Annotated in this window: 48 protein-coding genes and 1 other RNA gene (2 of these 49 cut by a window edge); 21 read left to right on the forward strand and 28 right to left on the reverse strand. The window is 34.7% G+C overall.

The features are described from left to right. Positions 1 to 1,774, forward strand: the 3' portion of a protein-coding gene (locus tag UABHE_RS29545) for a hypothetical protein (protein ID WP_372366965.1). Its footprint begins 5,462 nt before the window's first position; only the last 1,774 of its 7,236 coding nucleotides appear in the window; the start codon falls outside the window, past its left edge; its stop codon occupies positions 1,772 to 1,774. Positions 1,775 to 2,295: 521 nt separating this feature from the next. Then, entirely contained in the window at positions 2,296 to 3,048 is a 753-nt protein-coding gene (locus UABHE_RS29550) for a hypothetical protein (protein ID WP_372366966.1), read from the forward strand. 90 nt (positions 3,049 to 3,138) lie between these two features. Here the strand turns inward: UABHE_RS29550 and UABHE_RS29555 are convergent, their stop codons facing one another. From UABHE_RS29555 to UABHE_RS29635, 17 genes are all read right to left on the reverse strand, one after another. Next, positions 3,139 to 3,411 (reverse strand): hypothetical protein, encoded by a 273-nt coding sequence (locus UABHE_RS29555; protein ID WP_372366967.1) that lies wholly within the window; start codon positions 3,409 to 3,411, stop codon positions 3,139 to 3,141. A gap of 3 nt (positions 3,412 to 3,414) precedes the next feature. Continuing rightward, the gene (gene rseP / locus UABHE_RS29560) at positions 3,415 to 5,241 is read right to left on the reverse strand and encodes an RIP metalloprotease RseP (protein ID WP_372366968.1); all 1,827 of its coding nucleotides are present in this window, start codon (positions 5,239 to 5,241) and stop codon (positions 3,415 to 3,417) included. A gap of 34 nt (positions 5,242 to 5,275) precedes the next feature. Then, entirely contained in the window at positions 5,276 to 6,220 is a 945-nt protein-coding gene (locus UABHE_RS29565) for a hypothetical protein (protein WP_372366969.1), read from the reverse strand. Between the two features lies 1 nt (position 6,221). After that, positions 6,222 to 6,452 (reverse strand): (2Fe-2S)-binding protein, encoded by a 231-nt coding sequence (locus UABHE_RS29570; protein ID WP_372366970.1) that lies wholly within the window; start codon positions 6,450 to 6,452, stop codon positions 6,222 to 6,224. 10 nt (positions 6,453 to 6,462) lie between these two features. Continuing rightward, on the reverse strand, positions 6,463 to 8,382 hold the full coding sequence (locus tag UABHE_RS29575; RefSeq protein ID WP_372366971.1) for a serine/threonine-protein kinase: 1,920 nt from the start codon (positions 8,380 to 8,382) through the stop codon (positions 6,463 to 6,465). Positions 8,383 to 8,572: 190 nt separating this feature from the next. Continuing rightward, positions 8,573 to 9,922 (reverse strand): ABC transporter permease, encoded by a 1,350-nt coding sequence (locus UABHE_RS29580; protein WP_372366972.1) that lies wholly within the window; start codon positions 9,920 to 9,922, stop codon positions 8,573 to 8,575. 190 nt (positions 9,923 to 10,112) lie between these two features. Further along, the gene (locus tag UABHE_RS29585) at positions 10,113 to 11,075 is read right to left on the reverse strand and encodes an AAA family ATPase (protein ID WP_372366973.1); all 963 of its coding nucleotides are present in this window, start codon (positions 11,073 to 11,075) and stop codon (positions 10,113 to 10,115) included. A gap of 14 nt (positions 11,076 to 11,089) precedes the next feature. Then, a complete protein-coding gene (locus UABHE_RS29590) occupies positions 11,090 to 12,853 on the reverse strand; it encodes a hypothetical protein (RefSeq protein WP_372366974.1) in 1,764 nt (587 codons plus the stop codon). Between the two features lie 12 nt (positions 12,854 to 12,865). Further along, a complete protein-coding gene (cdaA, locus tag UABHE_RS29595) occupies positions 12,866 to 13,609 on the reverse strand; it encodes a diadenylate cyclase CdaA (protein ID WP_372366975.1) in 744 nt (247 codons plus the stop codon). Positions 13,610 to 13,654: 45 nt separating this feature from the next. Beyond that, entirely contained in the window at positions 13,655 to 14,170 is a 516-nt protein-coding gene (locus UABHE_RS29600) for a hypothetical protein (RefSeq protein WP_372366977.1), read from the reverse strand. Position 14,171: 1 nt separating this feature from the next. Then, positions 14,172 to 15,083: an outer membrane protein assembly factor BamD gene (gene bamD, locus UABHE_RS29605; protein WP_372366978.1), complete on the reverse strand. Its 912-nt coding sequence runs from the start codon at positions 15,081 to 15,083 to the stop codon at positions 14,172 to 14,174. Further along, a complete protein-coding gene (recO, locus tag UABHE_RS29610) occupies positions 15,083 to 15,832 on the reverse strand; it encodes a DNA repair protein RecO (RefSeq protein ID WP_372366979.1) in 750 nt (249 codons plus the stop codon). The genes bamD and recO overlap by 1 nt, the downstream gene beginning before the upstream one ends. Positions 15,833 to 16,012: 180 nt before the next feature. Further along, complete coding sequence (locus UABHE_RS29615; protein WP_372366980.1) at positions 16,013 to 17,293, reverse strand: hemolysin family protein; 1,281 nt, start codon at positions 17,291 to 17,293, stop codon at positions 16,013 to 16,015. Positions 17,294 to 17,415: 122 nt separating this feature from the next. Continuing rightward, positions 17,416 to 17,841 carry a prepilin-type N-terminal cleavage/methylation domain-containing protein gene (locus UABHE_RS29620; protein WP_372366982.1) on the reverse strand — a complete coding sequence of 142 codons (426 nt, stop codon included), beginning with the start codon at positions 17,839 to 17,841 and terminating at the stop codon, positions 17,416 to 17,418. Further along, the gene (locus UABHE_RS29625; RefSeq protein ID WP_372366984.1) at positions 17,820 to 18,392 is read right to left on the reverse strand and encodes an SAM-dependent methyltransferase; all 573 of its coding nucleotides are present in this window, start codon (positions 18,390 to 18,392) and stop codon (positions 17,820 to 17,822) included. The genes UABHE_RS29620 and UABHE_RS29625 overlap by 22 nt, the downstream gene beginning before the upstream one ends. Then, positions 18,389 to 20,404 (reverse strand): hypothetical protein, encoded by a 2,016-nt coding sequence (locus UABHE_RS29630; RefSeq protein WP_372366985.1) that lies wholly within the window; start codon positions 20,402 to 20,404, stop codon positions 18,389 to 18,391. Before UABHE_RS29630 ends, UABHE_RS29625 begins: the two co-directional genes overlap by 4 nt. Positions 20,405 to 20,727: 323 nt before the next feature. Then, positions 20,728 to 21,369: a hypothetical protein gene (locus tag UABHE_RS29635; RefSeq protein ID WP_372366986.1), complete on the reverse strand. Its 642-nt coding sequence runs from the start codon at positions 21,367 to 21,369 to the stop codon at positions 20,728 to 20,730. Between the two features lie 147 nt (positions 21,370 to 21,516). Between UABHE_RS29635 and UABHE_RS29640 the strand changes: the two genes are divergently transcribed. Further along, the gene (locus UABHE_RS29640; RefSeq protein ID WP_372366987.1) at positions 21,517 to 22,548 is read left to right on the forward strand and encodes a hypothetical protein; all 1,032 of its coding nucleotides are present in this window, start codon (positions 21,517 to 21,519) and stop codon (positions 22,546 to 22,548) included. Positions 22,549 to 22,958: 410 nt separating this feature from the next. After that, complete coding sequence (locus UABHE_RS29645) at positions 22,959 to 25,430, forward strand: 7TM diverse intracellular signaling domain-containing protein (protein WP_372366988.1); 2,472 nt, start codon at positions 22,959 to 22,961, stop codon at positions 25,428 to 25,430. A gap of 11 nt (positions 25,431 to 25,441) precedes the next feature. On the opposite strand, the gene UABHE_RS29650 is transcribed toward UABHE_RS29645, so the two are convergent. From UABHE_RS29650 to UABHE_RS29680, 7 genes are all read right to left on the reverse strand, one after another. Next, positions 25,442 to 25,861, reverse strand: a complete 420-nt coding sequence (locus UABHE_RS29650; protein ID WP_372366989.1) for a DUF6691 family protein — start codon at positions 25,859 to 25,861, stop codon at positions 25,442 to 25,444. Then, the gene (locus UABHE_RS29655) at positions 25,858 to 26,298 is read right to left on the reverse strand and encodes a YeeE/YedE family protein (protein ID WP_372366990.1); all 441 of its coding nucleotides are present in this window, start codon (positions 26,296 to 26,298) and stop codon (positions 25,858 to 25,860) included. The genes UABHE_RS29650 and UABHE_RS29655 overlap by 4 nt, the downstream gene beginning before the upstream one ends. Positions 26,299 to 26,555: 257 nt before the next feature. Then, complete coding sequence (locus UABHE_RS29660; protein ID WP_372371558.1) at positions 26,556 to 26,750, reverse strand: four helix bundle protein; 195 nt, start codon at positions 26,748 to 26,750, stop codon at positions 26,556 to 26,558. A 542-nt stretch (positions 26,751 to 27,292) separates the two neighbouring features. Then, the gene (locus tag UABHE_RS29665; RefSeq protein ID WP_372366991.1) at positions 27,293 to 28,810 is read right to left on the reverse strand and encodes a serine/threonine protein kinase; all 1,518 of its coding nucleotides are present in this window, start codon (positions 28,808 to 28,810) and stop codon (positions 27,293 to 27,295) included. A gap of 12 nt (positions 28,811 to 28,822) precedes the next feature. Beyond that, positions 28,823 to 29,149, reverse strand: a complete 327-nt coding sequence (locus UABHE_RS29670) for a hypothetical protein (protein WP_372366992.1) — start codon at positions 29,147 to 29,149, stop codon at positions 28,823 to 28,825. 48 nt (positions 29,150 to 29,197) lie between these two features. Then, entirely contained in the window at positions 29,198 to 29,770 is a 573-nt protein-coding gene (locus UABHE_RS29675) for a hypothetical protein (RefSeq protein WP_372366993.1), read from the reverse strand. Next, positions 29,760 to 31,010 carry an OmpP1/FadL family transporter gene (locus UABHE_RS29680; RefSeq protein ID WP_372366994.1) on the reverse strand — a complete coding sequence of 417 codons (1,251 nt, stop codon included), beginning with the start codon at positions 31,008 to 31,010 and terminating at the stop codon, positions 29,760 to 29,762. Before UABHE_RS29680 ends, UABHE_RS29675 begins: the two co-directional genes overlap by 11 nt. Positions 31,011 to 31,422: 412 nt before the next feature. Here UABHE_RS29680 and UABHE_RS29685 point away from each other — a divergent pair, with 412 nt between their 5' ends. The 6 genes from UABHE_RS29685 to UABHE_RS29710 all read left to right on the forward strand — a co-directional run bounded on the left by UABHE_RS29685 (position 31,423) and on the right by UABHE_RS29710 (position 37,947). After that, positions 31,423 to 32,805, forward strand: coding sequence for a neutral/alkaline non-lysosomal ceramidase N-terminal domain-containing protein (locus tag UABHE_RS29685; RefSeq protein WP_372366995.1), 1,383 nt, complete (start codon positions 31,423 to 31,425; stop codon positions 32,803 to 32,805). 11 nt (positions 32,806 to 32,816) lie between these two features. Beyond that, positions 32,817 to 34,379, forward strand: coding sequence for a hypothetical protein (locus UABHE_RS29690; RefSeq protein ID WP_372366996.1), 1,563 nt, complete (start codon positions 32,817 to 32,819; stop codon positions 34,377 to 34,379). 65 nt (positions 34,380 to 34,444) lie between these two features. Further along, on the forward strand, positions 34,445 to 35,695 hold the full coding sequence (locus UABHE_RS29695) for an amidohydrolase (RefSeq protein ID WP_372366997.1): 1,251 nt from the start codon (positions 34,445 to 34,447) through the stop codon (positions 35,693 to 35,695). Positions 35,696 to 35,702: 7 nt separating this feature from the next. Then, complete coding sequence (locus tag UABHE_RS29700; protein WP_372366999.1) at positions 35,703 to 37,154, forward strand: methyl-accepting chemotaxis protein; 1,452 nt, start codon at positions 35,703 to 35,705, stop codon at positions 37,152 to 37,154. Between the two features lie 10 nt (positions 37,155 to 37,164). After that, on the forward strand, positions 37,165 to 37,338 hold the full coding sequence (nqrM, locus tag UABHE_RS29705; RefSeq protein ID WP_372367001.1) for a (Na+)-NQR maturation NqrM: 174 nt from the start codon (positions 37,165 to 37,167) through the stop codon (positions 37,336 to 37,338). Positions 37,339 to 37,341: 3 nt separating this feature from the next. Further along, positions 37,342 to 37,947 carry a macro domain-containing protein gene (locus tag UABHE_RS29710; protein WP_372367003.1) on the forward strand — a complete coding sequence of 202 codons (606 nt, stop codon included), beginning with the start codon at positions 37,342 to 37,344 and terminating at the stop codon, positions 37,945 to 37,947. Between the two features lie 14 nt (positions 37,948 to 37,961). On the opposite strand, the gene UABHE_RS29715 is transcribed toward UABHE_RS29710, so the two are convergent. The 4 genes from UABHE_RS29715 to UABHE_RS29730 form a co-directional block, all read right to left on the reverse strand. After that, positions 37,962 to 39,464, reverse strand: coding sequence for a hypothetical protein (locus UABHE_RS29715; protein ID WP_372367005.1), 1,503 nt, complete (start codon positions 39,462 to 39,464; stop codon positions 37,962 to 37,964). Between the two features lie 429 nt (positions 39,465 to 39,893). Next, positions 39,894 to 40,589 (reverse strand): hypothetical protein, encoded by a 696-nt coding sequence (locus tag UABHE_RS29720; RefSeq protein ID WP_372367006.1) that lies wholly within the window; start codon positions 40,587 to 40,589, stop codon positions 39,894 to 39,896. Between the two features lie 76 nt (positions 40,590 to 40,665). Then, a complete protein-coding gene (gene nrdD / locus UABHE_RS29725; protein WP_372367007.1) occupies positions 40,666 to 42,471 on the reverse strand; it encodes an anaerobic ribonucleoside-triphosphate reductase in 1,806 nt (601 codons plus the stop codon). Continuing rightward, positions 42,464 to 43,243, reverse strand: coding sequence for a hypothetical protein (locus UABHE_RS29730; RefSeq protein WP_372367008.1), 780 nt, complete (start codon positions 43,241 to 43,243; stop codon positions 42,464 to 42,466). Before UABHE_RS29730 ends, nrdD begins: the two co-directional genes overlap by 8 nt. A gap of 435 nt (positions 43,244 to 43,678) precedes the next feature. On the opposite strand from UABHE_RS29730, the gene UABHE_RS29735 reads away from it, so the two are divergent. From UABHE_RS29735 to UABHE_RS29785, 11 genes are all read left to right on the forward strand, one after another. After that, positions 43,679 to 44,665 (forward strand): TrkA family potassium uptake protein, encoded by a 987-nt coding sequence (locus UABHE_RS29735; RefSeq protein WP_372367009.1) that lies wholly within the window; start codon positions 43,679 to 43,681, stop codon positions 44,663 to 44,665. A gap of 11 nt (positions 44,666 to 44,676) precedes the next feature. Next, positions 44,677 to 44,898, forward strand: coding sequence for a hypothetical protein (locus UABHE_RS29740; protein WP_372367010.1), 222 nt, complete (start codon positions 44,677 to 44,679; stop codon positions 44,896 to 44,898). 11 nt (positions 44,899 to 44,909) lie between these two features. After that, complete coding sequence (locus tag UABHE_RS29745) at positions 44,910 to 46,811, forward strand: sodium:solute symporter (protein WP_372367011.1); 1,902 nt, start codon at positions 44,910 to 44,912, stop codon at positions 46,809 to 46,811. 435 nt (positions 46,812 to 47,246) lie between these two features. Continuing rightward, an RNA gene (rnpB, locus tag UABHE_RS29750) (RNase P RNA component class A) lies at positions 47,247 to 47,596 on the forward strand. A gap of 29 nt (positions 47,597 to 47,625) precedes the next feature. Next, on the forward strand, positions 47,626 to 51,516 hold the full coding sequence (hrpA, locus tag UABHE_RS29755) for an ATP-dependent RNA helicase HrpA (RefSeq protein WP_372367012.1): 3,891 nt from the start codon (positions 47,626 to 47,628) through the stop codon (positions 51,514 to 51,516). A gap of 3 nt (positions 51,517 to 51,519) precedes the next feature. After that, positions 51,520 to 52,641 carry a glycosyltransferase family 4 protein gene (locus UABHE_RS29760; protein ID WP_372367014.1) on the forward strand — a complete coding sequence of 374 codons (1,122 nt, stop codon included), beginning with the start codon at positions 51,520 to 51,522 and terminating at the stop codon, positions 52,639 to 52,641. A 175-nt stretch (positions 52,642 to 52,816) separates the two neighbouring features. After that, the gene (locus tag UABHE_RS29765; RefSeq protein ID WP_372367015.1) at positions 52,817 to 52,951 is read left to right on the forward strand and encodes a hypothetical protein; all 135 of its coding nucleotides are present in this window, start codon (positions 52,817 to 52,819) and stop codon (positions 52,949 to 52,951) included. 12 nt (positions 52,952 to 52,963) lie between these two features. Beyond that, entirely contained in the window at positions 52,964 to 53,110 is a 147-nt protein-coding gene (locus UABHE_RS29770) for a four helix bundle protein (RefSeq protein WP_372371594.1), read from the forward strand. Positions 53,111 to 53,738: 628 nt separating this feature from the next. Next, positions 53,739 to 54,956 carry an aromatic ring-hydroxylating dioxygenase subunit alpha gene (locus UABHE_RS29775; RefSeq protein ID WP_372367017.1) on the forward strand — a complete coding sequence of 406 codons (1,218 nt, stop codon included), beginning with the start codon at positions 53,739 to 53,741 and terminating at the stop codon, positions 54,954 to 54,956. A 547-nt stretch (positions 54,957 to 55,503) separates the two neighbouring features. Next, on the forward strand, positions 55,504 to 56,793 hold the full coding sequence (locus tag UABHE_RS29780) for an SPFH domain-containing protein (protein WP_372367019.1): 1,290 nt from the start codon (positions 55,504 to 55,506) through the stop codon (positions 56,791 to 56,793). A gap of 51 nt (positions 56,794 to 56,844) precedes the next feature. Continuing rightward, positions 56,845 to 57,671: the 5' portion of a hypothetical protein gene (locus tag UABHE_RS29785; protein ID WP_372367021.1), read on the forward strand. The gene runs 3,724 nt beyond the window's last position; only the first 827 of its 4,551 coding nucleotides appear in the window; its start codon is at positions 56,845 to 56,847; its stop codon lies beyond the right edge, outside the window.

Genomic DNA, 57,671 nt, shown 5'->3' on the forward strand with positions numbered 1-57,671 from the left:
AATAGACGCGACAAAAACGCACGTTAGCGATCGCACGATGGTAAAGCGTTTTGCTTATCGTTATCAAGATACAATTTATGAAGGTAAGATTCATATAGAATCTCGTAAAGCAGATGTAAGTGTAAAAAGCGTTGTCAATCTTTTGGTAGAAAACGACTGGATTAACTTTGGGTATTTTTTAAATTTTGATATCAAATATGCTGGCGTTGATTCTTTTAACTTTCGGCTCCCAAAACTAGTAGGAGAAGATGTCGAAGTATTGGGAGAAAACATTCGAGAAAAACGTGTTGTTGTCACAGAAAAGTACATTTCTGTGATGATTAAACTGCATAACAAAATCAAAGGTCTGTACCAACTAAGTGTATTCCCAAATATAGTAAAAAACAAAGGCACAGGAATTGTTTTTACTCCAATGGTTTTTCCTGATGAAATCAAAAATCAAACACACATTGTTGTTCAAAATCAATCGCAATACGAAATTTCTGAACAGACAATGAAGGGTGTATCACCGACAAGCATTCATCAAGTTGCATTTTTACCACCACAGACAAGAAAAACCGATTTTATACGTGCATACAAAGTAAACTTAGAAGACTGGGAATTAACTTTTTCAGAAAACAAACAGAAAATAGAGCATTCTGTTCATGCAGTAATCGATGCTATAAAAATAGACTCTGTTGTTCAAAAACCTGGGAATTGTTATCATCGTGTAGTTTTTAATTTACGACACAGTGGATTACAATTCTTAGAGTTGGAAAAAGATCCGCGTATCAGAATTTGGGGTGTTTTTGTTGCTGGTCGCTTTGTTCGACCTTCGCAAAAGCAAGAACAAGGTAAAGAGATTATCTTGATCCCTTTATACCAAACAGGACATAAAGAACAAAAAATATCCATTCGTATTCTCTACGATGAAAAAATACCAGATTTAGCCCATAAAACTTCTCTGGCTTTTGTTTCTCCTAAAGTCAGAAACATAGATCAAATAAATGAAGTATACTGGGTATTACATGCACCAAAAGACTTCCTTTATCGCTATGGTGGTAATGTTAGTAAAGTTAATAAACGATCATTTTCAGCATATGCTGGAGGAAACGCGGTAGAGAATTCATTATCTTCAGACGAAAACAGGAGAAATATCAACAAAGCACTTGCGAATAGCAATGCCATCAAAAAACGCCAAGATCAGTGGTTTAAAAGACAACAGATGCAACAAAACATGTTCTTCGAACGATTGCAAGATTCCAAACAACAATTAGATCTTCGGCAAAATAGATTAAATATGGATAGTATCCAACAATATGGAGCAGATAACTTAGAAGCAGCACAACGCGTACGCCGTGGAAGTAAGAAAAAAATAGTTTTACAAAAGAAAACCGGCAGACTCGCAGGAGAAAACCAATCTTTATTTGTTAAAAACCAAAACAAAATTTTAGAAGTAAAAGCTCGTACACAGCAATTTAAAAAACAACAACAACTAGCTGTATCTTTTAATTTTGATATAAAAAAACCTGGCAACTTACAAAAAGCGTATTTTACCAAAAAACAAGGAAATGCTAAACTCGAAGTGTTTTGCTACAAGCAACCGCGTGAAGACAAACTTTGGGTATTAGTTCAATTTATTGGGCTATTATTCTTAATCGTCTGCGCATCTGTATGTAAAATATTTTCTCTAAAAAACTACTCGTTTCGCAGATTTGTTTTGACGATAGTCATTATTTGCGGTGTAATATTTATGTGTGCTTTTCCAGCTTACATTCACTATATTTATGTATAATTTCATAAACTAAAAGTGAGTTGAGGTATTCAGCTGTTTTCAATACTGTATCCTTTGTTGTAATCCTTGCAAGTTTAAGGAATCACTGACACCCTGTGAAAGCAAGAAAACTAAAGACTGAGAAGATTCTATAAAGAATACTCATATATTACCGTCATTCCTGCGGGATCAGGGACCATTGTCATGAAGTTAAGAAAATTTTCTTTATATTGCAAGGGATGCAGAACCATGCTATTTGTAAATCACTATATGCAAGATTTCAAAAGCATATGGCGAAAGTAGTAATTCCAGCATATTTTTTTAAAAAATATGCCTGGACCCTGCTTTCGCAAGGATAACATGCCACGGCAAGCCTTACAACATAACAAGTTAATCTTTGCTAAACATCATAAAGCTTTTGATTTTTCTGGCTTAAATCCTTAACTTAATGACATTGGTTCTGCTTATGCAGAGATAAAAGCACACCTGAGCTTAGTTAAGCGAAGAACTCGCAAAATAAAAGTCTATGTTTATTGAGATTTATGAAAGAGATCGCTATGCCATTTTTCCGTTTAATAATCTGGCTTTTGATATTAACTCCTTTCGGATTTTGTCAAAAGCAATATCTCTATATAAAAGAAATTCAAATTCATAAACTAAAGCAAAATGGAAAACATTGGGATAGCTTCAAAGGGAGCCCTGATGTAGTATGCAATATTTTTACTCTACAAGATGGCATTTGGAAAAAAACGTTTACAAGTAAGGGCTTCAACAATACTCTTAAAATTGATAGCGAAATGGATACTCAAATTGAAGTATCTGTTAATTTTCAAATAAAAATAGAGATTGTCGATTTAGATTTGGGTGATCATGATACTATAGGTAAGCTAGATATTACAATGAGAGAAGAGGATTTTGGTAACGGCCTCCGTGAGATTTCTTTTGATCGCATTGGAAAATTCATCTATTTTTTTTCACCTTATCAAACAAAAAAAGAAAAGATTTTTGCCGAAAAAGTAAATGAGGTTGCTAATAAGAAATTAGAAGTGTATCAGAAGTCAGTTGCCAAAGATATAGATTCTTATAAAAAGACTATTGTTGAACAAAAAAAAATAATACTTGAAAATAAAAATCGTATTGACGAATACACAAAAATAATAGAGCACCTTACAGAAAAAATTCAAAAATTGCAAAAAGACAAAGAAGATGAGGCTTGGGATAATTTCGATGAGGATCTAAAAGAAGATCTAAAAGACGATGATCTTTTAGATGAAAATCTAAAAGATGATAACTAGTCTAGAAATTAAGATTTCGAATCTTAGTCAATATTAAAGTAGTGACTCGATAAATATTTTCTCAAGTCACTTACTTTTTCTTATACAAACCTAATACTTAACAATATCACCGAGTAGGCTAATAGAAATCATTTCCGACTTTACTATATTTACCTGTTTGCGATTGATTTTTATCCCGTATTTCGCGGCTTCCATTACATAGATTTCTTTTGTTTTGTTAAAGTCACTTTGGTCATGAACATCAACATCTTCCATTACTAAAAAAAAATCTCCCACCTTTTGCAATCGCCCTATAAATAGATAGGACGACTTGGTATCAATCACAACTTCTTGCTCTAAGAATTTGCTGAATTCATCTTCCATTTATCAGCCTCCAAAAACCCGCTGGATATCGTTAGCAGTGACATAGATAATGAGAAACAGTAAGAATAAAAACCCTGCATGATTTATCCAAATTAACGTTCGCTGTGAAAGGGGTTTACCGTTAATTTTTTCGGCAGCTGTCAAAATAAGATGTCCACCATCTAGTACAGGAATAGGTAGCAAATTAATAATCGCTAAGTTAATACTAACAAGTGCTAAAAAGTAAATAAATCTTCCCATTCCTAATTCTAAATATGTATGGGAAGCAGCAAAAATCGTTACTGGTCCACCAAGAGTCTTTGAAGAAACCTTGCGGCTAAATAAACCTTTTAACATCAAAAATATATGCTTTGCCATATTTTTTGTGTGAATCCATCCTAGCCGGCATGAATCTAAAAAACTAGAGGATTTAATAAGAGTAAGCTCATGGGTCAATTGCAGAACTGGAATATCAACCTTTTTTGCCTCTAGAGTTGCTGTATATGGTGCTCCTTCACGTACATAAGTAACTGTAAGGGGTTTTCCTTTTGATTGTTGTACTGCATTATAGATATCAGACCAACCTCCAAGTACAGATCCATTCATTTTGATAATCTTATCACCCATTTTCAAAACTTTACGTGCAGGATACGACGCCATGACTTGACCAATGTATAAGTCAGACACAAAATACATTTTGTTAATAAACGTCTTTGCATCTTTAACAGTAAAAGGAATAACAACCTCCGCATCATCGCGAAGAACTGTAAAATTTCGTTCTTTTTGCGATAAAGCTAGTTCATTTTCTAAAATCTCATTGTTTAATATTCTCTTGCCATCTACTTTCACAAAAGTATCGCCTACTTGAAAAGGTGAATTGTGATCTAATTTCAAATTCCCTATTTTCAAAAGACGAGAGCGAATACCTATTCGATGTACGGTATATTGCTGAGGAGTAATTGAAATAATTCTTTCTTGATCATCGCGCTTTACAGTAATTGCTAAATCACTATTCTCCATTTGTGAAATAGCGCGCTCAACTTCATAGCCATCGGCGACCTTGATCTGTTTTCTTTCTGTTGCAGGTAAACTCCCATTGGCAACACCAACAATCACATCTCCTGTACGGAACCCAGCTTTATAGGTTAGAGTATCTTCTTTTACTTTCATGGCCGTTTGCATTGGCGGATAAATTCCAATAGTAGAAACTCCGCGTACTTCATCATATTTAGGAAAAACGGTGATATTTTTTACTTCGCCATCGCGCTTTATTTTTAAAACAGCGCCCTTCGGACTACTAAAAGCTATCTCAACAAACAAATCGCTAAAACTATAAATTTTACTTCCATCAACCTCTAAAACAATATCCCCTTTTTCTAAGCCAGCTTCCCACGCAGGACTTCCGCTTTGTACAAGACCAACTTTAGGAACAAGAAATTTAGAACCTACTTGAAAAGCAATTGCCATCCCAATAAAACCAAAAAGGGCATTCATAAGCACGCCAGCAATAAGAATTCGCGCACGTTGTCCGGGTGTTTTCGAAAAAAATTCATCAGATCTCCCAGTATTTTCTTCTGGCAAATCACCAGCCATTTTGACATAACCGCCTAAAGGAATTAAATTAATGCGATAATCTGTTTCTCCCCATTTTTTGGAAATAATGGCATTACCAAAACCTAAAGCAAAAGCCTCAACTCTAACTCCTTCATATTTCGCAACAACAAAGTGACCAAGCTCATGAATAAAAATAAGAAAACCTATTCCGCAAATAACAAGTATCCAGTTAAGTACACCTTGCACTACGCTCAAAAGACCTGCTGCTAAAAATATCATCAGAATACTGAAGAACATCACCCTACCTCTTTCTAAATTCAGGGACTACCTATTATTTTTTCTCAAACCCTTTAGACCGCTTATTGATTCTTCGCGTTGACGTAATTTGCGAGATCATTTCATCTTTATTTGAACGCTGCTTCGCAAGTATCTCCAACTGTTCATCGAACTGGTTTTCATTCATAATATCACCTATTTGCAATCGATCGTATCTCATATCGTCCAAAGGAGATTCTTTGCGATTTTTTTCTATTTTTGCCGTCAAACTTTCTGGTCTATTTTCAAGTTGTTTTGTTTCCCATTTTATTTGACTTATCTCAAGATTAATACCATATTTATGAAAAAAATATAGCGAATGATTCAATTTTTTTTGAAGTTTTCTTTGTACAATAAGATTCTCGAGCACTTCTTCACCATCATGAGAACCAATGATACAATCAAAATTTATATTTGTTAGGTACATATCAAAAATTTCATTTATTTCGCACAAATGTATAATATCTTGACGGCGCAACCAATTTTCGACTAAGTGAATATCATAGTCCTTATTCAAAGATACTTTTATTTTAAAAATAGCAGATAAATCATAATTATCATTACTTGTCAAATCTTCAATTATATATTCCCAGTTAAATACTTTTGTACACACAAAAGCAATTTTGTTTTTAGATGGCAAAGGCGCTTGAGAATTCAACCATACACTAAAAAGTGTTCTATTTGTAGAAAACCTATCAATTATTTTTGTTCTTTCAAAAATAATGACATCCGTATTTTCAGAAAGAGAAATTTCTTCCGTGTGATCTTCTGATTTTGTTAGGAGAAGAGAACGGATATCTTCCATTAATTGCAGTTGCTCTTCATCTACTTTTTCACCAAGCTTTTCTGGTTCTGGCAGGACAGCAACAAGAATGTCCTCTGTTGCAAGTGGGTATAGATCTGTTTGATAAATTTTATCTAACTTTTGACGAGCAATTGTTTGCCAATTTAATATTGCCATTTTATTCCCTTTTGCTAAAACACTCGTGAATTAAGTCTTCGATCTCTGGGCGACATCCTCCGCACCCCTCGCAAGCAGAGCAATGCATTTTTACAGCATCCACTGTACGACACTTGTGCTCTTTTATGATAGTAACAATTTCATCTTTATGCACTCGAAAACAATAACAAACTAAGTCTTCTATGATTTGTATACTCTTTTGAGATTTTTTTTTCTTACCAAAAAATTTCATTCAATTGGCCTTATTTTTTCATATTTTGTAAATGCTCTAAACAACCCACAAACCACAACTCATGTTGTGCATTTTCGTATTTTTTCGCAATCTCTAAATTCAAATTATAAATGCACTCTAGCACTCTTTTTACCTTTGGAGAACATCCAATCAGAATTTCTGCGCTTTTGACGCTATTAAACGCCAATACAATATTTGTGTAGTTTTCTTTAATAGGAGAAACATCCAAATTCTTTTGGTACAATCCAAGATGACGCAATGCTTGTTCTATAAAAGAATCGGCTGATTTATACAACACCGTACGGCTTTGTAATTGTACTTTCCGTTGCTGAATTCTTTGCGCCGTTTCTTTTGCTAAAACAAATTTTTTCTGCTCAAGTAAATCTTTTGTCTTGCCTAATAGACTTACATCTGCATCATGCTGCCACGATCTCTCCATATTCCACATAACAAGGCCAAAAATAACGACCGTTCCCAATAAAATAGAGAAAAAAACTGTTAGAGATACTTTCGAGCTCTTCCATATTTTAAAAAGATTTGAATTCAATTTGGCTTTAATACTCTCTCCAAAAAGATAACGATTAATATCGTCAGCCATTTCTTTAGCACTACTGTAACGATGCTCAAGCTCTTTAGACATCGCCTTTAAACTAATTATTTCAATATCCGGAGGTAGATAAGGATTAATTCGCGATGGTTTTTTAGGCTCCTTTGAAATAACATCTGCTATTACCAAGCCGAATGATTCTCCTGAAAATGGAGGTTGTCCAGTGATCATCTCATACAAAATTGCCCCAAGAGAATAAATATCACTTCGCGCATCAATAGTATCTTTTCCGCATGCTTGTTCAGGGGACATGTAAGCAGGAGTTCCCATTGTTTTTCCACTCTGGGTGATAAATACACTATCAGCGTTAAGAGCCTTTGCCAACCCAAAATCCGTCAATTGTGGTGTTCCATTTTTATCAATCATAATGTTGCCAGGTTTAACATCGCGATGGATAACGTTTTTAGAATGAGCATATTCTAATGCAAGAGCAATATCATGAATAATACGCAAATTTTCACTATATGTTAGTTGCTTTTCTTTTAGATACAAAGATAACGGTTCTCCTTCAACATAATCCATTGTAAAATAATTGACACCGTTAATCGCATCTGCATCGTATATATTTACAATGTTTGGATGCTGTAAACTGGCCGCTAAACGCGCTTCACGAAGAAAACGTTGCGTTTCTTCTACCGATGGACACTCCCACTGCCGTAGAACTTTTAGCGCTACAGTTCTTTTAAGTCTATCATCCCAAGCCTTGTAAACAACCCCCATTCCGCCACGAGCAATCTCACTGATAATATCGTACGAACCAAAGTGCTTTGGGATCGATGTTTCTATCAAATTAAGCCTACCATCAACAGAAGCAATGCGTGTCATTTTGTCTTCAAAAATAATCGCATCAAGGTCTTTTTTTTGTATCTTTAATTCAATTTCTTTCTGAATCTTAATAAAGCGATTTCCTGAAAGAAAACGACCACTGACCATAATCTGCCCTAAAGTTTTCTTTCGATTTGGAACTGCACTTTGAGTTTCGAAACATTTATTAATGGTTTCAAGAGGGCAAAATCCATGCGCAAGCACTATACGCGCAAACAATATATCGCGTTTAGCTTCTTCTGGAAGGAGATAAGGGTTAATCTGACGCTGCGTCCTGTTATTTTTGTGAGAAGGAAAAGCTTTTTTCACCGATAATAAGAAATTTTCTAAATTTTCTTGGATTGCAGGAGGAAGTAAATTTTTATCGATCAGCGACTGTAGTAAGTCATCTGTAGGATTTTGCTCCATCTCTTTTTGAATTGCATCTAAGATTTTAGGGGGAACACATTGAGTCGACTCTAAGATCGAAACCAACGCATATCCTGAAATTGCTGCCACAATAAAAACCTTTCGCAAAAAAAATAGATATGGAGCTTATTGTATATACGCTATGCACAAAAGTCAAGAAAAGACAAAACTAAGACACCAACAACAAATCCCAGCTTTAACCTTAATTATTTACACTTGTGACTTTTGGCTCATATAGCTCCTCGTTAACATAACTCGTAGCTTGTGATTCAATACTCATTTATTTCTGAATTGACCAGCCTCTATTTGCTAAAATAACTCCAACAGTGCTCAAAACAACTAACAAATACCATAAACTCGCTGCGCTTAAATCAGCCCGAGCTCCGTTATGAAGTAAAGTCAAAATTCGAATAGCAAGAGTTGTTGTTCCTGGAGCTATCACCAAAGTAGAGACAATTGTTTCTCCCATACAGAAAATAAAAATTATAGCTATACAAAACATTATTTGCCGACGACAAATTGGTATAACTACGCGAAAAAAAACTTGCCGATAATTATAACCATCGATATATGAAATCATTTCCCAGCGATTTGTCATTTGTGCAAAAGTAAAATACATAAACATTACTGCTAAAGGAAGAAACTTAGCTGTTAATGACCAAATAAGAACGAGAACTGTATCCTGGCACATATAAAAAAAATCACCAATAATTCCAAGAGTGCTCAAAAAATTTACAATTCTTACCGTCGCAATCCCTGCAATAGGGCCGGGCACAAATGCAAGCCATAACAATGAAGCAATAATATAAGTAGAGGCTTGTTTTCTTGCTATCAACCAAGCTATTGGCAATGATAATATTGTAATGGTTACTGCGGAACACATACAAACATATAATGAATGTATAATCTCTCGTTTGATCGCGTAAAACACAATCATCCACTTCGAAAACGATTGCGTAATATAAAGAAGCACAGGAATAGAAAGCCAGAACAAACTAATAACAGCAAAAGCAACAAATTGTGTTTTGTATTTTCCAAATGAATATAAAAATTTATGCGAACTATTATATGAAATAGTTGGTTTATAAAAACGCAACAATAAAATAAATGATACCAAAATCAAAAAACAAGGAATACACAAATATAAAGCTGCTTCAGGCTCATAATAAATATTAAATAATAAGTAAATTTTTTGCGTTAATGTATTTTGCAACCCCAAAACATCCGTTACTTTTACGTCAGAAAAGTGGATAAAGAAAAGACACAGACCAAGTAACAAAATATTTTTTTTGATCATCGGCAATAAGATAAATAGAAATGTATAGAAAGGAGAGAAACAAAGTCTTGATTCTATTTCAATTTTTTCATCAACATTGTGTAACATAATACCACAACAAATTGTCGCTAAAGGAGCATAAGCTAAACCACTTACCCATATGCAACCATAAATATTATAAAGTGAGAAATCAGGCATTATTTGCAGTAAATAAGGAGTTAATATTCCACTACGTCCACACAACCCTAACCATGTAGATATTTGGATATGAGATGGAATTGCGATAGCAGCAACAACTAAGTATTTACCTACATTTTTCCCAGGAAAATCAACCCGAAATAACAGAAACCCCATAAACATTCCAATAACTAAAGAGAGCAGTGCGCTGCCTCCACAATAGAAAAAGGTATTTTTCATCAACAAAAGTAAATCGTGTTGTAAAAAATGAGGAGATATTTTTTCGCCTGTATATATAGTTTGTATTAAAACAAAAAAATAAGGGGCTAAAAAGATAGTAACGAGAAATGTATAAAGTAGGAAACCTTTATTCTTCATCATCAATAGGTACAACTACACTATTTAAGATATTGAGAATAATTTTTTCACTGTCTGTACCACTAATATGCGCACGCGGATTAATAATAATACGATGGCAAAGAATAGAAGGAGCTAATTCTTTTATCATTTGCGGTGTAACAAAGTCCTTTTGATTAAATAAAGCATATGCTTGGCATGCGCGCATAAGAGCTAAAGAAGCGCGAGGACTTGCACCAAGATTTATATCCTTGCTTTCCCTAGTTGCTCTTACAATAGCAACTAAATAAGCTTTAATACTATTAGAAATATGAACGCGACAAACCTCTTGCTGCAAAGCATTAATTTCTTCAATTGAAATAACAGGGGTTATATCTTCTAAAGGGTGATGCTCTACCTGAGCATTGAGAATTGCAATTTCTTGACTTTCACTAGGATATCCAAGCTGAATACACATAAAAAAGCGGTCAAGTTGTGCTTCAGGCAATGGAAAAGTTCCATGCTGTTCAACAGGATTTTGAGTCGCGGTAACAAAAAACAGTTGAGGTAAGATATGCGTCACACCATCAATAGTGACTTGCTTTTCTTCCATACATTCTAACAGACTCGATTGTGTTCTTGGAGTTGCGCGATTAATTTCATCACCAAGTACTATATTTGCAAATATAGGACCTTCGCGAAATTCAAATTCCATATTTTTTTGGTTAAATATAGAGACCCCGGTAACATCATTTGGTAAAAGATCAGGTGTAAATTGTATGCGATTAAATTTTGCAGAAATAGATTTAGCAATTGCCTTAGCTAAAACTGTCTTTCCAACTCCAGGAACATCCTCTAAAAGCAAGTGGCCTTTGCAAAGTAAAGTAATAAGTGCTAAGCGTACCGCCTCTTCTTTTCCGACAATAACTTTGTTTATGTTTTTTTCTAATAGCCAGAGCTTTTCAATAGTAGACGCGCGATCATTTTCTTCCATTTACTTAAGATTCCTTATTCACATTGTAGCCAACTAAACCAAGTCGGATGATTTTTACGGTACCAAGTTAAAACCTCTTCCAAAATTTTTTGCTTCTCTTGAGTGATTACATCAACAGGTATACGGTTAAGATAAATTTTTATACAATTGCCGTCAAGATATTCTAATGCTTCCGAACAAAGAGTTTGCAATTCATTGCGAATTCTGCCAGAATCAGAAACTTTAACAGGCCGCTCTTTGTAATTCTCTCCGTTCATAAATCTTATAAGTAGAGGATTAAAAACTAAGTGGCTTTCTTCTAAATTTTCTTGTAAACGCAAAGATATCTTTGTTACTTTGCAGCCCTTTTTTGTTGCTAAACGCACAGTCACTTGATAAACATTTTCGCCAATTTGGTTTACACCTTCGGCTCCTGTGTAAGGGTCAGGGAGAATATATCCACATATTCCCATTACTCGCCAGATTTTCTCAGGAAAAAAATCAGCCACATTTAAATTCAAATTCATCGGGATACCAGCATCTTTTGCTTCGTAGATATAATTTTTATACTCTTCTATTTTTTGCGGCGACAACTCTTCGCCAAATAATTTTCCTAGCTCAGAAGAAAATTCAGAGCTAAGAGGATCAAGATGCATAACTTGGCTTTCTTTTTCATAACTCAATTCAAACTTAGAAGAAAAAAGAGCTATAGCTGCGTGAATATCCAAAAGAGGCGAAAGACTTGCAGCCTGAACAGCTTCTGCCGATGCAGCATATCCATCACAGAGAAATACATGCTGTTCGTTATCTTCCGTCCAATTCTTAACCATAAAGCAAGGTTTATATGTTCCAGAGTCAGTAAATGTATTCAAGCCGCTTGGCAATTTCCAATCATTATCAACTAAATGCACACCTAATTTTTCCCATGATTCCCATAAAGTGCCAATGCGTTTTCTACGGCTATCTCCGCGCAAAGTCCAAACATGAACATTTTCTTTTTTGAGCCCAGGATAACATTTCAAAACCATTTGTAATACTTTTTCGCGAGGAGTAAAAAAATTGAGCAACAATGAGTTTTTTTCTGCTTCGCGAAGTACAGCTCCAGGTACAATAAGATTCCCCATATAACCTTCATAAGGCTTTGTCATACAAAGAGGCTGATCAAATATATGAATGATAGTGAGTGGACCTGTTTCTTTTCCTTTTGCAAAGCGCGATGTATTTTCAAGTGTATCAATCGCTGCTCCCCATATAGTAATGTTCGCTTTTTTAATATCTCTGTAGAACATTTCCCAATTATACTCATCATCGTTAATAAGGTTTTTTACTTTACGCTCTAAATATTTAGCTACCTGCGGGCGCGCATATATTCTTCCAAAACCCAAAAGAGGATTGGATCCCATTTCTGGAGTTTCCCCTACTTTTGGCATAAGTCCTTCACCTAAACATACCATAATAGCATGGTTCTCCGGTAAAGAGCGTGACAAATACCATAAGCTCTCACTCATTACATACGCTGTAATAGCATCGGCATCTTTTTTTACTTGATTCAGTTCTTTTTTATCTGTATTTTTACCATCAGCATAACGTCCAAAAAGCTTTCCACCTAAAGCTGTTACCGCTGCAGTCATCACTAAAGCACGCTCTAAGCCAGGCTCAACAAAAGATAGATCATCTACTTTTTGTTCTTCCCAAGTTTCCTCTATATCCTCTAACCAAAGATGCAAACGCCCTAGTATAGAACGAGTATCAAACGCCCATTGAGCAATTATATTTTTTTTGTCCATTGATGTTGTCACAGTAAATCCCTATTAACAATTTGTTTTATAAATAACCTCTACCAATCTTTGACGCAGCTCTTTTTCAGAAACACGATGGGAAATTTCTCCTTTATCGCAAATAGAAATCCAACCTTCTTCTTCTGACACAACAAGAATAATAGCATCAGTTACTTCAGAAACCCCTAACGCTGCTCGATGTCTCATTCCCATCGATAATGGCAATTTTTTTTCCGACAGTGGGAAAAAACAGCAGCATGCAGAAATTACATCTTTGCGAATAACAACTCCGCCATCGTGAAGCGGAGAATGAGGAATGAAAATTGTAGTCAGTAATTCTCTACTGACATTTGCATTTAAGTGTACGCACTGTTGATTTAGATAGTCACCTAGTCCTGTGTTTTTTTCAATAGCAACTAATGCACCAATATTGTGTTCCGCTAAGAAAAGTAAAGCTTCGCAAATTTCATCGTCTATTTTTTTTGGTGTAGTAAACGAAGCCAAAGTAATAAGATTACCTAAACGATTTAAGAATTGTCGCACTTCTGGCTGAAATATAACAACGACAGCCAAAAGATATATATCCAAAGCTTTAGTCAAAACATTTTGAACATTCTCTAACTGACTTGTAGCAAGAGGTATCAAAACAAAAAGTATAACAAATACGAGCACATACCCCTTGAAAATACTCTTGCCTTGCGTTCCTTTTAAAACATAGAGTCCCAAGCCAAAAATCGCCAGGAGTATAATTATTTCCCAACCAGAATTCCATAACATAATAACATCTCTACATAAAAATCTTACTTTTCTAAATCAATATTCCTAATCGCTTATCTTGCGTATTGGTCCCATCACAGGACTTTCCATTGTATAAATAATTTTCCGCGCTAAATCACTTAAACCATCATCAGTTTCGTCTGCTAAGTTTTCTCCGCGTTGAAAATTTACTTCAAAACGATGTCTAACATTAGTTTTTGGAATCACATCGCGGTTTGTGCGCAAATCGCGCCACTCAATTTCAGTAGTGACTGTTACATCTAAAACATCAACTCCGCGATCTGCATTTTTTATTACGGAACGAAAATCTACATCGATAATACGTCCAACAAGAATTGTTTGAGCCTGATATTCATTAGTCACGTGTAGCGAAGTCTTTGCGAAAATTTCATCGACAACAGCGGAAGTCAAAGTAAATTCAAAATCGCGAAATAATGTTGTATTGGTGAATGTAGGAACACAAATACTTTCTACTCCAACAGGAGTTAAATTCCCCATACGATAACCACAACTACACAACAATGAAAAAAGCAACAATGTTAGCATTTTATTCATATACATTTTAATTTTTTGCAATTCTTTTCAGAAGTAACTTTGCTTTTTGGGCAGACCTTGTACGAGGATATTTTCTCAATATAAAATGTAGATATATTCTTGCCGAATCATTCTTACCTCTACGAATATAAAACTCAGCAACAAATATTTCTTTTTCCGCAAGTTTTTCTACGATATCGTCTTGCGTTTTTTTTGCAGCTTCAAATTCGTTACTGTCTTCATATTTCTTAACATAATCATCAATTTCTTTTTTAGCAGATTGCAACGAAGTTCCATCGAGTTCAATTCCTTTGTACTGTTTATAATGGCACAGTGCCTTAAGATACTTAGCGCGCGACAGCCACTCACTTTGTTTATATTTTTTTATAAGTTCTATATATTCGACTTTTGCCTCTTCATACATCTTCTTCTTATAATAATAATTTGCAATAGTCATTTGCGCATCATCTGCAAAATCAGCGTGTGGAACGCGTGTAATAACACCTCTTAATACTTCAACACCTCTTCCTGGAGAACTAGAACTTTCCCCTCGGATAATTGCAGAACCAATTTCATACTGTTTCTCAGCAATATCTTGTATTCGAGAAGAAGAAGGATTCGCTTTCAAAAAATTATCATAATCCTGATTTGCACTATACTTATCACCCGATTTCGATTTCATCTCTGCGAGTAAAATTACTGCCTCTTTACCTTCTTTTGTCTTGGGGAAATACTTCCAAGCGGCTTCAAAAGACTCTCTTGCAGCGGCATTGTTTCCACTTTTTAGAAAGTTTTTACCGTTCTCTAAAAGTTTTTTAGCTTGGCCCTTGTTGTTATACTGAGTATTAATCCATCCATCTTGCGGTGTCCATATCCACTTGGCATAAATTGGTAGGTGTGCGAAAATTAGTGCCAAAATTAATATCTGATATTTACTCATCAGTCACTTCCTATCAGTTTAAATGTCCGTAAATCTTTGTATAAAAAACTTTGTAGGTAAAAACGAAAAAACATGTTTAATTCATTAACAATGCGCACAGAAAGATTTACTTTTTTAAGTCCTGCCCATGATACTACTTCTAGATTTTTTAGTGTTCTCAATGCCTGCATAGAAATCTGTAAAAAAGCATCTTCGTTACTTTCTTTGCATTTTCGGCAAATAATTCCCGACTCTTTAGGGATAAAAAAAACATAAGAGCCTATAAGCACTTTTGAACACAAACAGCATTCTGTAAGAATAGGCATTATCCCTAAAAGGATAAAGGATTTAATTTGAAAAAAAAAACGAATTTTCTCAGCACTTGCCCCCATAGAAAGATACTTTAAACTAGTGTGTAAAAGTTGGAACAAACCCTGGTTAGGGTCATGGGAAACAGTACACTCATTAACAAAGTCGACTAAATAAAAAGCATTATACATATACTTCAAACTAGAACGCACACCGTAAAAGTAGTCTACAATTTCGAACTCTCTCACGATAGCTAATACATTAGCATCTTTTTCGCGATACACAACCTCGACATGCAACGTTGGTTCAAAAGTTCCAGCAAATTGTTTTGCCGATTTATTACGCGACCCTTTTGCCAGCATACTTATCTTACCATGATCCTTAGTATATAAAGACATAATTTGACTAGAATTGCTATAATTAATACTTTTTAATACGATAGCATCTTCTTTGATTATCAACTAGAAATCCTTAAGTGAGTGCAACAAATTCTTGAGCACATTTTAAGTCAGTGTAGAATTTGAGTGTTAGAGCAAGGACTGCCTGAGAGGCACATAGTAGTGGCTATGCAACTGAAAGCTCGACACCACTATGATACTCAAAAGTAAACTGTGTACCTCAAAAAACTTTTTGTCGCTTGCTTAAGAACTTTGTTTAACAGAGCTGCGACTAATCATTAATATTCGATCAATACGTCGTTCTCCCGCTTGCAAAATTCGAAACTCTTTATCGTCGTATTCGTATGTTTCACCTTCTAGTGGAACTCGACCCATTTGCGAAAATATAAATCCACCTATTGTATCATAACCTTCGTCCACAGGTATATTAAGCTCAAATTGTTCGTTAATCTCTTCTACATGAACTCGGGCATCTAACTCAACATTGTTATCATCGAGAAATTTAATTTCCTCGTATGTTTGGTGATCATGTTCATCGATAATCTCCCCCACAATTTCTTCGAGTATATCTTCTACAGTTATGATCCCAGCTGTTCCGCCGTATTCATCGAGAACAATAGCAATATGTAACTTTTGTTCTTGAAATTCCTTTAACAATTTATTAATAGGTTTTGTTTCCGGAATAAAATATGCTTTGCGCATTAAGTTAGCAATAACAAGCTTATCATTATCTTTTTCAGACCAATAATCAAGAAGATCTTTAATGTAAAGAATACCAACAATATGGTCGCGGTTTTCTTTGAAAATGGGAACTCTTGAATAACCTTCTTTATTTGCTAAAAGCAAAACATTCGCAACCGAATCATTAATACTTGCACATACCATATCTGTGCGCGGTGTCATAATATCTTTTGTTTCAACCTCGCGTAAATCAATGATCGCTTCGATCATATTTTTTTCGCTGCCTTGAAAAATCCCTTCTTCTTCGCCTTTTGACACTACATCAAGTATCGCTCTTTCAAATACCGAAGAGGAAGCTTTACTTCTAGTAGTAAAAATAGTATCTAAAAATTGAATAAATTTCGATAATGGCCAAACAAAAATAATTCCAAGCCAATACAAAACATACATAACAGGTAATGCCCATGTTACAATTTTTTCAGAATAGCGATCAGACAAATACAATGCGACAATATCTGTAAACAAAAGAGGAATAAAAGATAGCACTACGGAGTATACTATATGAGTGTTGTTAACTTGGGAATTTTTGCTAAAAATAAATATAATACTAACCACAAAAACAACATTCGACATAACACCAAAAAAGCTCGTTGCAATCAATAAGTCAGAACCTTTGGTTATGTATCTTTGGATCTTATTTTTAGCATCATCAGTTTTTAGTAACTCATCTAATTTAGCATATGAAAAGTTGTTGTACACATATTTTGCTAGTTTACAAAATATAGATAGTATTAATGAGCCTGTGATTAAAAAAAACAGACTACTCCCAGATGGATCGTCCAAAAAAGTTTATCTCCTACGAAGGTTAATTCAAAAGATTTTAAGAGATGCGATGAAACTATTCCATCTATCTCCTATAGATATATTACTATAAATTTCCAATTCAAGGTCACTGCATCAGAAAACTAATGACCTCGTATATTCATTGTACGGTATAACACTGTACGAAATTTAAATTCTCGTTCCACTCCGCGGCGTTGATAAAAAATTGTTAGTTTTATAAGCAGCGCATCACTACCAAGATCTACCCATTTAATCTGGTACTTATATCCGCGAAAATTTTTTCGATAATCAAAAAAATCTTTATCATCACTACTATATGAAGAACGCAAAATAACGCCCTTTACAAAGACAACGTCTTCAAAATCAGTAATTATTGTTTCGGCAAACAAAGAAGCTGTCTGATAATCAAGAGATTCGTTGTATGTATTTATGGCAACAGCAAACAAACTCCAAATACTTACGCTACCCAACACAAAAACCACAAGTGCTATTAAAATCTCAAGTAAAGTAAAACCTCCGTTATTTTTTATTTTTTTAGATAAAACCATGCCTCAGTATTTCCCCCACTACCTTTATATGGAGAGTATGCATATTCAACTTGCGAAAAAGAGGAAGCAATTTCAACACTTACATTATTAATAATATCTTGTATTTTTTCTTCTGCTAAAACCCCTTTGGACAGTTGTTTTTTTTCACATTCATACTGAGGTTTAAGGAGAGATAAAATAATACCGCCATCGTTTAAATTTCGTAAAGCTGCTGGTAAAATGAGCGCTTGTTTTGTCCAACCAACATCAATAGTAATAATATCTAATTTTTGCGGTGAAAGCCAATATAGAGCGTTTTTACGCTCAAATACTTCGACACGCGAATCATTACGCAATTTCCAATCAAGTAGACCGTAACAAGTATCTACCGAGTATACTTTTTTAGCTTTATGGTGGAGTAAACAATCGACAAACCCACCTTTGTGACTTCCAAGATCAGCAACCGTTTTATCAAAAACATCGCAGCAAAAATGTTCCAAAGCAAACTGAAGTTTTAAACCTCCTTTGCCAACATATATGCAATCTTTAGGTCTATTTGATTTTGCTCTCATATTTTTTTTATCATAAATGTTATAGTATCATCAATATTTTTAAAACTGTATTCTTCATCATTTTGTTGAACAAAATCTAGTAAATCTTTCCCAAAATCAGGGAGATAGCTTTCTATATTTGCTCCTATATCCAAGCTACATAAATAGCAAATTTTTACAACGCGAATCACTTGCTTTACAACTAAATTTTCTAATTTCTCTTCGCTACTTGCTTCTTCTAACAGTGCTGTAAATTCACTAGAAACTTTGTTGTTAAAATAGTCTACTATATTCTTAGGAAGCCGCTCTTTTGTTTTTACCTCAAGACTTTCATATACTTGTTTGTCATCAAAAAGACTATCAGCTTTCTCAAAAAAATCAAGCAGTTGCTCTTTGCCAGACCCCATCGCAGTACAACTTTTTTGTAACTTTGTAAAAAAACTAGGGTTATTCAAGAAAAAAACTTTAAGTCGTATATGTTTACGATTAATAATATCAAAAACTTCCTGCAGTTTGCTATCCTTGACAGTAATAGAAAGATCCATAGACTTTTGGGGTCGAACAACTAAATCTTTTATCAAACGACGTTTCGTTTGAAACCGTTCGTGAACATTCCCTTTTATATTCAAAAATCTTTTCGTTGTGTTAAAACCAACGTTTCCTGATTTCGTCTTAGTTTGTGATATATCCTTTAGTGACGCTCCTTGGTATTTGTTAGTTGCTTTTACCAGGCGCGGTGTAATTCCCAACACTTTAGTAACCATCTTAGGTAAATACTCTATAGAAACAGTGCTACCGCGATCTTGTAAAAAAGTCTCGCAACCCACCATGCTCACCTTAGGCTTTGAATATAAACGCAATAATTGAATAACCTTACTTATTCGCTTCTGAATTCTTTCGGGAACATCTTCGCGAGCAATACGATCTTCAATACTTTTTTGGTACTGTTCAAAGTGAGAGATATCGTAATTCAACGAAGTGTCTTTAAAAAAATCAATATCTTCATCTATTTTGCACTGATTCGCTTGTGAAATTCTTTCACTGTTAGGCAAATGGTGTAGTGAGTCATAACGCTCTTTCATATAACTCGGCATAAATATCTTTTTAAGTACTCTTTCCAACATCCCAACACAAACACCTTCAGTAAATTTTGCAAAATAATTGATGATATAATGTTTGTTTTTTTGCCGCAACAATAACGTTAATTCACTAGGTAAATATTCAGGCGTCGTCTGTTGGATAAACTGATTATAGCGAAATCGCGGTTTTACTTTTTTTGAAATATAAGAGGGGTCAATAAGGCGAATTTCATTGCGTTCGTTGAGGCGAAAGTTATCTGGGCGTAAATCACGAAAATAAATCCCCTCTGCTGCATGATAGCAAACCATAGCCACTAAATCATATACATTTTGCAAAATTTCTTCCTCGCTAGTGCGGCAAAAATTCATTTCTATAGATCGAGGTAAAAATTTCGAAAACATAAAAGGAGTATTAATCAAATCATTGTGATCAAGAATTTCGTTTGCGACAGAATCGACATGTTCAGCGGGCAATAGCAAACTCAGCGATTTTCGCAAGCAAAATTGTAGATCATCGACATCGATATTTTTTTTGATCAGGTTTTTACTAAATAGATATGAGTATTTTTCAATTGTACCTTGATAATTTTCAGATAAAAATAAAGAATGTCCTTTTATTCGAGCAATATAACTCTTAATAACATAATTACTTATATCGGCCTCATCTAATTTAATAATATCTTCTACATCATTCACAAACAAATCAAACGATTCCCGAGGACGATATAAGGCGATACTAGTATTCTTCAACGAAGAAATTTCAGGTAAAGGCAGCGTACCAAGAATTTCGACGACTTTTGCTTTCTCTACTCGCTTATAAGTTCCGCGCCCAATTTCACTTTCTATTTCTAAAAAAAAAGTACAATAATACCTTTTGTTAAAAACAAGATATTGAGCGGGAACAACAAGTGAATTTTGTGGAAGGGGTTTCCCTAGTAGACTTTGGTAGCTCATTAATTAGATTCCAATGAAAACAGTATTTTTTCAGGATTTCAGAAGCATCAAGTGTACACAAACCACAGTAATTTTGTCAATTAAATTAAAATACTTTTGTCAGGCATGTTAACATTTAAGCTTTTATATAATATAGTCTATTTTAAGGAGCAGTGAGGCCCTTAAAAGCGTAAAGTGCGCTTTGTAATAGAAAGTAACAAAGTTAAGGGATTGGTAAAAGGTAAAGTACTAACTCTTATTTTAAAAGAGTTAAATAACGTGGAAAAGAAATATCGACATGTTTTAACAAACATACTCAAAAATCTCAAATAGTTTATAGATTGCTAAAAAAGACTTCCGCCGCATAAAAAATAGATGAGAACAGAATAGTAAATAACGTCATAGGTAGTTACAATAAGCAAAGGATGACGACTACTAGTCAATGTTTCTGATGACAACATAGATTTTTCTTCGTTGTATTGAATTTTGTGAAGCACATCAATGTATTTATTTAGTCCTTCTTGCGCATAAATATTTATTTTTTCGCCTGTTAAAAATTTAATAACGAGTCCTTCGTGATCATTACCTTTAACAAAATCTATTTTTTTAATAGTTGTATCGCCATCAGCGTCCAACAGATTATAAATAGTTAAACCTCTAAAATCGAAATAGACCAAATATTGAAAATCGCAAAACAAACACGACTCAGTCTCATAATAATAATGACGAAACCAGTGCCCAAATAAATAGCAAGAAGCAACAAGAACAACAAATGTAATATCGTATGAATTAATATTTGCCATAAAAAATAATGCAGGAAAGACCAAGAAAAAGCTAAGAAAAAAATAAAACAAGAACTCCAAGTCTCCGTCATATGAGTAACAAAATATAGACTGTTCTTTTTTTTCTTTACGCAAATCCTTAATCATTTGCAATGTTCCGGTAGAAATTTTAGAGAATGTTACCGTGCTTTTTACTGTATTCATTACATTTCCTAACAGAAAAAATATAAGTACTCATCGAAAAATGTTACCAAATCAATATTGGTTTTTCAATACAATAAAAGTTATGATGTAGATATAACAAAACAAGATAAACAAAAGATATATCTTTATAACTAGGGGCTATCATTCATGTTTAAATATTTTATATTTTTTCTTGTATGCACAATTACAAGTTCTGCAGACATCGTACAAAAAAATTGGAAACCTGCCAATTTAAGTAAAAATGATCAAATTCGTAGTATACACGCTGAGCAACAAAAAATTTTCTTCATCACAACTAGTAAGGAATTAGATTCAGCCACCTTACATATTGCAAGTATAAAAGATCTCAACAAAATTACAGTAATTGCAAGTAAAAAACTATCTTCGTTAACTCGAAAATATCACCACTATTTCGGACAAAACTGTAAAATGTTATTCAAAAATAACTACTTGTATATTGTTCCTCCTGGGGGCTACGAAACAAGTATACTAGTATTTGAATTGAAAGAGAATATCCACTTCATTAAAGAAATAGCCTTATTTTCAGACCGTGCAAAAATTCACTATGTCGAAATGCCAAAAAGTTTAGTCGCGTCTGAACAATACTTATTTGTCCAACTTGAACGCGGTCTTTCTATACTTGATATATCAAATGTAAGAAAACCTACCATTATTAAAGAACTTGATAACATTCAATTTATAGCAACCCAAAAAGACCATTTATACTACGGTTTTAAAAATGATCTTCTTGTATTCTATACTGATAATTTTATAAACAATATGCATATTCCTACTTATGAAAATGTAGGAAATACATCATTTAGTCAATTATCTTTCATAGGACAGTCAAAAGGAAATGCCTTATTTTCCACACAAAAAGAAAGCAAAAGTACCGCTAACTATAGTTTGCAAATTCTTAGCCTAGATAACAACAAACACCAAAAACCAAATATAAATATCCATGGCTGGGATTGGCAAGAAGAGATTAGTCAAGGGAGTTTAGAACTACCTTACTTAGCACTACAACGCAAAGACACAATAAACATATACAAATTGACAGATCAAAAGCCAAACCTTATCACTAGTTTTCAACAAAATGGCATATTCACTTTGCACCAAAAAACATTATTTGTTTGCAATGCTGAAAAAGGCATTATCGTTATTCGCGGCTGGCGCTAAAATCTATTAAATATTTGCAAAATTTGCAATATATAATACACTTTAGTATCTGCGCATGGATAAACAAGCACGTTTAAGCTGATCAGCGAGAAAAGCATAGCCGGGAGGCATGTTTTGGATAATTGAAAATAATAAAGCTAAAAATTGAGTAGAAGCCTTGTAAACGTCTAGTTTTTCGTGGTTGAGTTGTATGAAAATCTCCTTGAATTTTTGGTTAAGGTCACAGTTCAGACCCTAAACGCTTTTAAAATTCATTTGCACTCATCCATTTTTGATTTGAACATTGCGATTGTGAATAGAGAATAGAGAATAGCGAATAGCTATCACAATCTCATTATAAATTCTTTTTAACAAACCTTTTTATCTGTAAAATACTTATACAGATATAGCTAAAACAAAAGACTTAAATAATGACAAAAATAATACATATCATTTTCTTTTTTATCATAGCGTCAATGTTAAGAGCAGAAAATCACATCACTCTCAACAAACATGAAAATAGATATTTAATAGGAAAATATATACAGTTTTTGCATGACAAAGATCAGAAGCTAGGTTTTGCAGAAGTATCATCTCAAGAATATTCATCAAAATTCGTACAAAGTACCGAAATAGTTCCTAATATGGGAATGGGAAAAACCACTTACTGGCTAAAATTTACAATCGACAATCAAAGTGAAAAACGCAAAAAATGGGTTATAGAGATAAAATTTTTTAGAATTAAAAATATAACTTTGTATTACAAAGAACATGGGAAAGTTTTAAAAAAACAAAGTGGCTATTCTCATCTCAACAAAAAAGAAATAATTCACCCTACCCACGTTATAAACATTTCAACTCCTCGAAAAACAACATACTACTTACGTATTCAAAATACAGGTCCATTTTTCTTTCCTATTATACTATGGGAAGAAAACGAATTAGTAAAAAATCAGGCCAATGAGTACACTTTATCCTTCTTTTACATAGGAATAATATTAGCTTTAGCTCTTTATAACATATTCTTGTTCATTATCTTAAAAGATATTTGTTACTTGTACTATGTTTCCTATGTTCTTAGCATTTCTCTTCTTTTTATGTGTACAAAAGGGTTTATATTTTCTTTTTTACCACACATTTCAGCTGACTTGATATACTCTAGCTCTATCGTATTTGGTTCTTTAACCATTATATTTCTTGCGTCATTTAGTATAAATTTCCTCAACATACCAAAAACAAACTACTCATATAAAATAATAAATACAATTAGAATATCCAATATATTACTGATGCCTTTAAGTTTTGTACATCATCACTTTGTTCTTATATTTTTTTTCATTGTTGGTATTACCAACATAATAGCCATTGTCGTAGCAAGTTTTCAGTCTCTAGTAAAAGGTTACCAGCCAGCGAGATACTTCTTATATTCTTGGTGCGCCCTACTGCTTCTTTTTTTACAAATGCTTTTACAACGTTTTGGTATAATTGGTCACTACCTGACAAATTATGGTTTTCTATTTAGCATAGTTGTTCAGTTTGGAATTGTATGGGACGCCGTATTTTTAGCCGTAAGCCTCGCCGATCGTTTTAATACGGTTACGAAAGAAAAGGAAAATGCACAACAAGAGACACTGCAATTAAAAAATACAATCAATGAACAGTTAGAAAAAAAAGTACAACAAAGAACACTTGAGCTTCGCGATACAAACCAAACACTAAAAAAAGAAATAGAACAGCATAAAAAAACAGAAAAAGCTTTAAAAAAAGCGACGCAAATTAAGTCTGATTTCCTAGCAACAATGAGCCACGAAATAAGAACTCCTATGAACACAATTTTAGGAATTGCTCAGCTTATAAACAACACTACTCTTGATAACAAACAGCAAAACTACGTAAATTCGTTAAATTACAGTAGTCAACATCTACTTTCTCTTATCAACGACATACTAGACTTTTCAAAACTAGAATCGGGAAAGTTCGATCTAACACTGCAAACATTCGAAATAAGAAAATTTTTACAAGAAACAATTCATATCTTCGATATCAAGATAGAGGAAAAAGGCTTGACTCTTTTTTGCAATGTAAGCGAAGAAATACCACAACATTTAATAGGGGATAATGTAAGACTAAGGCAAGTACTCATTAACTTAGTTGGTAATGCTATAAAATTTACAGAGAAAGGATCTGTGCTTTTGTCTATAAACGTTGATTATATTGACAAAAATATCGCTAATATTGAATTCAATGTACAAGACACTGGTATAGGTATACCTCAAAACAAAATAGAAACGTTGTTTGGAAGTTTTGTGCAAATCAATTCGTCTTCGACTAAAGAACACCAAGGCACAGGTCTTGGACTAACAATATGCCAAAAAATTGTACATGCGATGCAAGGAAAAATAATAGTTAAAAGTACAGAAAAAGAAGGATCTTTATTCTCCTTCACAATTCCTTTACAAATAGACAAAACAGTACCTAGTAAAAAACAAACTTCGCAAAGCAAACAAACAAACAAAATGCCACTATCAATACTTCTCGCCGACGACAGTACCACAAACAGACTAATAGCAACTGAGTTTTTCGAACATCTAGGGCAAACAAATATTGACGTAGTGGAAAACGGCGAAGAAGCAGTAGAAAAAGCCGCAACTAAAAAATACGATATTATATTTATTGATCTCCACATGCCAATAATGGATGGAATAACAGCAAGTAAACACATTCATCAAAAAGGTAATCGCCCGATAATCATACTACTAACAGCTGATGTATTTACTGAAACAAAAAACCTTATAGAGATAGACGACAAACTTAACAAACCAATAAGAATACAAGGACTAAAAGAAATGCTTGAAAAATGGATTCCTCAGATTAGCAAAAACAAAAACTCCTCAAGTTCTTGATCTTTGATTTTTTAGTTCACTTCATGCCTTTGTTTTAATTGAAACAGTAAACTACCAGCAGTCATCGCACCGAAGAAAATGAGAACTTGTTTGTTGAGAAGAGCAATACTTACAATAGCTGGTCCAGGACAGAATCCAGCCAATCCCCAGCCGCCACCAAATAATATTGCCCCCAAAATAAGTTTCTTGTCAATATTTTTAGTTGTTGGCATATCAAAAGAAGACGCACATATTGGCTTACTACGAAGTGCAATCCATTTATAAGATAAACTATAGACACCTATTGCTCCCACCATTACAAGAGCCAAACTCGGGTCCCACTTTCCAAAGATATCTAAAAAAGCTTGTACTTTATTTGGATTTGTCATTCCTGAAATCACTAACCCAGCGGCAAAAAGAATTCCCACAAAAAAAGCAATAATACTTTTCATCCCTCAACTCCTACAACATGCTTTAAAACATAAACGCAAACCATACCAGAAGCAATAAAAATGACAGTGGCAATGATAGAACGCACGGAAAAGCGAGAAATTCCGCAGACACCGTGACCACTTGTACAACCACTACCTAAACGCGTACCATAACCCACAAGTAAACCTGCACAAATTAAAGTAATGGTAGACGAGTTAGAAATAAACAATTTCGTTGAAGGTAATAAATAAAAAGTAATTACACCTCCAGAAATAAGACCAATAAAAAACATTGTGCGCCACAGAGTATCGCGCCCTTTAAATAATAAAATATTACCAGTAATTCCGCTTATTCCGCAAATTTTTCCATTGAATAATAACAATAACATTGCAGACAATCCGATTACAATTCCCCCTAGCAAAGCGCTATATGGTGTGAAACTAGCATAATCGATCATTTTTCATCCCTTTAAAACCATTCTAAAATAACTTAAGTTGCGACCTAAAAATAACAAGAAAAAGTGAAAGCGAGAACAAAAAGGACAACTTTTAACTCAAATCCATAAGAAAACAATTATAATTTCTTTTTCCATGACTTTCTCCTTCTTGTTTTTCCTACTTTAAGAGAAGAGTCGTTATAACAGTATAAAAAAACGATGTGTGCAATTCGATTTTTGAGGTTCGTGGTCGTGGATCGATATTCCATGTGCGAAAATTAGACTATTAACTTTGAAAGCATACAAATTATTCTATAGAGTAGTTTTTTGATTTTCTCTTTTTCTTTTGAGTCTATTATTTGGGCTATCTTAGCAACATCGAATACTGCACTACATTCATTTGCTGATGCTCTTGCTATAGAGAAAAACCTTGCTTTCTCTTTTTTGCTAAATTTGGCATTGCCTTCTGCTATATTAACTGTAACCTGATGGCATTTTCTCCATCACATTAAATGTTTCTTTTGTATATTCTAGTGATACTTGATATACATCTAATTTTTCATGATTAAAATTCATTGCATTACCCTTACTTCGTGCCATGTGCCACGACTGCGTCTCACGAGATTCGAACCGCGCACATCGAATTTGTAAGAGTAATTATACCAGACTGTACGATAACTTTTATAGGTCGCAACTTGGGTTAAAATATATAAAATTCACATCCCTAGATGTATGTCCTTAAACCTTTGAAATCAACTACTTTTGTAAGTCATTTACTATAATCTGGATCGAGCCTTAAATAAGGCGTAGATAAGCCGTAATATGTATTTTGTAATTCTACTAATAGAATTGTTAATCAGGAGCAATAAATTTTAGGCTTTTAACTTGCTGCAGTAGAGTACTTATATCTTATGGAGTGAAAATTATTTTTTTTGTAAAAACGATTTAGTATTACCAAGGCGCGCAAAATTTTGAATTGACGACCTATGACCTATAAGGTCATCAATTCAAAATTTTACTTGTTTAATGCTATTTTTTCTAAGTCATGTACTAATTCTGAAGCCGACTGATAGCGTTCATTTACTTTTTTATTCATCGTTTTTACAATAATATCAGATAATTTATGCGGAAGAGATATTTTCTGAACAGGCGGTATAACATCTTGCTTCACATGAGCCCAGATGGTTTCCATTGATGTTTTTTCTTCAAATGGTGGAGTACCAGTTAGCAAATGGTAAAGAGTTGCGCCTAAACTATAAATATCACTTGCAGGTGTAAGTTCTTCGCCTAAACATTGCTCTGGAGACATATAAAGTGGTGTCCCGAGAATCGTCCCCTCTGTTGTCATCTCTGCACTTGAATCAAGAATACGTACGCTACCAAAATCAACTATTTTGATAATTTTGTTTTCTTCGATAATAACATTCGCGGGTTTTATATCGCGATGGATAATATTTTGGCCGTGAATAGATTCCAAACCCCTAGCTATTTGTATGCCATAATCCACCGCTTGCTCCAATGGAAGATAACCACAATTCTGTAAAACAGAAAATAAATCTTGCCCTTCAATAAATTTCATTACCAGAAAATGGAAATTGCATTCAAAGCCTAAATTTATTACTTTTGCAACGTTTGGGTGATCTATCTGAGCTAAAATTTTTCCTTCTTGGCTAAAGCGCTGTATTGCCTCTTCGGAGCTATAAAAATTAGGAGAAAGTATTTTAACAGCGACATCAAGACCTAAAGTAGAATGTTTACCTTTGTATACTTTGCCAATTCCACCAGAACCTATCATCTCTTGAAGAATGCAACCTCCCAGTGAACTACCAACCAAAGAATCGGAGGATTTCATCGATACAATTGTTTCACTTACTTCAGGAGCCACAAGTCTTTCTGTGCTTTTCATGGATGTGATTTGTAAAGAATATTGAACAATTTCTTTGAAAAACATTTCTCTACGCTTCTCATCAGGTATATAATCTGCCAGTTTTTGAATGAAAACACGAAGTTCGGTTCGCGGAAACTCTCCTGATGGAAATTTACGATTTTTGTTAAAAAGAATTTTTGCCATAGGACCTATGATATTTGCCATTTTGGACTGAATAGAGTCTAAAATGTTTTCTGGAACATAATCGACAGCGGCTTTTTCAGGTTCAACCTTCTTCTTTTGCGTTTGGTTATATATTGCTAAAGTATCAGTACTTTCAAGACTTTTAAAAATAGGTTTTGCTGACATAGTAAACACTTTGTAATTTATTTTTTCATCTGCAAAGAATACCAATTTCCCTTGCTTAAAAGGCTGCACTATAGTGTTAAGAGTCTTATATCCAATAAACAAATCGTCAATATCGTATCCATTATCGTCCAAGATGCCATAAACATTCGTCAATATTTCTATAATCGACTCTAAACTATCATCGGATATTTCTTTTGGAAGTCTAGAATTAACTATTTTGCCTTTCCAATAAAAAATAAAGCCTTGTATTCCTGGTAGGCGCTCAATTTTTTTTGTAATGTCATCAAGTATAGACATCTCTTCCCCTTGTTACAAAAATGAGTCTATTTGTGTTGTTAATTTCGTTATTTTCGACAACATAACATTATTTTTTGTTTTAATGAACACAAGTATTTCCTTATAAAACAAAACAGTATATCGGCTACCTTCGTGAGAAAAAACAACCACTTTAGGAAAGTCTTCTTCTAACAATTCACCTAGCTGTTTAACATTGAAAGATATGATCGCTGTCATTGCAGCTAGTTCTTCCGTTGCATCTTTATTAAAATGTAATACTGAACCAACATCATCGGTCACCAGAATCATCGCATCTTCTAAATTTTCTTCTATACACTTACAGATAGCAGAGTAATCCATATTTTAAAACCTTTTATATTTCATGCTCTTGCAAGTATAACTCATTAATTATTCATCAAGAGCATTCATTGCTATTTTTAAACTTTCAAGCATACGTGAAAAAGAACCAGACAAACTCGCTAATTCTTTATTTTTAGTCATCTCCGGAATTTCAATATCGAAATTTCCTTGGCTAACTTCGTTGGCAATTTTGGAAAAAGCCAATACGTCTTCTATTGTATCTTGTAAGTTTTGGTTTACAACAGATAAATGTTGTTTTTGTTGCTCAAGTTCATCGTTCAATTCTTTGAGTTGATCCATGTTGAGAATTTGCTTAATCGTATGATGACTTACATCCATAACGATAAATACAAACACTGCTCCGCCAAGGAAAACTAAGCTTGTCAAGATATCGCGATTCACAGGAAGTTGGTATAGAATAAGTAAAGTCAACATAATATAACCAATAAAGAAAAATCCCATTAAAGTAGCAAGAACTTTCCATTTCCAAATTTGTTTTTGTGGTACAATTTCACGAATCTTTTTTACCCAAGCAATTGATATAATCATGATCAACGCGCCAAGTAAAATACCAATTACTGCATAAAACTCTAAACTATGCATTTCTATTTTAAAGTTCATCTTTTACTTCCTCTTTGTTTACAACACCAAATTTCCAAACCAAGCCAATTCCAATATTGTGTTGGTACATTTCTATTTTCGTGCCTTGTGAATTCAAAGCAGCTCCAAGCCTTTGATTATTCTGTCTTTGAGTATGATTAAAAGCATACATATATGTCAAGTCAATTTCCCAATTGCCAAAACTAAGTGTGGCTCCGCAAGTTACGTGGTGTTGAGTAACACCTGGAGCCAAGACATTTGCAAAAACATCTCCATCGCTTATAGGAGAGTCACCATAATTGTAGCCAGCGCGAATTGTCCAATTTTCATTTATATCATACGCTGCACCTAACTTAAACGCATTTATATCATTCCATCCAAAACCACCATTTAGTGTAGAAGTTCCAATAGTGTCGACCACTGTATAGAATTGACGCTCATAATCAAAGGCTAAAGTTACGTCCATAATCTTATAAGAAATTCCAAAAGCCATTAGAGGAGGAGTGTTGATTGAACCATTAGATGCGACAAACACGTCTTCATAATCGTTAAAACCCGAAAAATAAACTTCTGTGCGATAAAGTGCCCCGAGTATCAAATTTTCAATCGGTTCAATCTGCAAACCAAATTGTCCACCAAAACCAAAAGCATAGTTTCTTTCGTTTGAACCAGGATTAACATTGCCATCGGGTTGGAAAGAACTACTTTTAAAACTCGCAAGCCCAATAATTGGCGAAAATCCAAAGTTAACACCTTTCCACAAGTTTATAGACATTGTAGGTGTAATAAAAAGATGCGCTAAATCAACGCCTCGATGTTCGTCGATTCCAGGGCTTCCTGGAGGTTGTACGTTTTCGAAAGGTCCTTTGTTATAATCAGTATTCATCCCACCTTGCCCAAAAATCGCAATCCCTGTAGATAATCGCCCAGGAATGATATCACTTTTGACAGCAAAATGGGGTATAAAGAAAAAGTTGGAATCACTATCTTCTTCTCGACCTGGTGCACCAGCCCCAAACAAATCGGCATCTTCTGTACTAAAAGTACGACGAGGGCTAAATATCTCTAGTCCTAAAGACAAAGAATCTTCCACTTCCACCAACCCCGCTGGATTATTTGCCATAGTCATAGGATCTAAGTGTAAAGCAACACCTGCTCCTCCCATTGCAACATTTTTATTTCCAAACCCAATGGATTTCATTCCATTAGTTGCCCACAATATGTGGCTCATAAATAAAAGTATAATCAATTTTTTCATCATATAATCCCCTGCAAATTGTAATCGTCTTTAGTTTGCTTTTAAGAATATAAGCAACAAAGTGAATTGGCTTATATGCAAAATATAAGCCAATATTCTATTTTTTATATTTCTTTTCCTAAACACTACTGCCAATGCCAATAAATACAGTAACAAGACACACAAATATTCTTTATATTCTTTATATTTCTTGTATGACAGCTAAAAAAGATACAAGTAACCCTTAACTACTTGACGGAACTTCGTCCTAACTTGACTATTATTCGTCACTAAGTAATTCACTTCGAGTTTGTAAATAAACACAAATCTGTTTATATGCTAAAAATCCTTACACACAGACCTATTGAATAATATAAAAACTTATTGTATAATCAGTTACTTATTAAACAATATTGTTAATTATGGGAGGTTATGAATGAAGCGCTATATTATTGGTCTTTGTATGATACTAGCTGCTTTGATGGTTGTTCCTGTTTATGCAGATGGAACTATTGAAGCAGGTGTCGCTAGCGCAGACACAACACCAGAAATTGGAACTCCATTAGCTGGTTATGGTGGTGGGAAAAGACGCCTGAGTTTTCCTGATCTAGATCCATCAAATTATAATGTTTTACTTGCTCCTTCAGAAGGAGTTATTGACCCACTTATCACAAAAGTTGTGGTCATCAAAAGCGGTAAAACTAAAATTGCCATAGTAAAATCTGACGCATGCGGAGTACCACAGCATTTAGTCAAAGACGTGGCAAAAAAAATCAAAAAAACTGGTATCAAACTTAAAAACTTATGTATCACCGGGACACACACTCATTCAGGTCCAGGTGCTATGATAGACAGCGTTTTCTGGTCAGTAGCGGCTGTAGACCTCATGGACAAACGCGTCTATGAACCTTTTGTTCAAAGACTAGCAGATCTAATTATTGAAGCGAATAGTAAACTACAACCAGCACGTATTGGAACATCCACTTCTTTGGCTTTCAATCTCACACGCAACCGTCGTAAACATCCTGGTATTTTTGATCCAATGATAGGTGTTTTTCGTGTCGAAGCTCTTGATGGAAAACCAATGGCCATTCTTTTCAACTTTGCTATTCATGGAACTTGCTATGGCGCAAGTAATTTGAAATTCTCTGGCGATGTCATGGGTGTTGCTGAAAGGCAAATTGAAAAAGCAATGCGCGAAAGAAATATGCCAACGGTTGCTATGTTCATCAATGGAACAGAAGGAGACGTTGCTCCGAAACAAGGAAAAGCTGGTGGTGCTAACGCAGTAGGAACACAACTTGGTAACGTAGTTACAACTACAGCTCTTGCTCTTCGTGCACAAGACAATGTCAAAATTGCTGTTGCTAACAAAACAATTAAATTCCGCAAGGCTCACCTAAATGTTGAGTTGTGGGAAGAAAGAGAAGATTCTCAAGTTGATTGTTGGGGCATGCACAACACGCTAAAGAATATGTACCCAAGTTTAGGCGAAAAATTAAAAGTAGAAGTCACTGGTCTTGTACCAATGTCTTTTCGTTTGCAAACTATTCGTATAGGTGATTCAGTAATCGCTTGTATGCCTGGCGAAGCTCTTACAGCGATTGGTGCTTCTCTGAAAACTATTGGTAAAGACCTAGGTTACAAAAATGTATTCGTATTTGGTCTTGCAAACGGTCACATGGGTTATGTTTGTGATAAAGAAAATTTTGACGAAGGTGGATATGAAGCAATGCTTAACCTTTATGGTCGCGACCAAGGCGACAAAATAATTGCTTCTTTTCAAGAAATGTTTACCCAACTGGCAGACAAAAAGTAAAGGACCTACACATGCATAAACTAGTTCTTGTTCTACTTTTTACTATCGCAATATACGCTAATGATGTTCTTGAAGTTGGTTACACCCAAGTTGATATTACTCCTGAAGTTGCTACATGGATTGACAGTGACGGTGATGGAAAATATACATTTGGCGACGGTTCCGCCTACGACGCAGGGGAAAAAATCACAAGTTTTGTCGATGGAAAAATAAACATTGGTAATGGTAACGGTGAAGCACATTACATTCATGACCGTATCTATGCCCGCATTATGGTTATCAACGACCCATCAACTAAGAAAAAAGTGGCCTTTGTTTCATTAGATTTATATATGATGCAACTACAAGACTGTGATTTTATTCGTAATCTTGTAAGTGATTTATCTTTTGAACACATTGCAATTCACTCGACCCATAGTCATATGGGACCTGATACTCTAGGACGTAGTGGTGCCAAAAACTTAGAAAATGGAATTAACGGTGCTTGGTTTCGTAAAATGCAAAAAGCTACGGCAAAAGGACTTCGAGATGCTTTTGCTAACCGTACTCCTGCAAAATTGCGCTTCTTAGGTACAAAAACTCGCTTTGGTTTAAATGATACTCGCGACCCAATTATCTATGATGATGATCTTATGGGAATGCAAGCTGTAAAAACCAATGGTGAAGTACTTGTAACTCTTGTACAGTGGGCAAACCATGTTGAAGCTATTCTATCTTTCCATAAAGGAAATGGTGCGCCAGACAACGCTAAAGAAAAAACAGGGCATATTATAACACCAGGATTTCCAGCTTTTGTAGATACACAAGCTCAAAAAATGTTTGGTGGGCATGGAATCTTTATCAATGGCGCTGTAGGTGGCCTAATGACCATGTTGCGCACTTTTGTTTGGGAACCTTTTGCACCTTACAGTCCTGACACTCCTGTAGAGAAAATTCCAAAAGATTTTACTGGAAAAATTCACGACAACTTTAAAATGGCTGAAATAATTGGTTGCGAACTGGTGAATAAACTTCATCGTGAAAAACTCGTAGACCAACCATTCGCTGAAAATTTATTTGTAAGTGCAAAAACTGAAAAAATAAAAGTTAAATTGGACAATGACTTGTTCCGAATGGCATTTTTGGCAGGTTTTATTGGTTTTGATAAGCGCGAATTTGAAGGCGATATTGCCGGCGAAGCTTTTTTGAAAACTCAAGTATCACGCATAGATATAGGTCCTGCACAATTTGCTTGTGTACCAGGAGAGATTTTTCCAGAACTAACAATAGGTCTTCCTAAAGACTTTTATAGTAAAAATGGTAAATACTTTAAAGAACCACAACATCACAAAACAGGTGGCGATTTTAAAGTTGCAAAATCAGTAAAATCAATGATGACAGCTAAATACAAATTCATCATCGGTTTATCCGACGATTCTATTGGTTACATGGTTGCTCCATGCGATTTTCTTCTTGATGAAAATTACCCATGGATTGAATCAGCACCAGATCACTATGAAGAAACGCAATCTGTAGGAATACAGGCGGTTCCTAAAGTGATGGAAGGTTTATCAAAACTTTTTTCTGAAAAATAAGACTATTATTAAAACGCCTAACTAGTTAATAGTTAGGTGTTTTAATAAACTCGAAAAGGATCGTAATGGACCTCGGAATTGAAAATGTTCTACTTAACGGCCAACTAAGTAATATATATGTAAAAAACGCTAAAATAGAATATATTGGTAGCGAAAAAAAATCAGCAATAAAAACAATCAACGCACAAAACAAGGCTGCAGTTCCTTCTCTAGTTAATGGTCACACTCATGCTGCGATGACATTATTTCGCGGTTACGGTGACGACATGAAATTGCAAGAGTGGTTGCAACAAAAAATTTGGCCTAGAGAAGCTCTGTTAACTCCTGAAGATATATATTGGGGAACGAAGCTTGCTTGCCTTGAAATGATAAAATGCGGTGTGACTTTATTCAACGACATGTATTGGCATAACAGAGAAGCAGTAAAAGCAGTAGAAGAAATGGGCATTCGTGCTTTTATTTCAGAAATATTTATTGATATTCCAGGAATGCAAACCAAAAAACACGATGAAAAAGCTCAGGAAGCTTTGAATGACTTCAAAAATTACGACCCAAGAATTAAACTAACACTTGGTCCTCACGCAATATACACTTGTGAAACGCAAACTTTAGAGTTTGTAAAAACATTTGCCCAGCAAAACAATATCCCTGTACACATACACTTAAGTGAAACGAAAAAAGAAATAGACGACTGTATTGCACAACACGGTAAACGACCAGTACACTATCTAGAAGAAATCGGTTTTTTCGAAGCTGATGTAATTGCCGCACATTGCGTATGGCTTCAAAACGAAGAACTCGATATACTAAAACAACGTAATGTAAAAATTATTCACAACCCCATCGCCAACTTCAAGCTTGCAGTAGGAGAACTTCTTCCCTACACCGAGATAAAGAACCGCAAAATTCCTTTTTGTTTAGGTACAGATGGATGCGCATCGAATAATAATCTCGATATATTTGAAGAAATCAAATTTGCTGCCTTAGTACATAAATGGAAAATAAACGACCCAACAATTATGAATTGTAATGAAGTATGGCACGCAGCAACCACAACTGCTCACAAAATATTTGATATAGATGCAGGAGAAATTAAACAAGGAAAATTAGCGGACTTCTTATTAGTAGATTTAAATCACCCGCAAATGGTCCCTTGTCATAACTTAACATCTAATTTAGTCTACGCAGGCAATGGATCAATTGTTGACACAGTTATTTGTAATGGACAAATCGTGATGGAAAATCGCTATGTTTCCGGTGAAGAAGAAATCATTTTACAAGCTAAAAAAGTAACAAAAAAACTTTTTTCGAGGTAGAATCTCAATGGCGCAAAATAAACTTTCCCTTAGAACACTGATATTTTTTCTTAGTATTTCACTATTCGCGATAATCACAATCAATGCGATATTTTCTTATCTTTCGGTAAATCAAATTTCGCAACAAGTGCAAGAGATAACAGAAACCCAAATACCTTTACTCAAAAAAATAAACCAACTAGATCATTTACACACAAAAGAATTCAATATTGTAGAAAAGTTTATTTTATATCGCCTTACCAATGAATCTTCTCTGACACAACAACAACAGAAAAATTTTGAAAATATCAGTAAAGAAATGCACGCACATTTAGATGAAATGCTTCATTTTTTTCATCGCATTTCAAGTAATAATGATAACTACACTAACTACTTATCGCTGTACAAAAGTTTACATCTCATCAAAGAACAACAGCAAGTTTTTACTAACGAAATCAATGATCTTTTTACTGAGGAACAAACAACAGAGCAAATCCAGGTAACTATAGATAATCAAAAATTACGCAGTAATAGCATGTTAAATGATATTCAAAAATTAGTAGAAAATTTGCCTCTCACAAGACAAAAACACGAGCAACACCTTCAAAATAAAACAATGTTTTTTTCGGTACTAGCCATAATAATTATCATTGTTCTAACATATATAACACTATCTATCTCGACACGTAAACTTCATCAAATATCAGATTCTCTATCGGCAACATTTCAAAGTATAACAAGGGCTTCTGATGAGTTGTATAATTTAAGTGTCCAAATATCTAGTGGAGCTCATGAGCAAGCATCTAGCGTAGAAAAAGTAGCTAATACCTTGGAACAAATGGCTTCAATGACCCAACAAAATAGCAAAAGTACTATTGAAATTGATGAGATGTCTACGCGAACCAAAGAACTAGCTGCTTTGGGAAATGATACTGTTAATCGCTTGCAAGGTGCGATGCACAATATATTAAGTTCTTCTAATCGCACAGAAGAAATTGTAAACACCATACAAGAAATTGCTTTTCAGACAAATATATTGTCTCTAAATGCTTCTGTTGAAGCAGCAAAAGCAGGAGAAGCAGGGAAAGGGTTTGTGGTTGTCGCTAACGAAATACGAGATTTAGCACAGCGAACTTCACAAGGGGCAAAGAACATTATTTTTCTAATTGATCAGTCTAAGCGCTACGTTGAAGAAGGTGTCACCTCAGTAACAGATGTACAAAAAACTTTTGACAATATCTTCCATCGTATCCAAAAACTTGCGGATACAACAAAAGCAATTGCCGAAGCTTTATCTGATCAAGTAGGAGGCATGGAACAAGTAAAAAATTCAGTTGGAGAAATTGACAATATTGTACAATTAAATGTAGCAAATACCCAAGAAGGAGCATCTGCTGCTGAAAAACTACACGCTCAGTCTTATGAATTAGAGCAAGCAATACAAGACTTACGAACTATTGTTCACGGGAATACAATTTAAGGAAAATACTATGATAAACGTTGTTGTCGCTATATCCTTTTTTCTAACAGCTTTTTCACTTATGGCTGTAGGCGTCATTTTCAGTAACCGTCGCATTAAAGGTTCTTGTGGCGGAATTGGTGCCGTACTAGGAAATGATGCGAAGATGTGTGATTGCGGTCAAAAAGTCGGTGGATGCAAATAATTTATGCCACTAAAGCTAATTTTAGTCGATCCGATAGAAGAATTGTGCTCGCAGTGGCGAGTACAATTCTCTGGTCTACAAAATGTAGAAATTGTTCATGGTTATTTTGAAGAAGTCAGCGATTTTGACTGTATGGTGAGCCCTGCAAATTCATTTGGGCTTATGGACGGTGGAGTTGATCGCGCGATTACTAAGTACTTTGGACTTGAGTTAATGGACCGTGTACAGCAAAAAATAATCAATAATTTCTGCGGAGAACAACCAGTAGGAACATCTTTTATCATTGAAACAAATCATCCCAAACATCCATTTTTAGCACACAGTCCAACAATGCGTATGCCAATGAAAATAGCGAGAACTGATAATGTCTACAATGCTATGTGGGCCACATTACTTGCTATCCAACATCATAACACTAACAGTTTCAAAAAAATAAATGCTCTACTTTGTCCAGGTTTAGGAACAATGACAGGACAAATGCCATATATACGCGCAGCAAAACAAATGTCCTTAGCATATCGCAATTTTATTTCGCCACCAACTGAGATAAATTGGATTTATGCCACAAAACGCCAAAAATCTATTCGCTATGGTGGAGATATTCAGTAGTAGAGTAGTTTAGTTTACAAAACGACATCTAAATCTTTAGCAACTTCAAGTAATTTCTTTCCGACACTTTTTATTTTTTGGGCAATAGAGTACGCTTTTTCTGCATTTTTTTGGATTTTTAAAACTATTGATTCTTTGGTGTTGCTAAATGCGTTCTGGACAACTTTTATAGTTGCTGTTGCTTCTTCTATTCTTTTAATAAGTTTTTCGTGTTCTTTTTTTACTTCTTCTAAACTTTTATTTATTTTAGTGAGTTTTTCACCTTCAAGAAATTTGTTAAATTCTTCAAGTTTTGCTTTTTTTTCTTCGAGTTTATCAATTTTAACACCTAGCTTACCTGCTGTTTCATAAAGACCAGATGTTTTATTAACAAAAAGCTGAATCTGGGTTGGAATTTTTTCTTCAAATGTTTTTTGTTTTTTCAGTAATACAGGATTCAATGGAGTATCTTTTAATTTTGCATCAACTTCAGCATACTCTATTATTTGTTTCATTAATTCGTCACCAACTTTTTCCGGTGTAAGTGTTAATGTATAAATAGTTTTTCCTAATTCATAAATTTCTTTAGCTACTTTCAAATACGCCAAAACATCAGCACCATTGCTTAGAGCAAGACGTCCAAAACTAATAGTGAGTTTAACAATTTGTTTACCAATGCTCTTAGCAGCATTTAATCTATATTTACGATAACGAATTTTTGCGCGATGCATTTCCATCCATACTTGGTGGACTATTCTATCTACTTGATTTTCAGCTTCTTCTATTGCACGATTGCAGTCTTTTTGAGCTTTATTTAAAGCCTTAGCGCCTTCTTTGTCGAGTTTACCACTAATTATAGAAGTTACCGTATCCTCGATAAGATTTAAGTCAATATCAATGAGTTTTTTTTCTAAATTTTTTCGTATTTTTTTGAGTCTATTTTTTGTAAGAGACTCAATTGTTTTTTTATATGTCTTCATAGCGCCTTTGACAAGAGTAACTTTAACTTTAATCACTCCATCAGGTTCTAGTAAAGTAAATGTCTTGTCGTCGCATGTAATGAGATCAAAAGTGATTTCAAAATACTCTTTTTTTACTTTATTAAAATTTATTATAAATTTATGAATTTTATACTCTAACTTGTCCATTTTATCTATAAGGTTTTGACAAGCTTTCTTTTGCTTCTTATCTTTTAAATTCTTAATTAAAGTATCTTCAATATAATTACTATATTTGCTTTTTTTCTCTGTAAATTTTTTAAATTTCTTTTCAAAAACATCAAATTCTTCGCGTAACTCTTCGTCTGATAATTTTTCAAGACGACGATGTTTTTTATCTAAGTCCTTTAAAGACGGCGTTAAGCTACTTTTATCAAAGGCACTGAGAAACTTTTCTTTAGGACGATCTTTGCCAGCCTCTTTTTCGTACGTTTTTTTTAATTTATTCCACTCATTCAACCATCCTCCGTTGTTAGCCAAAAGAGGGTGTATACTAAACAAAGCGATTAAAATAGATACAAATAGATAAGATTTTTTCATCGTACTCTCCTTACAATATATCAGTATTTTATAGTGTTTTACGCAAATTTTACGCCAAATTTCAATATCAACGATTAAAATATAAAATAACGGCTAATTGAATACAACTTTTTTGTTTTAACCTAGCGCAAAATATCAGTATTTCATAGTGTGTTTTGCAAATTTTATGCCATATTTTAATATCAACGATTAAAATATAAAATAACGGTTAATTGAATACAATTTTTTTGTTTTAACCTAGCGCAAATAGAGGAAGAAAAAAGAGTTTGTTGAGAGATAAATTCTTTGGTGAGTTGTTTATAAGATATTAATTTTTGCTTTGAAGTCGATATATTTTAGCAAGATATCGATAAAAATTAGAAATATTGCTTGTCAGGTAGGAACAACAAATTACACGCATAAGTAATAACGATAATAAAATTACCAGTATTACGACTTAAATATCATAACTAGACATATTACTATAAATAAAATTGCTATTAACCAAACCAACTTATTATTTGAACAATGATAATTTTCTTTACTCTCTTTACTCTCAAGTAAAGTATTACTTCTGGCATCTCCTTGCTTCATGGTATCAGAAAGAAGGTTATTTTTTACTAGCATAAGGTTATCAACACTATTTTTTGACACGCTGACATCAAAATAAAGTATTGAGCCATCTGTACATTCTATCATATCATAATGTTTATCATTTTGGGATATCAAAGACTGTTTAGCCATTTGCTTTTGTAGAATTTTCATTACCTCATATTCATCTGAAATTCGTAATACCTGATAAGGCTTTTGCAGCGTACCTTCACCACATTGTAAAATCATTTTAATACAGTAACTATAAATAGCCGTTTCCGCTTTGAATCCTTCTAGATTTCCTTGTCTCTTGAGAGCAATTCCTATATATTTATGAAATCCAGGACATAAAATTTCATTAACTCCTGCATTTTTGCATTGATCTACAATTTTTTGATATTCTTCTAAATCTAACCATTCAACTAACTGAGTGGTAGTATCTTTATAAAAATTATAATCTGCATCTTTCAGAATTAGCGTTCGTAACTTTACAAATGATTCAAAATCAAAACCGCTCGATAACCAATCTCTAAAATATTTATTTATTTCCGACATAAAATCCTCCGATTTTCGATTTGAACTTTATGAATATACGATGCTTATTTATACATAGTGGTCAGATAGATCCAAGCTAAATAATACGCAAAATATTAGCATCTGTTTCTTGATAAGTGAATTCAAGTAAAGAAAGAAGAGATTTGCTATCTTTAATGTTCTGAATGTTTATATAAGACTTTATATACTGATGTAACTGACCTTCTTTGAGTATTTTTTCGCGATAGTTCATTTCTGTAGAAGAGCAAAAATGTGGACCAAATGTGTATTTATTAATAGGGAGCTTACTGAGGATAGATTTATGGACTTTTTCGAAGTGTTCTGTGGCTTTGCTGTTAGAATAATCGACCAATTTTATGCGTATGTCATACCTTTGTTCTAAATTAACAGCCATTTCATTCAAACGTTCAAGGATTTCAATAGCTAATTCCCATCCTTCACCATCACTCATGTCATTCCCATCGCAGAGAAAGTGAACGGCTTCTGGAAGCCCGGCAATGCTCAAAAAACATATAGAGTTATTTATATCAACTTGGCAAACATTATTATATTTAGTGAGTTGTCTTAGTGGCCCATCAGCAAGATTAAATAAAAATCTTTTCTTATCTAAGTGTGCTTTTACAGTCAAACCAAAAGTTTGCTTCAATTCTTCCCAAAGATTTTCTTTTTCTTTTGCCGAAAGTGCAGCGCGTAAAATGTTAATAACAAAGGCATTCATAGCACACCCAGTGATAGGAGCACTGTTCTCATCATAAAGGTTTTCAGGTTTAAAATAATAGTTGATATTATTAGTTGTCAGTGCAATATTGCATATTTTTTTAAGAAGCTTTTCATTTTTAAAACTGTCTGGGTTTACTGGCACCCAAAAACGTGGCAATTTATACTTGTCATCATTGGAAAAATCTTTGTAACACTTACACAAATTATCAGTAAATGTTGATTCCAAGTGGTGTAGAATTATGTTGTAGCTTAAAGAACTATTTTGAGAGATACCTGAAATAAACGATTTTAGCATCGATTTATTCCAATTCATCTCCTCTGTATCTATACTATAAATATTTAGCGAATGACTAATAAATTGCGATACTCTCTGAATATTAGCAAGCAACTCTACAATATTTTCAATATCAGAATTTTTTTTTATTTGAAACTGAGAGGGAATATCACTGTTAATCGAAAAATATTTTACAGGCCATTCCAGATCTTCAATATGAATAGTTCCCGATAGGTGAGCCTGAGCAACCTCTTTTGAAAAAACTTCTTCTAGAGCATATTGACGGAATGTATTGCTAGCAATTTTGTTTTCTAGTTGTCGTACACTTCTTATATTAGAGTCACCATTGCGCGTATATAAAAGGCTATTTAGATTATATTTTGGAATTCCAAGAACAGTTTGCTTTTTTACGTAATAGCCATGTCCACTTAAAAATAACTCACTATTAACAAGATCGCGAATTAGCGCAGTGCTAATATAGCGATTGTCGGAACGAATAACTTTTTGTTCAACAGAGAATGCTACTTTTTGTGCAATATGCTTTGGAATACCACCTTCGCGTTCCAAGGCTTGAGCAATTTTTTGCGTTTCCCAAGGAATATATTCGTCATTAGAAGTTGGACCAACGAGCAACTCAATTTTTTCTTGCTTCAAGCTGCTATAAGTACTTTCTTTTTCTTTGACATAAATGCGGTAAAAGGGAATCATTTCTCTACGACCCATTTCTTCAAAAACTTCTAAAACAGTCGCCTCCCAATCCCTACCTGTCTGTTCGAACTTCTTACACACTGTATCCACAAAATGTTGAGGAAAGTTAGTGTCTTCACTAAAGTGAGAAGAAACAGTATATATAATGTCTTTTAACTCTTCACTATTAATATTAGTCATATATTTTTTTTATAAAATTACTTTTTACCCACCCGTGCAAGCGATCAGGTAACTCGATTTTACTCCAGTCATTACGTTGTTCTAAAACTTTGACCTCTACACCGCCAGGAATTTTTTGCTCACCATAAAGCTCTTCGTATGTGGCAGCATCTCCTTTACGGATCTCAATATTATTGCCCACAAGAACAGCAGTAGAATTTTCGACTTCAAAAAAAACATCATGAGCCACACTACCACCAATAGCTAACAAGACAACAGTAGTTGGAACAAACAAATTCCAAAAAGGTATTTTCCAAGATAACAATTTAGCAATTAACAGTAACCAAAAGCACGTGTATACAATTATAAATACTAACAAACGCATATCGTATTTCCAATTAAAATGCCAAAAAAATAGATAACGCAAAGCTATTTGCTCTTCCACTTTTTTGAATTCTATTTTTTCCTGCAGTTGCGCTGTCGCTAATTTTAAGTGTTCAATCAAGTACGGGTCAGTGGGAATATATCTCTCAGCGCGCTTATAATTGAGAATAGCATAATCAAGTCGTTGCGCTTTCAAATACGTATTTGCTAGGTTGTAGTAAACATAGCCATTTTTTACACCTTTATCAATAATCTCTTCATACATACTAACGACTTCTAGATACTGCTCCTTGCTTTGCGCATTCTTAAACATCTTATTCGCTTGTAACCACTTCTGTACAACCTCATTCTCATTTGCCAGTACACTAGCTATTACGATGGTAACAATCACTGACATCCTCAGTAGCATTATTATCTCCTTTTATACCTCTCTAAATAGTTGTTCTCGTATAAAACAAAAAGGTGTCGCCCTGGTACAGTGTTACGTTCGTTACATAAGTAGGTAATGATCGTTACCACGGAAACCGACAAAAGGCATCCCTACATATTTACACAAAAGTATTTCTATATCTTTGGGATACCCATTTTAACCCAACTTACAGAGCATGTCTACGCCCTAACCCACAAAAATAAAAATTACTTACCTCTATAAACTTTGTTTTTCTTGAAAAAAGTCAAACAATTGACCAACGTTGAGAATTTAGTTACAATAGCGTTTTAAAATTTCAAACGTGTCTTTCGCATTTTATCACTAGGTAATTTTAAGCGTTTTTGTTATTTGTAAGAAAAATAATTACCTCAGACACGTAACCTCTTGCAAAATCTACAAAATTAGGAGAACATTTTGAAAAAAATATTTGTCTATTTGACGTGGATATTTATCTTTTTCTCCGCACTTACTGTCGCAGTGTTAATGATAGCAGAAGAAAAAACGTTTACTAATTCTGTGTTCATTACCTTAATGCTATTTACCGCTGGAGAACCACTTAACCTCAATCTGGAAAAGATCGAACTGGTTACAGGAACACTAATGGTAATCCAAGCCGCTATGGGTTTAATGTGTGTAACCATTGGTTTTAGTGTCATAGTCAATTACTTAGTTTCTGAAAGAATTTCGCGATTAATGAGTAGGGAGAAAGTCAAGATGAAAGATCATATTATTATCTGCGGATTGGGGAATGTTGGATATCAAATTGCTAAAGAGCTGTACCGCTTGCAACAAGATTTTGTGATTATAGACCGTGGAGATGATAAAGACTTAGTCGAAGTTGCGAAAAAACGCGGCTGTAAAGTTCTCATCGAAAATCTCAAGAACAGCGATAGTCTCGACGCTGCACAGATTCAACATGCTAAATCTCTGATTATTTGTACAGGAGATGACTTACTCAACATGGAAGTCGCGCTTATGGCCAGAGAAAAAAGAGAAGACATCATTATTGTCATGAGAATGTTCGATCAAGACTTGGCAAAAAAAGTAAAAAATGCTTTCGGTTTAAAAATTGCGTTTAGCGCTTCTGGCTTGTCAGCCTCAGTATTTGCAGCAGCATCTATTGACCAAACTGTTTTCCAAACAGTACGCGTAGATAAAGAACTTTTTGTTTCTGCCAAAATTCGCATAGAGCATGAATGCGCAGTTATGGGAATGAGTCTCGACGAACTCATGGCGAAAGACCTTGTTGTCTTGAAACTTATCTCTGGAGAAGAACGCTTGAAATTTCCACGCGGAGATAGACAAATTCAATTAGACGATCTAATGTATATCACTTGTTCTCTTGAAGTTTTAAAAGAAATCAAAAAACTACTACATAATAATAATATTATCACAGGCTAGAAAGGCTTTCTATGTTTGAATGGTGGCAATCCCTTCCTCAATATTGGCAGTCTCTTGTTTATCAATATGTCATTGGGGGAATGATCTTTTTTACCGTGGTTTTCTGGGCTGTAAAAACAAAAGCATTAAAAATGTCCTCCAAACAAGATCGTGGAACTTTAACACTGTTATTTTTCGGATTTATATTTTTTCTAGGGGTACATTCTTTTTGGACGTACTTAGTTACTAAATAAAGGAAACATTTGTGATAGAATTACACTGGGCCGACTATACAGTCATAGGTCTTTATTTTACAGGAATTCTGGCCTCTGGGATATGGTTTGGGCGCTACACAAAATCAACCAAAGATTTTTTCTTAGGCGGACAGCGTTTTTCATGGTGGCTAGTCGCGATTTCCTGCGTTGCGACACTTGTTGGTTCTTACAGTTTCATCAATTACGCAGAACTAGGTTACAAAGCTGGGCTAAGTTCTGTTACTTACTACACCAATGATTGGTTTATCTTACCTATTTTTATGCTCGCCTGGTTACCTATTATTTACTTTTCAAGAGTACTGTCCATTCCAGAATACTTCGGTCGACGTTTTGATAGCAAAACCCGTCTAGCCGCTCTATTTATCATCATGATTTACTTAATCGGATATATAGGTATCAATCTATTTACGATTGGAACAGCATTCAAAGGTTTGTTTGGCAACGGTTCTACAGAACTAATAGGACCATTCACACAAGACATTTGGATACTGTACGGATCAGCAATAGGTGTCGCTTTGTTCTCTATTATGTATATGCACCACGGAGGACAAACATCAGTTATCATGACCGACCTCTTACAAGGTTTTATTCTAATTGGCGCTGGTCTTTTAGTTTTTGGTCTAGGACTTTACCATATTGGTGGTTTTTCCAACTGGTGGTCAGCAATGCCAATGGATCACAAACTTCCATTTCCTAATTACAATAGTCCCCCCGAGTTTCACGCAATCGGAGCTTTTTGGTCTGACGCAGTTACTGGTTCCATCGCCTTTTACTGCATGAATCAAGGTGTTCTTATGCGTTTTATGTCAGTAAAAAGTGTTCGCGACGGTAAGAAGGCTATTTGTGTTGTAATTATAATGTTCATGCCTATAGCAGCAATCGCAGTAAGTAATGCTGGATGGTTAGGTACATCGTTAGTTGCATCTGGTGAACTAGCAAACGATGTAAAAGCACGAGATATATTTGTCACTGTTTCCAATTTAGTTTGTAGCCCAGGAATTTTTGGCCTCGTTATTGCCGCTCTTATTGCCGCCCTTATGTCTACTCTAGATACTCTCATCAACGCAGTATCCGCTATCGCAGTCAATGACATTTGGCGTCCGTACATCAAACCAGGACAAGATGATAAATACTATCTACATATGGCAAGATATTTCGCCTTGTTTGCAACGGGCGCAGGGGTACTACTCGTTCCTATATATAGCCAATTTTCTCTGATCTCTGAAGCGTTTACTCACTTTATTTCACTAATGACTCCACCAATGATTGTAGTTATTGTACTGGCTATTATGTGGAAACGCTTTACTGCAAACGCTGCCTTTATTACATTAATACTAGGCTTTGCTATCACTTTACTATCTATTGCATTTCCAAGTATGATAGAACTAATTGACCACGGAGTTAATCTAGTTGCCCATCAAGATGGTAACTTAAAAGAAGGCGAATACGTTGCCTACAGTCACATGCGCGCGTTTTTTGGTACTGTAGTTTCTTTTGTCATCGCAATTATAGCCACTGTGATAACAAAAAATAGCGACGAGGAAGAAACTTCTGGTTTAACAATTTGTACGATCGACGATGCGAAACGCAGCTATAAAGGTGGTGAACCAAGTGAAGAGGGAGTCGGAGTAAAACTCAATTTGACAATCGAAATAGCAGACGTCTCAGAAGCACACTTATCACAAATAGATATGGATAAGCTCAGTGCAATACCTGGAGACCTCTTATTCGTTTCTGATCCTCGTGCGTGGTTAGGTGGACTTCGTTCGATGCAAATCAAAGCAGGTACCCCACACCAAAAATCCTCGATAATTCAATTATCAAAAGATTCAGTAGAAGAAGGTAGTTTACATACAGATAAAGAACAAGTAACTGTTGAAAAATTGATGTAAATTTTCTTTTTATCCAACCTACAAGTCCTTTAAAAGGACTTGTAGACACTTCTTTATAAAAAACTTCTAAATAAAACAAACCTTTTTCTCTTTTCAGGGTTTTATTTAGGGAAGTGGAAATAAATAATATACCCAAATTTTATACAGGGATTTTGTTCATTCGCAAGGCGTGACGAAGGCACATAGTCTTTATTCTGTAACAGAGGAACAACGAAGCGAATGAACAAAAGAACAAGTAAAATGGGGATATTTATTTTTTCTGCTTCCCTTATTCTAGAGTGTCTAAAATCATTTTAGATTACAAAATGCAATCATTAAACGACCTTACAAAACAATTTTTACAAAAATCAATGATGCTATTAAACTTAATTATGTTAAAGTTATGTGAAGACACGCTCTAGTTATTATACATTTTATTAAATCTTTTAGACGCCAAGAGTAAAAAAAGCGATCGCTGTGACTTGTTCACAGAGGAAAGTCCGGACATCATAGGACGAGGTGGTGGATAACATCCACCGAGAGCAATCTTAGGGAAAGTGCCGCAGAAAATATACCGCCTACTTTGTAGGTAAGGGTGAAATGGCGAGGTAAGAGCTCACCGCAGAAATGGTGACATTTCTGGCAGGGTAAACCCCACCTGATGAGAGGTCAAATAAAGGAGAAGAGGCTGTCCGTCTCACTTGACTCCAGGGTAGACCGTATGAGGTAAATGGCAACATTTACCCTAGATAAATGATCGTTACTCATTTATGGGAACAGAATCCGGCTTATCTTTTGCTCTAGGCGTCTTTTTTACTATCGAGGTGTTTGAATCGTGCTGTCTTTAGAATCTTTGAGCCAACAAATAAAAAACTGTCTTCCGCGTGATCGTTATCGTCTAGGTAAAATGCTACACAGCATTAAAAAAAACAAACGTCAAAATCGCAACATCGAAAATAGACTACTAGAAGCAAATATCCGTATTGAAGAGTCCATAGCGCTCTACGAATATCGCAAAGAAAATGTACCAGCTATTACCTATCCTGCGGGACTTCCAATCCTTGAAAAAAAAGATGAAATTATCCAAACTATTCGCAATCATTCAGTCGTTGTTATTTGCGGCGAAACCGGTTCTGGAAAAACGACACAATTACCCAAAATGTGTGTTGAGGCGGGCTGCGGTATTTCAGGAAAAATAGGCTGTACACAACCACGGCGTATCGCCGCAACATCAATAGCAGAACGTATCCGCGAAGAGTTGTCTACAAGTAACAAAGAAACTGTTAGTTACAAAATTCGCTTCACAAGCAGCGATTCTGACAAATCATACATCAAACTAATGACCGATGGTATCTTGCTAGCAGAAACCCAAAACGATCGTTTCTTGATGGAATACGATACCATTATTATTGACGAAGCGCACGAGCGTAGTCTTAACATTGATTTTATTCTTGGTTATTTGAAACAACTTTTGAAAAAGAGACCAGAACTAAAAATCATTATTTCTTCTGCAACAATAGACACGGAAAGATTCTCCAAGTATTTTGACGATGCTCCTATCATCGAAGTTTCAGGGCGCTTATATCCAGTAGAAGTTATGTATCTTCCTCTTGATAAAGAACTTGAGGATTCAGGAGAAATAACTCTTATAGACGCAGCAGTGCAAGCAGTTGATCTCGTTGTTGGTAGCGAAGAAAGTCATGGCGACATCTTGGTATTTATGGCTGCCGAGCAAGACATTCGCGAAACCGTAGAAAAACTTCAAAAGTGGAGTCAGAGTTACGATATTCTTCCTCTATTTGGTCGTTTATCTTCTAAAGAACAGAATCGTGTTTTCCGCAATAGTAATCTTCGCAAAATTATCGTTTCGACAAACATTGCAGAAACATCACTTACCATACCTGGTATTCGTTATGTTGTAGACAGTGGTTGCGCGCGAATTAGTCGCTACTCTCCACGAACCAGAACCCAGCGTTTACCTATAGAAGCCATTTCGCAAAGTAGTGCTAATCAGCGTAAAGGTAGATGCGGACGTGTTGCCGATGGAGTGTGTATTCGTTTATACAGCGAAGAAGATTTTCTCAGTCGCGAAAAGTATACCTCTCCTGAAATTCGCCGTTCAAACTTAGCAGAAGTTATTTTGCGAATGATATCTCTCAAACTTGGGGACATCGAAATATTTCCTTTTATCGAACCACCTTCACGAACGGCAATACTAGATGGTTTTGACATACTTGGCGAACTTGGCGCTCTCGACACCAGAAAAATGCTTACCACATTAGGTAGAAAAATGTCGCGCCTTCCCATTGATCCGCGAACATCGCGCATGTTAATAGAAGCGCAACAAGAAAATTCGCTACGCGAAGTTCTTGTAATTGCATCCGCTCTTAGTATACCAGACCCAAGACAACGTCCCGTGGAAAAACAAGAAGAAGCGGACCGCATGCACCAAATGTTTATAGATCAGCACTCTGACTTTGTATCTTTTTTAAACATTTGGGACAAATATCAAGAATCATGGGAAACACTAAAAACTCAAAATAAAGTGCGTAAATTTTGCAACAAACATTTTTTGTCTTATCCGCGAATGCGCGAGTGGCGCGACATTCACAAACAACTTGCTAGCATAATGAAACAGGAAAATAGCGCAACAGTAAATGAACATCCAGCGTCTTATGAAGCTACTCATAAAGCAATTCTCAGTGGTTTTTTAAGTAATATATGTAGTAAAAAAGAAAAAAACAACTACCTTGGACGTGCAAATAAAGAATATATTATTTTTCCTGGTTCGGGACAATACAGTAGAGGATTTGCATGGATCGTTGCCGCAGAACTTGTTGAAACCTCACAGTTATTTGCGAGAACAGTTGCTAAGATTCAACCAGAGTGGATTGAGCCTCTTGCACGCGATCTATGCCATTATTCATATAGTAATGCTCGTTGGGATCTAAAGGGCCAGCAACCAGTTGCTGACAAGAAAGTTACTTTGTTTGGTCTCGTCATTGTACCGCAAAAACGTACTTATTATGGAAAAATCAACCGCAAAGTATCGCGAGATCTATTTGTACAAGCAATTATTGATGAAGAAGTTTATCATCCATTTTCTTTTCTCAAAGCTAATCGTAAACTTATAGAGTCTGTTGTACAAATGGAAAATAAAATTCGTAAACATACCTTGCTTGTAGAAGACGAAGATCTCAAAGAATTTTACTATCAAGCATTACCTAATGTAGTAGATGTACGCGAGTTAAGAAAATTTCTGCGCGAAAACCCCAAGTATCAAAAACTCTACATGAAACAATCAGATATTCTGCAAATAGATGATGAGCCGAATATAAACGAAGAACTATTTCCCGATTATATTATGCTTGGTGATTTAGAAATGCCTCTTAATTACCATTTTGAACCTGTTGATGAAAAGGACGGAGTAACACTTTCTATTAGCAGAAATTTACTACATCAACTTACTCCTGAACCTTTCGAATGGCTAGTTCCTGGCATGCTTGAAGACAAAATTCATTGTTTATTGCGTAGCCTTCCTAAAGATACAAGACGCAAAATGCAACCTCTTGCAGATCACGCACATAGAATATACAAAGGACTTCCACGTTCACATAACACTCTTTTAAGTGAAATCCGTAAATATATTCGCAACGAATTTTCCTTGTCTATCCCCAAAGAGGAGTGGCGCTTAGATCGCCTAGATTTGTACTTAAAAATGCGTTTTCAAATCGTAGATAAAAATAATAACGTTCTCGCCATAGATCGAGATCTATCTAGTTTACAAAAGCGCTTCCAAGCGAAATCCCAAGACGATGCCTGGCACAAAGCAGCCAGAAAATGGACGCTAAAAAACTTATCTACATGGGATTTCAATGAACTACCTGAGTCTATAAACGTCACAGAAGAAATGGGAGATATCCCTTATCTTGGTTACCCAGGGTTACAACTAACAAACAAACAAGTCCATCGTACCTTATTTCGCAAATTAAATATTGCTGAGAAAGCGACTCGCGAAGCCACTAATTTTTTACTAACAACATCACTAGAAAAAGAACTAAAAAAACTAGAGCGATTACTAAAGTTATCTAAAGAATTGCAAGGAGATATGAAACACTTCTCTCTGAGCGATAATGTTAAAAAAGAAAGCATCGATTTTTTGCGGAATACTTTACTTCATAGCGATGAAGTAATTCGTACAAGGGAAGCTTTTCAAGAAAAGTCGCGAAATATTATCCAAACTTTGCCAAAGATAACTATAGAGTATATCGATTTATTAGAAGAGATTATCGATGAACTCGATCGCATTGAAGAAGCATTATACGAAGGAAAATTTTCGAAGGACTACAAAGCAACGATTCATCGCGACATAAAGCAACTATTCCCTGAAAAATTTCTCACATTTTATATTCTTCCACAATTGCAAAATCATCCGCGGTACTTAAAATGTCTACAAATACGCATTGAAAAAGCAACAAATGACCAGTCTAAAGATGAACGAAAATGCGAAGAGATTCTACTACATACAGTAAGATACAATGAACTAAAAGTAAGTGCTGCAAACAGCCCTAACTATATTTGGCGGATGATAGAAGAATATAGATGGATGATAGAAGAATTCAAGATATCGGTTTTTTCTCAAAAGCTAAAAACATTGTACCCTATTTCAGCAAAACGCTTGGAGAAAAAAAGGCTCGGCATATTAAAGATTATAGACGAAAGCTAAATAATGGCGACAAAAACTAAGATTTTTTATATCCATTGTGGCGGTAATACTATAGGAGGGGTTGAAACTTATCTTTCGCATATGGTAGAAAACCATAAGAACAACGAAGCCTATTTAGGAATTGTCAAATCGGGAAACTTTCTCCATTACCTAAGAGAACAACAAACTAAAAATATCATACATTTGCACGGTGGTCGTTTACGTGAGCTAAATAAAGTAGGGATTGCAATTAGAAATGCTTGCCGTTTTGTACGAAGAAATAAAATAAAACTAATTATTGCCAAAGGATATAATTCATGGATATACGGCAGTATAGTGGCTTATCTCACCAAAACCAAAAGCATTTTCTACATAGCAAACGACATAAATCCGCAATATTGGAAATCTCCTATTACCTGTATAGGAAGCTACCTACGCCCTAACCATTATTTAGCCAACTCACAGTTCACTGCAGTAAGTATAAAAGAAATACTCAATAAAAAAGCTTCCATTGTCTATCCTGCAGCAAATATTAGCAAATTTACCAATATCGACCACAATCAAGCGCGAAATTTTTTGTGCAAAGAATTTGCAATAGCTCCACACAAATTTATTTACACTATAGTTGGTCGTTTACAGGAATGGAAAGGTCAACACATTGCCATTTCCGCCTTCAAAGAAATGCACAACAAAAAAAACTCAGTTTTGCTAGTTGTGGGTGATTATACACATGAAAGCGACAGACCATTCTTTGAACGTTTACAACAGCTCGCGACGAACGAGAACGTTATCTTTACTGGTTTCCGCAAAGATGTTCCGCAAATCGTTAGTGGTAGCGACGTAATCATTCACGCTTCAACAACTCCTGAACCTTTTGGAATAACAATTATAGAAGGTATGTTTGCCCGAAAACCAGTCATCGCATCTGCCGCAGGAGGACCGCTAGAAATTATAGAACACAATAAAAGCGGTTTATTAGTTCTTCCAAAAAACCCAAACAAACTAGCCAAAAGTATGGATAAATTGCACAATAACCAAAAGCAATGTATCTTGCTCGGCAAAAAAGCATATGAAGAAGCACAAAAAAAATTCTCCATAGAAGCATCCATTCATAGAATGGAAGAAGTTATTGATAGCATTCTATAAAACAAAGATCCGTGTTTTTTAAGATGTTGTTTTGTGAATTTACTATGATAACCCAAGTTGCGACCTATAAAAGTTATCGTATAGTCTGGTATAATTACTCTTACAAATTCGATGTGCGCAGTTCGAATCTCGTGAGACACAGTCGTGGCACATGGCACGAAGTAAGGGTAATGCAATGAATTTTAATCATGAAAAATTAGATGTATATCAAGTATCACTAGAATATACAAAAGAAACATTTAATGTGATGGAGAAAATGCCATCAGGTTACAGCTATTTAAAGGATCAGCTAAAAAGAGCATCGCTTTGAGTCCCTCTTAATATAGCAGAAGGCAATGCCAAATTTAGCAAAAAAGAGAAAGCAAGGTTTTTCTCTATAGCAAGAGCATCAGCAAATGAATGTAGTGCAGTATTCGATGTTGCTAAGATAGCCCAAATAATAGACTCAAAAGAAAAAACTACTCTATAGAATAATTTGTATGCTTTCAAAGTTAATCGTCTAATTTTCGCACATGGAATATCGATCCACGACCACGAACCTCAAAAATCGAATTGCACACATCGTTTTTTTATACTGTTATAACGACTCTTCTCTTAAAGTAGGAAAAACAAGAACGAGAAAGTCATGGAAAAAGAAATTATAAGTGTTTTCTGTATATGTGATGAGATAACACAAGCACTCAAGATTGTAGAAGATCCTCAAGTTTAAATGACTAATTCAGAAATTATGACAACAGCATTAGTTTCTATGCTCTACTTTTCTGGCAACTTTGAAAAAGGACGAAATTTTTTAGCTGAACATGGCTACATCAAAAAAATATTGACACACTTTAGTATAAAATCTATTTTTATTACTCACCCACAAAAGATCCGTCCTTTGAAAATACTGCCCTTTATTCGATTGCCATTTTCAATCGCCCAGAAAATAAAGGTTGAAGTCTTGGTGTTTCTTTCGATTTATTTTTCATGCGTATTTTTATTTCAGAATTTCTGGCTGTTGATGGTATAATCAACGAGAAATTAATTAGTGTTTTTATTGATAAAAAAGATGTGTAGCATATAAAAATATACGTGTTATTGAGGCGAAGACGAAAAAAATGGAAAACATCTACTCTTTTGAAACTGAAAATCATGCAACAGACAACATTGAAGAACTCTTCAAGAATTTAAAAAAATTAACTTCCCTGCCAGCAGAAGAAGCTCACTGTTTACCATTTGAGTGTTATTCTAACCGGACAATACTCGACACGGAGGTAAAAGAAATATTTCATAGTGATTGGATATTTATAGGTACGGAAAGTGAATTGCCAAACTGCGGAGACTATCTAGCACTCGATATCGGTGGCGAGCCTGTCGTTATTATTCGCGGAAAAGATCAAGAGTTACGCGCTTTTTCAAATGTTTGTCGACACAGAGGAGCCACTCTCAATCCAATAGGTTTTGGTAATGTAAAGAAATTCATATGTCCATACCATGCTTGGACATACAACGATAAAGGAGAGCTATTAGGTGTTCCTTTCAAAGGAAAGGTAAAGCTAGACAAGAAAGAACATTGTTTACCTGAATTTCAATTACACATTTGGCAAGGGTGTATATTCATTAACTTAGATCAGGAAGCTGAACCATTTGGAGATAGATTGAGTATGTTAGATCCATACTGCGAACTATTTCAGATGAAAAAATTTACAAAATCATTTGCTCGTACCCAGTACCGGTGCTGGGAAGCCAACTGGAAAGTAATAATGGAAAATGCCATAGAAAGTTACCACCAATTTAAAGTACACAATACGACTCTTGAAAAGTATACTCCAACAAAAGATGTCTTTTATTTAAAAGGCTCTGCAGACTGTAGCCTTCTCGCTGGTAAAATAATCGAAATAAACAAAATGATCAAACTTATACTTCCCGACTTTTTTGATTACTACCTTATTATGTGTTTGCGGCCTAATTGCTTAATGATATTGAGAGATGCAGGTATCGAATGGTTGTCTGCTTTTCCAATAGGAAGAAATAAGACCGCTATACGCGCAGGCGGAGCATCTTTAACTGGGAAACAAAACATAATTGAAAAAAGATTTAAAAAGAGTTTTTTCGATGAAGATGAAGTAATTGTAAAAAACACGCAAGCTGGAATGCACTCGCGTTTGTCCAAAGGTGGCAAACTTGTTGAGATGGAAAGACCACTAGTTGATTTTCATCAGTATTGGGGAAGAAGACTCTTTGGAGCAACTCCCACTCCGCTTTACACAAATGAAAAAAAACTCACTGAATTTCATAAATGTGCTTCTGAATATTTTGGAAAATCATTTCCTTAACAAATGGCAGGCGCATGCAACAAAATGAGGCCGTTTTTAATTGCCCAATTCATCGCTATTATAATAGCGCCAATTTAACGTTAATAACTTTTGTTGCGTGTGCTCGCAATTATCCCAAGGTAATGCGTACATACCATATCTGTAATCACACATTTTATCTTCAAGCCATTTTGGAAGTAGGAATAATAATTATTATTCTTGGAAACTCATTCACTTCAATAACTCAATCTTTATTGGGAATAGCGTCATTCATCCTGTTTGAAAACAATTGCATCTAAATCCATCGTACTATCTTCTTAAGCAAATATATTTCTTACAAAACTACGTTCTAGTAAACTAGACATTTACTTAAAATTTTCGACATTAAAAGCAAGTTTTATTCTTGCTAAAGAGTATGCTGTTTGCCACAATCACCACCGTAGTGTCGTACAAAATTGTAAATTTATAAAAAAAATTTCAACACATATACAAGAGACTTCGTATCTATTATTGTCAATTATAACGCACTGCGTTATGTAAATTTTTATCACTTTTAGGAGTTATTAAAATGAACAAAATCATTATTCGTATGGTCATATGTATTGTTTTAGTCGTGGCCGCTGTTGTTTTATTCTCTGTCGGATTTCGTTTTATCAATGACGGCTATATGGGAGTTGAAACGAGTGTCGTTGGTAAAGAGCGTGTTTTACCTAAACCTTTACGCGCTGGTTGGTACTGGCGACGGCCTCTTATGGTAAACATAGAAACTTACTCCATTAATGAGCTAAATCAAAGCTGTGCAATACAAAACGCTCTAGACAAAAACAAAAAATGGGTAAATGTCCAAGCTAGACTGTATTATCAATTACATGGAGAAAAACTACCTGAGCTTCACAAAAAATATAAGAATCAGTTTTTAATTAATAATAAAGTAAAGTCGTTTTTTGAATGGCAATTTAAGGCCTCACTCACTGAGTTTTCACGCGAAGAGGTTTTTGGAAAATCACGAAACAAACTTATTGATATTGTAACAAAGAGAATGAAAGAAAGCTTTGAAACTGAAGGAATTATCATTAACAAAGTCGCAATTGAAAATCTTTCTTTTCCAAAAAGTTACACCGAAGACATCAACAACTACCCAACAACCTCTGTTCCAGTAACATTATCAAAAATGGAGTGTTATACAAGTGACAAGCAGCGCCTTATTCTCGATTTCAAGGTGTACTACCACATTGCCCCAAAAAACACTGAGCGTGTTCATAATGAACTAGGAACAGCCTATGTAAAAAAAGATATCGAGCCTGCAGCAAAAAGTGCTATCAGTAGCAGCACTACATTATATTCTTTAGATGATATATACAATGGAAAAACTCGTGCCAAAGTCGAAACTCAAATCGAGTCGAGCTTAAAGGAAAAAATGGCAAATAATGGTATTGAAATAGACGACGTAATGATTACAAATGTTAACTTTGACTCTGATTATCAAAACATTTTAGATCAAATACAAAAATCGCAACGTAACATAGAGCTTCTAAAGATAGAAGAAAAAGAAAATCAAATCCGCGATGAAATAGAAGATAAAAAGTTAGAAAGACAACGCCGTAATCAAAAATTAGACGCAGAAACAGAAAAACAAGCAGAAATCATTCGCGCAGAGGGAGCTCGCGAGTCAGAAATCATGCGTGCAGCGGGAAAAGCAGAAGCACTTCTTAAAGTACAAAAAATCATTGCCGAAAACCCTGATATTTTACGTTACTTGTATGTAGATAAAATATCCGATAAAGTAAAAGTAATTGTTATGCCAAGCAATGATAATCTCAATGTAGAAGGTCTTCTCAATGATAAAGAGAATAAATAACCGCAAAACTGTTAGAGTTTATCCATTCTATTGTAAAATAAGGAGCTGAGTGTGCCATTTATACTTACTCTTATAGCTGCTATTTTAATTATAATCGGACTATTCTCTCAGTCGATAATCACTGTGATTATATTGGGAATTTTTTGGATTATAATTACCCAAGATTTTTCACAAATGCGCTGGAATATAAAAAGTATATTCAAACGTATTTTCTGGATATTAATATTCGGAATAACAATTTCTCTTACTTCTGAAATTAACTACGTAATTTATTTCTTGATATTCTTTTTTATAAATCGCTTCGGAATGGTTCAGCATACTTCAAAATACAGGTCGCTATCAATAATTGTATTTATCTGTTTATGTACGACAATACACCAAATATCAGTACTTGTTTTAAGTGTATACTGGTATTTCTTTTACCGTCACCACCAAGTAGCTAGCTACTTGTCACCTCAACAGCCAAATAGATATAAAATAAATCTGTGGTTAGAGATGAGCTATTATTTTTCTATGCTTGCCTCCATTGCCTGCGCAATGCCAGCAGCGTCGTATTCTTATTATCGTCATGATTATCATCCCTCATTTAATATAGGGCTACTTTGTTGCTTTACACTTTTGTCTGTCCTTGCATATATCAAGCGTCGACAATCCAAAACTGAAGCGGTTTGTTTAGAAGTTGAAAAAGAGCCATTAGAAAAACCGCACCAATCAGTGGAAGAAATGATTCCAGAAAGTGCTCCTGAACAAAACCAAAGAGAAATAATCCAAACAGCAATTCTGAAACAAAGAGAAACAAAAATTGCAACAAAAGCAAAGGTAGATCAAGCACGACAAAAAACAAAAGAATTCTGGCAAAAAACCGCTGAATTCATAAA

It is taken from the genome of Candidatus Uabimicrobium helgolandensis (assembly GCF_041508025.1).
GTDB classification, from domain to species: Bacteria; Planctomycetota; Uabimicrobiia; order Uabimicrobiales; family Uabimicrobiaceae; genus Uabimicrobium; species Uabimicrobium helgolandensis.

Excerpts from the sequence above, each read along its gene's own strand:
- UABHE_RS29685 (WP_372366995.1), top strand. The coding sequence starts at position 31,423 with ATGAAGCGCTATATTATTGGTCTTTGTATGATACTAGCTGCTTTGATG.
- UABHE_RS29780 (WP_372367019.1), top strand. The coding sequence starts at position 55,504 with ATGAACAAAATCATTATTCGTATGGTCATATGTATTGTTTTAGTCGTG.
- UABHE_RS29775 (WP_372367017.1), top strand. The coding sequence starts at position 53,739 with ATGGAAAACATCTACTCTTTTGAAACTGAAAATCATGCAACAGACAAC.
- UABHE_RS29715 (WP_372367005.1), bottom strand. The coding sequence starts at position 39,464 with ATGAAAAAATCTTATCTATTTGTATCTATTTTAATCGCTTTGTTTAGT.
- UABHE_RS29665 (WP_372366991.1), bottom strand. The coding sequence starts at position 28,810 with ATGTCTATACTTGATGACATTACAAAAAAAATTGAGCGCCTACCAGGA.
- nrdD (WP_372367007.1), bottom strand. The coding sequence starts at position 42,471 with ATGACTAATATTAATAGTGAAGAGTTAAAAGACATTATATATACTGTT.
- UABHE_RS29580 (WP_372366972.1), bottom strand. The coding sequence starts at position 9,922 with ATGGGGTTTCTGTTATTTCGGGTTGATTTTCCTGGGAAAAATGTAGGT.
- UABHE_RS29675 (WP_372366993.1), bottom strand. The coding sequence starts at position 29,770 with ATGAACTTTAAAATAGAAATGCATAGTTTAGAGTTTTATGCAGTAATT.
- rseP (WP_372366968.1), bottom strand. The coding sequence starts at position 5,241 with ATGTTCTTCAGTATTCTGATGATATTTTTAGCAGCAGGTCTTTTGAGC.
- UABHE_RS29650 (WP_372366989.1), bottom strand. The coding sequence starts at position 25,861 with ATGAAAAGTATTATTGCTTTTTTTGTGGGAATTCTTTTTGCCGCTGGG.
- bamD (WP_372366978.1), bottom strand. The coding sequence starts at position 15,083 with ATGAGTAAATATCAGATATTAATTTTGGCACTAATTTTCGCACACCTA.
- UABHE_RS29695 (WP_372366997.1), top strand. The coding sequence starts at position 34,445 with ATGGACCTCGGAATTGAAAATGTTCTACTTAACGGCCAACTAAGTAAT.
- UABHE_RS29620 (WP_372366982.1), bottom strand. The coding sequence starts at position 17,841 with ATGGTTTTATCTAAAAAAATAAAAAATAACGGAGGTTTTACTTTACTT.
- UABHE_RS29730 (WP_372367008.1), bottom strand. The coding sequence starts at position 43,243 with ATGCTACTGAGGATGTCAGTGATTGTTACCATCGTAATAGCTAGTGTA.
- UABHE_RS29550 (WP_372366966.1), top strand. The coding sequence starts at position 2,296 with ATGAAAGAGATCGCTATGCCATTTTTCCGTTTAATAATCTGGCTTTTG.
- UABHE_RS29690 (WP_372366996.1), top strand. The coding sequence starts at position 32,817 with ATGCATAAACTAGTTCTTGTTCTACTTTTTACTATCGCAATATACGCT.
- UABHE_RS29760 (WP_372367014.1), top strand. The coding sequence starts at position 51,520 with ATGGCGACAAAAACTAAGATTTTTTATATCCATTGTGGCGGTAATACT.
- UABHE_RS29565 (WP_372366969.1), bottom strand. The coding sequence starts at position 6,220 with ATGGCAATATTAAATTGGCAAACAATTGCTCGTCAAAAGTTAGATAAA.
- UABHE_RS29655 (WP_372366990.1), bottom strand. The coding sequence starts at position 26,298 with ATGATCGATTATGCTAGTTTCACACCATATAGCGCTTTGCTAGGGGGA.
- UABHE_RS29600 (WP_372366977.1), bottom strand. The coding sequence starts at position 14,170 with ATGTATATGAATAAAATGCTAACATTGTTGCTTTTTTCATTGTTGTGT.
- UABHE_RS29570 (WP_372366970.1), bottom strand. The coding sequence starts at position 6,452 with ATGAAATTTTTTGGTAAGAAAAAAAAATCTCAAAAGAGTATACAAATC.
- UABHE_RS29635 (WP_372366986.1), bottom strand. The coding sequence starts at position 21,369 with ATGAATACAGTAAAAAGCACGGTAACATTCTCTAAAATTTCTACCGGA.
- UABHE_RS29740 (WP_372367010.1), top strand. The coding sequence starts at position 44,677 with ATGTTTGAATGGTGGCAATCCCTTCCTCAATATTGGCAGTCTCTTGTT.
- UABHE_RS29630 (WP_372366985.1), bottom strand. The coding sequence starts at position 20,404 with ATGAGCTACCAAAGTCTACTAGGGAAACCCCTTCCACAAAATTCACTT.
- UABHE_RS29645 (WP_372366988.1), top strand. The coding sequence starts at position 22,959 with ATGACAAAAATAATACATATCATTTTCTTTTTTATCATAGCGTCAATG.
- nqrM (WP_372367001.1), top strand. The coding sequence starts at position 37,165 with ATGATAAACGTTGTTGTCGCTATATCCTTTTTTCTAACAGCTTTTTCA.
- UABHE_RS29710 (WP_372367003.1), top strand. The coding sequence starts at position 37,342 with ATGCCACTAAAGCTAATTTTAGTCGATCCGATAGAAGAATTGTGCTCG.
- UABHE_RS29585 (WP_372366973.1), bottom strand. The coding sequence starts at position 11,075 with ATGGAAGAAAATGATCGCGCGTCTACTATTGAAAAGCTCTGGCTATTA.
- UABHE_RS29765 (WP_372367015.1), top strand. The coding sequence starts at position 52,817 with ATGAATTTTAATCATGAAAAATTAGATGTATATCAAGTATCACTAGAA.
- cdaA (WP_372366975.1), bottom strand. The coding sequence starts at position 13,609 with ATGTTATGGAATTCTGGTTGGGAAATAATTATACTCCTGGCGATTTTT.
- UABHE_RS29670 (WP_372366992.1), bottom strand. The coding sequence starts at position 29,149 with ATGGATTACTCTGCTATCTGTAAGTGTATAGAAGAAAATTTAGAAGAT.
- UABHE_RS29720 (WP_372367006.1), bottom strand. The coding sequence starts at position 40,589 with ATGTCGGAAATAAATAAATATTTTAGAGATTGGTTATCGAGCGGTTTT.
- UABHE_RS29680 (WP_372366994.1), bottom strand. The coding sequence starts at position 31,010 with ATGATGAAAAAATTGATTATACTTTTATTTATGAGCCACATATTGTGG.
- UABHE_RS29700 (WP_372366999.1), top strand. The coding sequence starts at position 35,703 with ATGGCGCAAAATAAACTTTCCCTTAGAACACTGATATTTTTTCTTAGT.
- UABHE_RS29640 (WP_372366987.1), top strand. The coding sequence starts at position 21,517 with ATGTTTAAATATTTTATATTTTTTCTTGTATGCACAATTACAAGTTCT.
- UABHE_RS29625 (WP_372366984.1), bottom strand. The coding sequence starts at position 18,392 with ATGAGAGCAAAATCAAATAGACCTAAAGATTGCATATATGTTGGCAAA.
- UABHE_RS29555 (WP_372366967.1), bottom strand. The coding sequence starts at position 3,411 with ATGGAAGATGAATTCAGCAAATTCTTAGAGCAAGAAGTTGTGATTGAT.